Origin of the sequence: Streptomyces sp. 4F14, from assembly GCF_048159485.1 — a bacterium.
Lineage (GTDB): Bacteria > Actinomycetota > Actinomycetes > Streptomycetales > Streptomycetaceae > Streptomyces.
Window position 1 is genome coordinate 230,687 of sequence record NZ_JBLRVY010000011.1, and the last position, 55,585, is coordinate 286,271.

53 protein-coding genes, 1 tRNA gene and 1 pseudogene (2 of these 55 cut by a window edge) are annotated in these 55,585 nt (G+C 70.9%); 31 read left to right on the plus strand and 24 right to left on the minus strand.

Features of this window, described 5'->3' with window-relative positions; all coding sequences use genetic code 11:
* The 3 genes from ACLZOT_RS21385 to ACLZOT_RS21395 all read left to right on the plus strand — a co-directional run.
* Positions 1-1,416, plus strand: partial view of a LacI family DNA-binding transcriptional regulator gene (locus ACLZOT_RS21385; protein WP_416970586.1) — the 3' portion only. 111 nt of this gene lie to the left of the window's left edge; only the last 1,416 of its 1,527 coding nucleotides appear in the window; the start codon falls outside the window, past its left edge; it ends in the stop codon at positions 1,414-1,416.
* A gap of 196 nt (positions 1,417-1,612) precedes the next feature.
* Positions 1,613-2,161, plus strand: a complete 549-nt coding sequence (locus ACLZOT_RS21390; protein WP_416970587.1) for an ATP-binding protein — start codon at positions 1,613-1,615, stop codon at positions 2,159-2,161.
* A 133-nt stretch (positions 2,162-2,294) separates the two neighbouring features.
* Positions 2,295-2,897, plus strand: a complete 603-nt coding sequence (locus ACLZOT_RS21395) for a non-canonical purine NTP pyrophosphatase (protein ID WP_416970588.1) — start codon at positions 2,295-2,297, stop codon at positions 2,895-2,897.
* Positions 2,898-2,919: 22 nt separating this feature from the next.
* On the opposite strand, the gene ACLZOT_RS21400 is transcribed toward ACLZOT_RS21395, so the two are convergent.
* The 6 genes from ACLZOT_RS21400 to ACLZOT_RS21425 form a co-directional block, all read right to left on the minus strand.
* Positions 2,920-3,639, minus strand: coding sequence for a class I SAM-dependent methyltransferase (locus tag ACLZOT_RS21400; RefSeq protein WP_416970589.1), 720 nt, complete (start codon positions 3,637-3,639; stop codon positions 2,920-2,922).
* A gap of 20 nt (positions 3,640-3,659) precedes the next feature.
* Positions 3,660-5,018: a hypothetical protein gene (locus tag ACLZOT_RS21405; protein ID WP_416970590.1), complete on the minus strand. Its 1,359-nt coding sequence runs from the start codon at positions 5,016-5,018 to the stop codon at positions 3,660-3,662.
* The gene (locus ACLZOT_RS21410) at positions 5,018-5,773 is read right to left on the minus strand and encodes a hypothetical protein (protein WP_416970591.1); all 756 of its coding nucleotides are present in this window, start codon (positions 5,771-5,773) and stop codon (positions 5,018-5,020) included. Before ACLZOT_RS21410 ends, ACLZOT_RS21405 begins: the two co-directional genes overlap by 1 nt.
* On the minus strand, positions 5,773-6,330 hold the full coding sequence (locus ACLZOT_RS21415; RefSeq protein ID WP_416970592.1) for a hypothetical protein: 558 nt from the start codon (positions 6,328-6,330) through the stop codon (positions 5,773-5,775). Before ACLZOT_RS21415 ends, ACLZOT_RS21410 begins: the two co-directional genes overlap by 1 nt.
* Before the next feature lie 121 nt (positions 6,331-6,451).
* The gene (locus ACLZOT_RS21420; protein ID WP_416970593.1) at positions 6,452-6,751 is read right to left on the minus strand and encodes a hypothetical protein; all 300 of its coding nucleotides are present in this window, start codon (positions 6,749-6,751) and stop codon (positions 6,452-6,454) included.
* 63 nt (positions 6,752-6,814) lie between these two features.
* Positions 6,815-7,324: a nucleoside-diphosphate kinase gene (locus tag ACLZOT_RS21425; protein ID WP_416970594.1), complete on the minus strand. Its 510-nt coding sequence runs from the start codon at positions 7,322-7,324 to the stop codon at positions 6,815-6,817.
* 526 nt (positions 7,325-7,850) lie between these two features.
* Between ACLZOT_RS21425 and ACLZOT_RS21430 the strand changes: the two genes are divergently transcribed.
* From ACLZOT_RS21430 to ACLZOT_RS21480, 11 genes are all read left to right on the plus strand, one after another.
* Complete coding sequence (locus ACLZOT_RS21430) at positions 7,851-8,249, plus strand: hypothetical protein (RefSeq protein WP_416970595.1); 399 nt, start codon at positions 7,851-7,853, stop codon at positions 8,247-8,249.
* Positions 8,246-8,929, plus strand: a complete 684-nt coding sequence (locus ACLZOT_RS21435) for a DUF6875 domain-containing protein (protein WP_416970596.1) — start codon at positions 8,246-8,248, stop codon at positions 8,927-8,929. The genes ACLZOT_RS21430 and ACLZOT_RS21435 overlap by 4 nt, the downstream gene beginning before the upstream one ends.
* Positions 8,860-9,702 (plus strand): hypothetical protein, encoded by an 843-nt coding sequence (locus ACLZOT_RS21440; protein ID WP_416970597.1) that lies wholly within the window; start codon positions 8,860-8,862, stop codon positions 9,700-9,702. The genes ACLZOT_RS21435 and ACLZOT_RS21440 overlap by 70 nt, the downstream gene beginning before the upstream one ends.
* The gene (locus ACLZOT_RS21445; RefSeq protein WP_416970598.1) at positions 9,699-10,145 is read left to right on the plus strand and encodes a GNAT family N-acetyltransferase; all 447 of its coding nucleotides are present in this window, start codon (positions 9,699-9,701) and stop codon (positions 10,143-10,145) included. The genes ACLZOT_RS21440 and ACLZOT_RS21445 overlap by 4 nt, the downstream gene beginning before the upstream one ends.
* A 305-nt stretch (positions 10,146-10,450) precedes the next feature.
* Positions 10,451-11,689: a helix-turn-helix domain-containing protein gene (locus ACLZOT_RS21450; RefSeq protein WP_416970599.1), complete on the plus strand. Its 1,239-nt coding sequence runs from the start codon at positions 10,451-10,453 to the stop codon at positions 11,687-11,689.
* 108 nt (positions 11,690-11,797) lie between these two features.
* Positions 11,798-12,238, plus strand: coding sequence for a hypothetical protein (locus ACLZOT_RS21455; protein WP_416970600.1), 441 nt, complete (start codon positions 11,798-11,800; stop codon positions 12,236-12,238).
* Positions 12,238-12,432, plus strand: a complete 195-nt coding sequence (locus ACLZOT_RS21460) for a hypothetical protein (protein WP_416970601.1) — start codon at positions 12,238-12,240, stop codon at positions 12,430-12,432. The genes ACLZOT_RS21455 and ACLZOT_RS21460 overlap by 1 nt, the downstream gene beginning before the upstream one ends.
* Positions 12,433-12,555: 123 nt before the next feature.
* Positions 12,556-13,548, plus strand: a complete 993-nt coding sequence (locus tag ACLZOT_RS21465; RefSeq protein ID WP_416970602.1) for a hypothetical protein — start codon at positions 12,556-12,558, stop codon at positions 13,546-13,548.
* A 141-nt stretch (positions 13,549-13,689) separates the two neighbouring features.
* Positions 13,690-15,111 (plus strand): amino acid permease, encoded by a 1,422-nt coding sequence (locus ACLZOT_RS21470; protein WP_416970663.1) that lies wholly within the window; start codon positions 13,690-13,692, stop codon positions 15,109-15,111.
* Entirely contained in the window at positions 15,111-16,484 is a 1,374-nt protein-coding gene (locus ACLZOT_RS21475) for a glutamine synthetase family protein (protein WP_416970603.1), read from the plus strand. The genes ACLZOT_RS21470 and ACLZOT_RS21475 overlap by 1 nt, the downstream gene beginning before the upstream one ends.
* Before the next feature lie 129 nt (positions 16,485-16,613).
* The gene (locus tag ACLZOT_RS21480) at positions 16,614-17,456 is read left to right on the plus strand and encodes a PE-PGRS family protein (protein WP_416970604.1); all 843 of its coding nucleotides are present in this window, start codon (positions 16,614-16,616) and stop codon (positions 17,454-17,456) included.
* On the opposite strand, the gene ACLZOT_RS21485 is transcribed toward ACLZOT_RS21480, so the two are convergent.
* Entirely contained in the window at positions 17,386-18,651 is a 1,266-nt protein-coding gene (locus ACLZOT_RS21485; protein ID WP_416970605.1) for a hypothetical protein, read from the minus strand. The genes ACLZOT_RS21480 and ACLZOT_RS21485 overlap by 71 nt on opposite strands.
* 563 nt (positions 18,652-19,214) lie before the next feature.
* Between ACLZOT_RS21485 and ACLZOT_RS21490 the strand changes: the two genes are divergently transcribed.
* A complete protein-coding gene (locus tag ACLZOT_RS21490; RefSeq protein WP_416970606.1) occupies positions 19,215-20,084 on the plus strand; it encodes a hypothetical protein in 870 nt (289 codons plus the stop codon).
* Between the two features lie 133 nt (positions 20,085-20,217).
* Here the strand turns inward: ACLZOT_RS21490 and ACLZOT_RS21495 are convergent.
* From ACLZOT_RS21495 to ACLZOT_RS21505, 3 genes are all read right to left on the minus strand, one after another.
* Positions 20,218-20,291: transfer RNA gene (locus ACLZOT_RS21495), tRNA-Pro, on the minus strand.
* Between the two features lie 42 nt (positions 20,292-20,333).
* Positions 20,334-21,119 (minus strand): Pr6Pr family membrane protein, encoded by a 786-nt coding sequence (locus ACLZOT_RS21500; RefSeq protein ID WP_416970607.1) that lies wholly within the window; start codon positions 21,117-21,119, stop codon positions 20,334-20,336.
* A 226-nt stretch (positions 21,120-21,345) separates the two neighbouring features.
* Positions 21,346-22,272 carry a metallophosphoesterase gene (locus ACLZOT_RS21505; RefSeq protein ID WP_416970608.1) on the minus strand — a complete coding sequence of 309 codons (927 nt, stop codon included), beginning with the start codon at positions 22,270-22,272 and terminating at the stop codon, positions 21,346-21,348.
* A 113-nt stretch (positions 22,273-22,385) separates the two neighbouring features.
* On the opposite strand from ACLZOT_RS21505, the gene ACLZOT_RS21510 reads away from it, so the two are divergent.
* Positions 22,386-22,850: a GatB/YqeY domain-containing protein gene (locus tag ACLZOT_RS21510; protein WP_416970609.1), complete on the plus strand. Its 465-nt coding sequence runs from the start codon at positions 22,386-22,388 to the stop codon at positions 22,848-22,850.
* 129 nt (positions 22,851-22,979) lie between these two features.
* Here the strand turns inward: ACLZOT_RS21510 and ACLZOT_RS21515 are convergent, their stop codons facing one another.
* Entirely contained in the window at positions 22,980-25,325 is a 2,346-nt protein-coding gene (locus ACLZOT_RS21515; RefSeq protein WP_416970610.1) for a transglycosylase domain-containing protein, read from the minus strand.
* Between the two features lie 529 nt (positions 25,326-25,854).
* On the opposite strand from ACLZOT_RS21515, the gene ACLZOT_RS21520 reads away from it, so the two are divergent.
* Positions 25,855-26,211, plus strand: a complete 357-nt coding sequence (locus ACLZOT_RS21520; RefSeq protein ID WP_416970611.1) for a WhiB family transcriptional regulator — start codon at positions 25,855-25,857, stop codon at positions 26,209-26,211.
* A 226-nt stretch (positions 26,212-26,437) separates the two neighbouring features.
* On the opposite strand, the gene ACLZOT_RS21525 is transcribed toward ACLZOT_RS21520, so the two are convergent.
* A complete protein-coding gene (locus ACLZOT_RS21525) occupies positions 26,438-27,913 on the minus strand; it encodes an ArsA-related P-loop ATPase (protein WP_416970612.1) in 1,476 nt (491 codons plus the stop codon).
* Positions 27,910-28,887, minus strand: a complete 978-nt coding sequence (locus ACLZOT_RS21530) for an ArsA family ATPase (RefSeq protein ID WP_416970613.1) — start codon at positions 28,885-28,887, stop codon at positions 27,910-27,912. The genes ACLZOT_RS21525 and ACLZOT_RS21530 overlap by 4 nt, the downstream gene beginning before the upstream one ends.
* A 129-nt stretch (positions 28,888-29,016) precedes the next feature.
* On the opposite strand from ACLZOT_RS21530, the gene ACLZOT_RS21535 reads away from it, so the two are divergent.
* The 4 genes from ACLZOT_RS21535 to ACLZOT_RS21550 all read left to right on the plus strand — a co-directional run bounded on the left by ACLZOT_RS21535 (position 29,017) and on the right by ACLZOT_RS21550 (position 31,438).
* The gene (locus ACLZOT_RS21535) at positions 29,017-29,172 is read left to right on the plus strand and encodes a DUF4177 domain-containing protein (protein ID WP_010350935.1); all 156 of its coding nucleotides are present in this window, start codon (positions 29,017-29,019) and stop codon (positions 29,170-29,172) included.
* The gene (locus tag ACLZOT_RS21540) at positions 29,169-29,633 is read left to right on the plus strand and encodes a RidA family protein (protein WP_416970614.1); all 465 of its coding nucleotides are present in this window, start codon (positions 29,169-29,171) and stop codon (positions 29,631-29,633) included. Before ACLZOT_RS21535 ends, ACLZOT_RS21540 begins: the two co-directional genes overlap by 4 nt.
* Positions 29,634-29,741: 108 nt before the next feature.
* The gene (locus ACLZOT_RS21545; RefSeq protein WP_416970615.1) at positions 29,742-30,611 is read left to right on the plus strand and encodes an NUDIX hydrolase; all 870 of its coding nucleotides are present in this window, start codon (positions 29,742-29,744) and stop codon (positions 30,609-30,611) included.
* Positions 30,608-31,438 carry an MBL fold metallo-hydrolase gene (locus ACLZOT_RS21550; protein ID WP_416970616.1) on the plus strand — a complete coding sequence of 277 codons (831 nt, stop codon included), beginning with the start codon at positions 30,608-30,610 and terminating at the stop codon, positions 31,436-31,438. The genes ACLZOT_RS21545 and ACLZOT_RS21550 overlap by 4 nt, the downstream gene beginning before the upstream one ends.
* Here ACLZOT_RS21550 and ACLZOT_RS21555 read toward each other — a convergent pair.
* The 3 genes and pseudogenes from ACLZOT_RS21555 to ACLZOT_RS21565 form a co-directional block, all read right to left on the minus strand.
* Positions 31,435-32,250: a nucleotidyltransferase domain-containing protein gene (locus ACLZOT_RS21555; protein WP_416970617.1), complete on the minus strand. Its 816-nt coding sequence runs from the start codon at positions 32,248-32,250 to the stop codon at positions 31,435-31,437. The two genes, ACLZOT_RS21550 and ACLZOT_RS21555, sit on opposite strands and share 4 nt — an antisense overlap.
* Positions 32,251-32,359: 109 nt before the next feature.
* Positions 32,360-32,533: pseudogene (locus tag ACLZOT_RS21560) on the minus strand (MBL fold metallo-hydrolase); the annotation flags it as partial.
* Between the two features lie 403 nt (positions 32,534-32,936).
* Positions 32,937-33,611: a Crp/Fnr family transcriptional regulator gene (locus ACLZOT_RS21565; RefSeq protein WP_010350941.1), complete on the minus strand. Its 675-nt coding sequence runs from the start codon at positions 33,609-33,611 to the stop codon at positions 32,937-32,939.
* 329 nt (positions 33,612-33,940) lie between these two features.
* Here ACLZOT_RS21565 and nth point away from each other — a divergent pair, with 329 nt between their 5' ends.
* The 3 genes from nth (at position 33,941) to ACLZOT_RS21580 (ending at position 37,359) form a co-directional block, all read left to right on the plus strand.
* Positions 33,941-34,774, plus strand: coding sequence for an endonuclease III (gene nth, locus ACLZOT_RS21570; RefSeq protein WP_416970618.1), 834 nt, complete (start codon positions 33,941-33,943; stop codon positions 34,772-34,774).
* 552 nt (positions 34,775-35,326) lie between these two features.
* Positions 35,327-36,025 carry an NUDIX hydrolase gene (locus tag ACLZOT_RS21575; protein WP_416970619.1) on the plus strand — a complete coding sequence of 233 codons (699 nt, stop codon included), beginning with the start codon at positions 35,327-35,329 and terminating at the stop codon, positions 36,023-36,025.
* A 134-nt stretch (positions 36,026-36,159) separates the two neighbouring features.
* On the plus strand, positions 36,160-37,359 hold the full coding sequence (locus tag ACLZOT_RS21580) for a MarP family serine protease (RefSeq protein ID WP_416970620.1): 1,200 nt from the start codon (positions 36,160-36,162) through the stop codon (positions 37,357-37,359).
* Positions 37,360-37,375: 16 nt separating this feature from the next.
* On the opposite strand, the gene ACLZOT_RS21585 is transcribed toward ACLZOT_RS21580, so the two are convergent.
* The 6 genes from ACLZOT_RS21585 to ACLZOT_RS21610 all read right to left on the minus strand — a co-directional run bounded on the left by ACLZOT_RS21585 (position 37,376) and on the right by ACLZOT_RS21610 (position 45,699).
* Positions 37,376-37,558 (minus strand): hypothetical protein, encoded by a 183-nt coding sequence (locus tag ACLZOT_RS21585; RefSeq protein ID WP_416970621.1) that lies wholly within the window; start codon positions 37,556-37,558, stop codon positions 37,376-37,378.
* A 113-nt stretch (positions 37,559-37,671) separates the two neighbouring features.
* Positions 37,672-38,601 (minus strand): alpha/beta fold hydrolase, encoded by a 930-nt coding sequence (locus ACLZOT_RS21590; protein ID WP_416970622.1) that lies wholly within the window; start codon positions 38,599-38,601, stop codon positions 37,672-37,674.
* A complete protein-coding gene (locus ACLZOT_RS21595) occupies positions 38,598-39,086 on the minus strand; it encodes a phage holin family protein (protein WP_416970623.1) in 489 nt (162 codons plus the stop codon). The genes ACLZOT_RS21590 and ACLZOT_RS21595 overlap by 4 nt, the downstream gene beginning before the upstream one ends.
* A gap of 53 nt (positions 39,087-39,139) precedes the next feature.
* Complete coding sequence (gene nhaA, locus ACLZOT_RS21600) at positions 39,140-40,510, minus strand: Na+/H+ antiporter NhaA (RefSeq protein ID WP_416970664.1); 1,371 nt, start codon at positions 40,508-40,510, stop codon at positions 39,140-39,142.
* A 370-nt stretch (positions 40,511-40,880) separates the two neighbouring features.
* A complete protein-coding gene (gene acs / locus ACLZOT_RS21605; protein WP_416970624.1) occupies positions 40,881-42,836 on the minus strand; it encodes an acetate--CoA ligase in 1,956 nt (651 codons plus the stop codon).
* Positions 42,837-43,065: 229 nt separating this feature from the next.
* Positions 43,066-45,699 carry a bifunctional SulP family inorganic anion transporter/carbonic anhydrase gene (locus ACLZOT_RS21610; RefSeq protein ID WP_416970625.1) on the minus strand — a complete coding sequence of 878 codons (2,634 nt, stop codon included), beginning with the start codon at positions 45,697-45,699 and terminating at the stop codon, positions 43,066-43,068.
* Between the two features lie 293 nt (positions 45,700-45,992).
* Here ACLZOT_RS21610 and ACLZOT_RS21615 point away from each other — a divergent pair, with 293 nt between their 5' ends.
* Positions 45,993-47,276, plus strand: coding sequence for a hypothetical protein (locus ACLZOT_RS21615; protein WP_416970626.1), 1,284 nt, complete (start codon positions 45,993-45,995; stop codon positions 47,274-47,276).
* Here ACLZOT_RS21615 and ACLZOT_RS21620 read toward each other — a convergent pair.
* The gene (locus ACLZOT_RS21620; protein ID WP_416970627.1) at positions 47,266-48,246 is read right to left on the minus strand and encodes an ATP-binding protein; all 981 of its coding nucleotides are present in this window, start codon (positions 48,244-48,246) and stop codon (positions 47,266-47,268) included. The genes ACLZOT_RS21615 and ACLZOT_RS21620 overlap by 11 nt on opposite strands.
* Before the next feature lie 101 nt (positions 48,247-48,347).
* On the opposite strand from ACLZOT_RS21620, the gene ACLZOT_RS21625 reads away from it, so the two are divergent.
* Complete coding sequence (locus tag ACLZOT_RS21625; protein ID WP_416970628.1) at positions 48,348-49,163, plus strand: oxidoreductase; 816 nt, start codon at positions 48,348-48,350, stop codon at positions 49,161-49,163.
* A 358-nt stretch (positions 49,164-49,521) separates the two neighbouring features.
* On the opposite strand, the gene ACLZOT_RS21630 is transcribed toward ACLZOT_RS21625, so the two are convergent.
* On the minus strand, positions 49,522-50,349 hold the full coding sequence (locus tag ACLZOT_RS21630; protein ID WP_416970629.1) for an HAD family hydrolase: 828 nt from the start codon (positions 50,347-50,349) through the stop codon (positions 49,522-49,524).
* Positions 50,350-50,999: 650 nt separating this feature from the next.
* Here ACLZOT_RS21630 and ssd point away from each other — a divergent pair.
* The 5 genes from ssd to ACLZOT_RS21655 all read left to right on the plus strand — a co-directional run.
* Positions 51,000-52,130: a septum site-determining protein Ssd gene (gene ssd / locus ACLZOT_RS21635; protein WP_416970630.1), complete on the plus strand. Its 1,131-nt coding sequence runs from the start codon at positions 51,000-51,002 to the stop codon at positions 52,128-52,130.
* Between the two features lie 61 nt (positions 52,131-52,191).
* Positions 52,192-53,343 carry a TadA family conjugal transfer-associated ATPase gene (locus ACLZOT_RS21640; protein ID WP_416970631.1) on the plus strand — a complete coding sequence of 384 codons (1,152 nt, stop codon included), beginning with the start codon at positions 52,192-52,194 and terminating at the stop codon, positions 53,341-53,343.
* A complete protein-coding gene (locus ACLZOT_RS21645; RefSeq protein WP_416970632.1) occupies positions 53,340-54,200 on the plus strand; it encodes a type II secretion system F family protein in 861 nt (286 codons plus the stop codon). Before ACLZOT_RS21640 ends, ACLZOT_RS21645 begins: the two co-directional genes overlap by 4 nt.
* 302 nt (positions 54,201-54,502) lie before the next feature.
* Positions 54,503-55,291: a type II secretion system F family protein gene (locus tag ACLZOT_RS21650; protein ID WP_416970633.1), complete on the plus strand. Its 789-nt coding sequence runs from the start codon at positions 54,503-54,505 to the stop codon at positions 55,289-55,291.
* A gap of 232 nt (positions 55,292-55,523) precedes the next feature.
* Positions 55,524-55,585 carry the start of a DUF4244 domain-containing protein gene (locus ACLZOT_RS21655; protein ID WP_416970665.1) on the plus strand. 154 nt of this gene lie beyond the right edge of the window, so 62 of the gene's 216 nt are visible here — the first part of the coding sequence; its start codon is at positions 55,524-55,526; its stop codon lies off the right edge, out of view.

Genomic DNA, 55,585 nt, shown 5'->3' on the forward strand with positions numbered 1-55,585 from the left:
AAGGGCGAGGCCCAGCGCGCCGCGAGCGAGGCCGAGAACAAGTACCGGCGTGGCGACTGGCGCGACCCGGCGCTCGGCCAGGAGACCTTCGGCGAGTACGCGAACCGCTGGTACGCCGCCCAGGACCTGGCGGCCTCGACGATGCAGAACTACAGGCGTCACATCGAGGAGCACCTGCTCCCGGCCTTCGAGGACAAGGCGCTCGCCGGCATCCTGCGCACGGACATCGACCTGTGGGAGAAGAGGGAGAAGGCCCTCTACGCCCTCTCCAGTGTCAAGACCTGGCGCTCGACGCTCCACCTCATCCTTGAGGACGCGATCGACGAGGGCCTGATCACCTCCAACCCGGCGGCACGACGACGCGGCCGAGGCAAACGCGCCGGCCGCTCCCGCTCACGTGGCCCGGAGAAGGTCGTCACGGACGCCCTCGGCATCCTGCTGACCGCCGAGCGAGCCGCCCTGCTCTCCGGCCGTGACGACGAGTTCGTCGCCGTCGTCCTCAAGGGGTACACCGGCATGCGCTGGGGCGAGATCGTCGGCTTGGAGACGGAGTTCGCCCGCCTTGGCTCCGTCCGTGTCGAGTGGCAGCTGTACGAGCTCGACACGGGCGAGTGCGTGCGCTGCCCGCCCAAGGACGACAGTTACCGCACCATCGACGCGACGGACTGGCTGTCGGCCCTGGTGGTCGACCACGTTGCCCGTACGAAGCCGAAGCCCTGCCCGTGCCACGGCAAGACCTACGTCTTCCGCGGCCAGGGAGCCGCGCGGACCGGCGGCCACCAAGGCGCGAAACTCGTCGACGTCGCACGCCGTGCCGAAGTCTCCACGGGCACGGTGTCCAACGTCCTCAACCACCCCGACCGCGTCACCGAGACCAAGCGGCTGAGGGTGGAACAGGCCATTGCGGACCTGGGTTTCGTGCGAGGCGGCGTGATCCCGGAGCATGCGGCGCACTGGCGCCGCAACGGCTTCGCGACGTGGCTGTTCGCTCCTGCGGTCTCCGGCTGGTACCCGAAGAAGGCACCGCAGGAGGCACGCCCCGTCCCCCTGCTGGCCGAGCCCTGGCCCGGCGTCCCGGCCCGAGGCCGCGGGGCCGCCGACCGGGCCGACGCCTGCTGGCTCCCGATCGCCAAGGGCCTCACCCCTCACGGTCTCCGGCACACCCACCGGACCGTGATGGAGGACCTCGGCACCCCGAAGGTCCTCATGGACGACCGCATGGGCCACATCGACGGCTCCGTCTCGGCGCGTTACGCCCACGTCACCCCCGGGATGCGCAAGCGCCTCATGCTCGCGCTGACCGAGCAGTGGGAGACGGCGCTCGACGCGCGCTTGGCGATGTGCTCCACTTCGCCGGTGCGCGTGCTCAACGAGCTTCTGCGATCGCGGAGGCTTGCTGCGCACGCGGTTGCCTAGATGATGAGGGGGTACGCCTTTCTCTCGTGGGCTGCGAGTACCCCCTCCGACTTGATCACCTGCGGTGAGTACCACAAGCCCCAGCCTCGTCAAGGCACTTGCCCTCGACTGCCTACGGACAGCCTGTCCTCCCACGTCCCCTGCGGGATGGAAGGCTTCATTCCTCCGAAGCCCCTTCCAAGGTGAGGATGACGTCATGGCACGTCGCGATCCCGGTCGTCCGGTGTACGAATTCACAGTGCCGGCTGCCGTCGAAGCTGTTCCGGACGCGCGCCGCCATGTGGTCGCTCTGGTCAGGGAGTCGGCTCTTCCCGTACCGGACGACACGCTGCACACCGTCGAGTTGCTGGCCGGCGAGGTGATCGCCAACGCCGTCCTGCACTCGAAGGCGCCGTGCGACGTTGCGGTGGTTCGAGCTGGTGCGCGCATTCGTGTCGAAGTCACGGACACCGACGTCTCGTTGCCGAGCGCAGTGGAGGCGGGACTCGACGACGAGGGTGGCCGGGGACTCCTCCTCGTCGACACAATGGCGGATGCCTGGGGAACACGGCTGGTCCCCCGAGGCAAGATGACGTGGTTCGAGGTTGTGGCGAAACCCGTGGCCGACGACTTGGACAGTCAGGCTGACGGCCCGATGCCGTCAGCCGGTGACAGCACAACCGCCGCGCGGAGTACTGTCCGCCAGACCCAGACGACACTTCCCGTCAACTCGGCGGGCGTCGGCACCCCATACCGAGCTGCCTGAAAAGACCGCTGCGCAGACCGTGATTCTCAGCGGCGCACTTCACCTGCCGAAGATGCACTCGGCGCGGCTCAACTGACATCGTGTCCCCTCCGTTTCCGGTCCGCGACGACGACCCAGAGGAGACAGTTCGCCAATGCCCCGCATCAAGGTGGCCATGTGCACAGGAAACCCCGGCAAGTTCCGCACAGCCCAAGAACACCTCGCCCCCTGGAAAATCGAGGTCGAGCAAGTGCCCCTGGACCTGGACGAGATCCAGACGACGTCCGTAGCGGAGATCGCGCAGCACAAGGCCCGCCAGGCGTTCACGCTTCTCGGGCAGCCGTTGTTCGTGGAGGACTCGGGTTTCTACATCGAGGAGTTCGGCGGCTGGCCGGGCCCGATGGTGAAGCAGGCGTTGGAGGCGTTCGGTCCCGAGGGGTTCACGCACCTCGCGGAGCGTACGGCGACGCGGGCGTGCAGGTTCGCGAGTGCGGCGGTGTACATCGATGCGGAAGGCGCGCTGCACACCTTCGCCGACGACTCCCGCAAACCCGGCACCATCGCAAAGACGCCGGACCGGGGCAGCGGTGAGCGTTCCTGGTCCGACCTGTGGTCGATCTTCGTCCCGGAGGGCGCCACGGCGACGCTCGCGGCGCTCCCGGACGCCGAGCAGGAGCGGGTGTTCGCGGAGTGGCGGTCGACGTCCGTCGTGGCCGCACTCGGCGCGTGGCTGGCCGAGAACCCGTCCCGGGCCTGACCAGCCCTCCGCCCCTCGTTGGCTACTTGGTGGCGACCACGTACACGCTGGCCCATTCCCGCTTGGGGTTGGCGATGCTCGGGTCGAACGGCCAGGGCTCGACCGTCGTGAATCCGGCCTCGGTGAAGAGCTGGACGAGTTTGTCGTGGTCGTAGGCCCAGTAGTGCGGGTGGTAGACGGGGTCGTCGTCCTGGTCGCGGAACACGTAGTTGATCAGGTCGAGTTGGGTGTTGATGTGGTCGAGGCAGTCGCGCCTGCCGTACCACTTCTTGATCATCGTGCGGGTGTCCGCGTCGCCGGACGGGTAGCGGGAGAGGACGAAGCCGGCGTCGGGGACGCCGGTGACGGCACGCCCGCCGGGGGCGAGGACGCGGTGGGCCTCGCGGGCGTAGTGCTTGGCGGAGTTCGGGTAGTCGATGTGTTCCAGGAAGTGTTCGGAGAACAGATCCTCAACGGAGTTGTCGTGGAGGGGTATCCACTCGCGGACGTCCCACAGGAGGTCGGCCGGGGAAACCACGTCGATGTTGAAGTAGCCGTCGATCCGATGAGCCCCGCCGCCGATCTGGACCTTGCGGGGGGTGTCGTCGATCCGCCCCTCGGGCCACACGTTCAGCGCGGCGGTGTGGGTGCGGTGGACGTCGAGTTCCTTGAGGGCGGCGCGCAGCGCGCGGGCCAGGCCGTGGGTGGTCGTCGGCTGTGCGAGCAGCTCGGTGATCTGCTGCGACACGGTGTCAGGGGTCATGTCGAGGTTCTCCTTGCGGCTCAAGTCCGGGACAGGCTGCGGCTGTTGCGCATGAGGGTGTGTTTGATGTCGACGAGGCGCGGCGCGATCGTGAGGTCGAGCTGCTGGACGGGGTGGAGGTGTCCGGCGTCGTCCTGTTCTGCCCGCCAGACGCGGTAGGCGAGGTCCGGGTAGGCCGGGTTGATGCCGATCTCCCCTTTGGGGATCGTCCCGTTGAACGGCGTGAGGATGTCCATGTGGTTCCAGTAGTTCCACGCCTGGAGCGCCTTGTGCTGGTCGAAGTAGAAGTAGAAGTGGGGGTAGCGGCCGAAGGTGCGCAGTTCGCGGTGGATGAGGTGGCCCAGGAGGGGGCCGAGGTGAGTGGCGAGGCTGTTGAACTCCCAGCGGGTGTGCCGCCATTCCTCCGGGGTCTGGCCGGGGGTGAAGAGGCGGGCGGCGATGAGGTGGCTGACGCGTTCGGTGAGATGGCGCCGGGCGTGCTGGGGGTCGAGGCTCGGGTCGACCTGCGCGAGGAGGGTGTCGAAACGGGCGGGCGGGGGACGGAACTTGGCGAGGTCGAAGGTGCCGGCCATGGCCAACTCGGAGGAGAAGATCAGGTCCTTGTAGAGCTGGTTGTTGAACTCCCCGAGCTCCGCGAGCCGTTGGGTCTCAGCACTGGTGGAGTACAACATCAGGTACTCGGCGAGCGCCTCGAAGTACACGTACCCCAGGATCGGCAGGCGCGGGATCGCCGAGTCGAGCAGTTGCAGGAACAGCTCGGGGTCGACGGTGGTCTGCCCGTGGGCGATCGCGGAGGCGAGCGCGAGGAACCCGGCGGAGTTCTTCGTCCGGCTGGTGACCGTCTCGCGGAGCTGATGGCGTTCGGTCTTGGAGAGGAGGTATTCGAGGAGGCTGTAGATCCTCAGGTGGATCGCGCCGAGCCGCAGGTAGTCGATGCCGGCGAGTCCGCGGTACGCCTGGTGCGGTACGTCGATCTCGAAGACGAGCGGAGTCGGCGTCGCGCCGGGCCGTCCGATGCGTCTGAGGAATGCCGGGGCCTCGCGGTTGAGGACGTACGCGGCGAGGTTGTGCATCCGCAGGCCGTTGCCGGTGGGGGTGAGCGGGGCGCAGTAGATGCTGCCGACCAGACATCCGCCCGAGGGGTAGAGGACCCCGTGTTCGCTGATCTCCTCCAGCGCGTGCGTGACGTGCAGGAGATGCAGGGTGGTGTTGTTGGTGAGCGCGTCGAAGAGCGCGTTGTTGTGCAACAGGGCGCCGTTGGGGGCCTCTTCGGCCAGACGCGCCTCCCACCCGACGCTCTCGGCAGCGCCGGGGAGGACGGACGCGCCGTAGAACTCGTGGGCGTCGGCCCATAAGTGGTACGCGTCGAGGAAATCCATCAGATCAACTCCCGCCGAGCGAACGCCTTCAGGACGGCGGACGTGCTGTCCGTCCCCGCCACGTGATCGGCCTCGGACCACAGCACGAGGTCGAAGGCGACGGCCTTCAACTCCTCGAACGCGTCCACGCGCACGTGCCGGGCGTCGGGCCACCACGTGAGTTTCGGCAGGCGGTACCGGTCGAGCGCGTCGGCCGCCTTCACCACGTCGGTGACCACCCGAGCCGCCGCGTAGTCCATCTCGTCGTCCGGCGTGAAGTCCGGGTACGGCACCTCGTGCAGCCGCACCGAGACGGCCGCCTGCCGCACGGCCGCCGGAGGCATCTCCAGCCGGAAGCGCCCCCACACGTCCTCGGCGTTCACGGTCAGCCAGCGCGCGGCACGCGCACCGTGTCCCCGGTCGTCCTGGTCGTGGAGGCGCCGGCAGTCGTGGACGGCGGCGGCGACGATGACCGTGGCGACGTCCGCCTCACCGAGACCGGCGGCCTCGGCGAGGAGCGCGGCCAGCGCGGCAGTGCGCATCCCGTGCCGCACACCGTGCAGGGAATCGTGGAGCCGGGGTTCCGCGAGCCACGCCGTCGGCATCGCGGTGCGCACCAGGAGGCGCCGGGCGACGGAACTCAGCCGCGGTGCCCTGTCGTCGAGTTCATCGGGCCGGTGTTCCGCGATCCACTGCACCGTCTCGGCGTCGGTGAACTGGTGCCGGGGAAGCTCCTTGCGCGCCGCCAGTTCCACAAGGCTCGGAGTCGTACTCATCACGACTCGGAGGCGGACCGCGCCGATTCGAACGCGGCTGTGAACTGGGCGAGTTCGCTCTCACTCATCAGGATGACGCCCAGCTCGCGGGCGACCGCCGCGATGCGCTCGTGCGCCGTCACCACCTCGGCGGGGCTCGGCTCCTCGTCGAGGAGCACTTCGAACTCCGCGTGGTACCCCCACGCCTCGCTCCACTTCACGGCGATCTCGACCTCGCCGAAGCGGAAGTTTCGGCGCGCGTTGTACGCCTCGTGCATCGTGCTCTCGAAACCGAGCGTGTTGAAGATCCGGACAGCGGCGGGGACGTCGTCGTGCGCGATGGCGATCTCGGTCTCCGGGAAAGCCGAACCCTGGCCTATCTTCCCGTCCTTGAGGGTGATCTTCGCGGTGGTGGTGGTGATGTTGTCGGTGACCTTCAGCAGCCGGTCGGGCAGGACGTAGAAGTAGATGTACTTGTCGTCCTGGCCGAGGTCCTCACCGTCCCGTTCCAGACGCGCGACCAGCCGGTCGTGTACCTCCTGGCTGAAACGGGCACGCATCTCGATCTCGACAGGCACGGAAACCTCCTTGTTTCGGGCATGGGTGATCCGCCCGGAGCGCCCAGGGGTGGGGTCCGGCAGGATCGTGGTGTTCAGATGGGGCGGCGCAGGCAATGCCCACGCCGCCGATGAAGGGCCGTCAGGCGACGTCGCCGAACCGGTCCCGTACGACGCCGTCGTGCAGGTAGTTCGGGAGCAGTACTCCGCCCACCGACACGCGCCGGGTGGCGACCTGCTCCAGGGAGTCGCTCGGGAACCCCTCCAGCAGGCGCAGGCACTGCTGCACCCACGCGCGCGAGGTGTTCCACTCGGTGGCGTCGCGGTACCGGACGGCCAGCGCGTACGCGGTCTCGGCCGCCGCCCAACGGTCGGTGCCGATCTCCCGCTGGAAGCAGCTCTCCAGTTCCCCGACGGAGGCGACGCGGGTTTCGCCGGTCATGGTGCCCTCTTTCACGTGGTGGTGTTCAACGCGGCGACGGCACGCCGGTGACGTGAACGGCCGTCAGTAGGTGAAGAGTTCGGCGAGAGTGCGGTAGTCGTGCAGCTCGTCCTTCTCGAACCACAGGCCCACCTCCATCTCCGCCTCCTCCTTGTTCCCCGAGGCGTGCACGAGGTTGGCGACCGCCTTGCCGGAGGCCACGCTCGCGGCCCGGCTGTAGTGGGAGAAGTCGCCGCGGATCGTGCCGGCGGGGGCCTCGTTGGGGTACGTGCTGCCGACGATCTTCCGGACGGTGGCCACCGCGTCCGCGCCCTCCAGCACGAGCGCGATGACCGGGCTCTGCTGCATGAACGTCGCTGTGAGGTTGTAGACCTCGGCGCCGAGCCGCTCTTCGAGGTCGAAGTAGTGCTTGCGCGTGAACTCGGCGTCCATCTGCTTCATCTTGACGCCGACGATCTTCAACGCCGCGTCCTCGAACCGGGAAATGATCTTTCCTGCGAATCCGCGCACCAACGCATCCGGCTTCAGCAGTACGAGAGTGCGCTCCACCGGCTGTTCCTGATCCTGGGCCATCGTTTCCCTTTCGCCTTCCAGACAAGCGATATGACGGACTTTCAGCTTGTCATCGACCCGGGATCACCGGGGCCGGAACAAGCGCTCCGGAGCGGAACCCGAGAACCCCTGGATGAGCCCATCAACCACGCAGGGCCGCGTAGTCCCCAACCATGCCGCCCTGCGTGGCCGTGCAGAGAGACTCCCACCGGACACCGCCCGTGAACGGACAGACTGTCCGCGTGCTTCTCGTGCGATTCACCGCGAGGAGCGCCTTCTTGTGATAGTGACTCAACTCCCTTTACTAATAAGTAAGTTGAGCACTTCACTCACCTGTCAAGGCTCCCCGCGCCTGAACGCTACGGACAACTTGTCCGCGCACCCGCCCTCGCAGACTGGAAAGGTTCCTGGCCGGCGGGGTGGCGATCTTCCGGGCGGCGCCGCGAGCCATCCGGAAGACCGTCACCACGTTCACACCGCCGAGTGCCGGGAACCCCCACGAGCGGTTCCCGGCACCCCTATCCAGTCAGACGAAAAGGAGTCCGGCGTGCTTTCTGTGGAAACCCCCGCGAGGACCGAGCTGGGCAGGTTCTTCGAGGTCTCGGCCCGGCAGTTCGCCACCGATCAGCCCGTACCCGAGATGTTCTCGGCCGCCGTCGACGCGGAGTGGCACCTCCTCCTGAACGACCCCGAGTACGCGGCGTTCTGCGCCGAGCACGCGGGCCGGCTGGTCAACCACGTCGAGAACACCGGCTTCGGCAGGGTCTCGTGGGTCGACGCGTACGAGGAGATGTTCGGCCCGCTGCCGGAGGTGTGGTTCACCGACGCCGACGGCGTACTGAACGAGCAGGCGCTCACGCGCTACCGGGAGACCGGCGAGGTGTGGGCGGAGTGGGACTGCACCCCTCTCCCCAGCGACGACGTCGTACCACCCACCGCCGGATGACGACCGGCCCACGAACAGGAGCGCCCCGGACCCCCGCCGGGGCGCTCCGCCTCGTCGAGGCGCAGACGCCCGAGCCCCGAACGGTGGACATCGCGGGGTACGTGGACGCGGTGTCGGCGCACTGCCCCTACCTCGCACCGTCCGTACGCCGCGGCCTGACGACCTGGACGGTCTACGAAGTCGCAAGCGGTGACAGCGAGTTCGTCGAAGCGGGGCTGTTCCACGCGGGTGTCCAGGCGGCGGAGTGGGTCCGCCCCCTCGCAGGCCGCCCGCACGGCGCGCTGGTGTGCGAGAACGTCGTCCTCCTCGGAGACACGGGCCGTCTCCTGGACTGGCCGCACTGGGCGCTGAAGCACCTCTACGCCCCGGTCGGCCTCATGATCGGCAAGTTCCACCACGGTGAAGAACGGCTCGACCGCGAGGACCTGCCGATCCCGCCTCCGCCGTACTCGTTCCTCCCGGTCCGCCCGGCCGTCCGCGTCCGGGACCCCCGTTTCCTCGCGGACACGCCCGAACTCGCGGACGCGCTCGCGGACGCGGTGGACGATGGACGGGACGTCTTCGCCCAAGCCCAAGCCCAACTCCCTCATAACTGGCAGGCGGTAAAAGCATGGTCGCGTTCCCTCCCTGTCCCCCAGAGGCCCGCGCCGCCGCGGAAACCGCCTGCGGAGGCCCCGTAGAGCTGAAGGAGCTGACGAACCGGCGGGGCTCGGCGGTCTGGAAGGCCACCGGCCCCACCGGCACGGTCGCGGTGAAGACCGGCTACGACGACGGCGTGAGCGTCACGGTCAGGGAAGCGGCGATGCTGACGGCCCTGCCCGGCCACAAGGTGACCGCCGGCGGGTACGACGGCGGGGCGTGGCTCGTCACGTCCTGGTACGACGGCCCCTCGACCTGGAAGACCTTCACGGCGGTACGAGCGGGTGACGGCGACCGCGCACCGGCCCTCCGCGCGGCCGTCGAGTTGTGCCGGGCCGTCGCTGACCTACACGCCTCCGGCTGGGTCCACGCCGACCTCCAGCCCGCCCACGGCATCCACACCCCCGACGGCGTCCGCCTCATCGACTTCGCCTGGTCCCGCGCCGAAACCCACGGCCCGGTCGACGGCTACCGCGGAGGCATCGTCCACCTGATGGCCCCCGAACTCGCCCTCGCCGCACGCGACAAGCAACCCGTCCTGGCCACCCGGCACAATGACGTGTACGCGCTGGCGGGCGCGCTGTGGACCTGCGCGACGGGAGCCTGGCCCCTCGACTACGAGGCCGCCGGCATCGACCGCCAGGCCGTGGGCCAGGACGGCATCCGCGACGCCATCGCCACCGGAGGCATCCCCTTGTCCCCGGCCACCTGGCCCGAGTTCCACAACGCTCTACGTCCCATCCTCACCGCGCCTCCCGAACACCGGCCCACAGCAGCCGAGTTGGCGCAGATCCTGTACGCCGTCGAGCCGTGATCTCGCTCCGCGAACTGCACCCGGACGACGTACCCGCCCTCCAGCGCATCTACAGCGAACCCTCCGTACGCCACCTGCCCAGGCCCGCCATGACCGGCGCCTCGGCCATCGCGTGGCTGACCGCCTACGCAGCCGAACAGCGCGCGATCCCAAGGACGTTGTACTGCTTCGGCATCGACCACGCCGGTGATCTGATCGGCGTGGTCAAACTCCGTGTCGAGGGGACGACCGCCGCCTTGAGCTACATCCTGCGCGACGACACCTGGGGCCACGGCCACGCGACCGCAGCGGTGGCCCTCGTACTCGACTTCGCGTTCAGGACTGTCCGCCTGACCTCGGTCACCGCCAAACACCACCCCGACAACCACGCATCGGCACGGGTCTTGGCGAAAACTGGCTTCACCCGCACCGGCCACTGCACCTACATCCACCACGCTGCGTAGCTGAATGGGTCTCAGCGACAGCCATGATGGACCGGAGATGCAGACAATCTGTCCGTAGGCGCTTTCCAGCAAGCCCTTGACGACCGGCGCGCGAACTCACCTCAAAACTGACCTATTTCACATAAATAACGCCGATTTAGCCTCTTCACGAACACGCGATGCGAGCCCTCACCCCGGCATCCACAGCCTCCGCGTTCAAGGCGCCGCGCTGTCGATCCCGTTAACGCTCGGCAACCACAGGCGCGGGACAACTCCCTTTCCGTACCCTGATTCGAGTCCTCCATCGCGAAGGGAAAGAACCACCGATGAGTGAAAACCTGACGCTGGGACGCCGGCTCCGTACGGCACGCAAGACCCGCCAACTCTCCGCCGCCCAGCTGGCGCAGAAGGTCGCGGTCTCCCCGAGCTACATCCAGAAGCTGGAGTCCGGCGCCCGGAAGGCTTCACCGTCGCTGATCCTGGCGCTCGCCAAGGCGCTGCGCTTCGGCCCGGAGGTACTGACCGGCCAGCCGTACTACGGAGAGCCGGAGGCAGAGGACCGCGTCCACGCCGTCATCCCCGAACTCCGCCGCCTCCTCCTCTGCTACGACAGCCCGGACGACCTGGAGATCGCACCGCGTTCCCTCGCCGTGCTCGCGTCAGAGGTCGACCAGGTGACGACACTGCGCCGCGACGCGCGGTACGCGCCGATGGGCCCCCTGCTCCCGCCGATCATCACCGAACTCACGCACGTGGCCCTCAACAGCCGGGGCGAGGAACGCAGCAAGGCGTTCTGGCACCTGGCGCGGGTCTACCGCGCGGTGAACTCCCTCGCGCACAAGATGGGTCACCACGACCTGTCGAGTACGGCGCTGGAGCGGGTCCGCTGGGCGGCGGACCGCTCCGACGACCCGCTGATGCAGTTCACTGCCGGCTACCTGGTCACGGGGGCAATGCTCCGCCAGGGCGCCTACACCACCGCGCGCCGCAAACTCCTGCAACTGCGCGGGGAGTTGGAACGCCTTCAGCCGGAACGCTCGTACTCGGACGACGCCCTCGCGATCGACGGCGCGCTGCTGCTGAAACTGGCGGTCCTGGAGGCACGGGAGAACAACGCGGACCGCGCGGACGCGTACCTGCGGGAGGCCGAGCAGGTGGCGGCGCTCGCGGGGAACCGGGACTCGGCGGCGTACGAGATGTCCTTCGGGCCGACGAACATCCGTATCCACGAGGTCCACGCGATGATCGACATGGGCGACACCGAGCAGGCGCTCGCCCGGCTCACCGAGTGGTCCCCGGCTTCTGGCGGCGAGTGGGCGCCGCCGGTGACGACGGTCGGAGAGCGGTCGAGCCACCACTTCATCGACGTGGCGTCCGCGAAGCTGGTCGCCGGGGACAGGGCGGGCTCTTTCACCGATCTCAAGCGTGCGAGGAAGGTCGCTCCGAATCACACCCGCTTCCACCCGTCTGTCCGGGAGACGACGGCGGCGCTGCTGAGGGTCGAGTCGCATCCCTCCAACGAGCTGTCTGCGTTTGCGAGTTGGACCGGCCTAAGCTCAACGTGACTACTTGTCAAGGCCCTTGGGGCGCGGACCCTACGGACTATCTGTCCGCGCACCGAACTCGCTGAATGGAATGGTCTCTTCACACATAGTGGTGAGGAGGCCATTTCCATGTCCGACGTCAATCCCGCGGCCCGCGTCCGTCCGCCGCGCTGGATGCCCATCGGGGAAGAGTCCGAGCTGTGCTCGGTGGGCGTGTGGTGGGACGTCGTCCGTGCCGGGGAAGCCATGGGCCGCCGCGCGGTCGAGATCCTGCGCGAGAGCCGCGAGCCTCTCGGGCCGGTGATCATGGACTTCGGGGGCGCGGAGCCCCGGATGTACTTTCTGGTCCCCGTGGGAACGGCGGCGGACTGGACCGAGCCGGAGACGGTCGCCCTGGGCCCCAACTGCCACGTCGTCGTGCCATCCGCCGAGACCACGGCGCCGCCGGGGATGCACTGGTACGTCCCTGCGAGCGGCCCGCGAACGCTGACCCTTCCCGCGGCCCTGCGCCGCGCGCTGATCCAGGCCCGTGCCGAACAGCGCGGCCCCGCAGGGGAACCGGCCCCCTGATGTCCCTGAGCATCTCCTTCGCGCTGCTCTTCGGAATCCTCGTCTTCGTCCTGATCCGGGGGAAGACGGTGAAGCCCGGCCCCGCGACCGTCTGTGTGCTCTTCGGGTTCTTCCTCGCGAGCACGTCGCTAGCCCCGAGCATCAGCCAGCTCGTGACGAGCTTCGCGGACGCGATCAGCGGCCTCCGCCTCTGAAACCCCTTCCCCCCACTCCTGCCCGAGGTCCCCCATGCCACCGACGTCCGATTCCCACCACCCCGCACCGCCGCCCGTTGCACCGCGCCGCCCCCGCTGCTCTCATCATGGGAAGGCACACTGATGCGCCTCGTGTACCACCCGGCCGGCCACGACGACGAACTCCGCGTGGCCCTCGTCGAGTTGGAGGCGGGTCGTTGGAGAACGGCACGAGAGCTGTTGCTCGCCACGGGGACGCACGGCGCGCTGCGCACAGCGCGTACGCAGGTGCTGGCCGTGGCCGTCGCGAGGTCGGACGTGGTCGGCGTATGGCTGCGGGAGGAACCCCACTACTACGACGCGCACCTCATGAGCGCGCGGGTGGCCGTCGAACGGGTCCTGCGCGCACACCGCCAACACCACCCCCGTACCTGGGAGTTCGAGGCGGACGCGCGGCGCGAGGTCCTGGCGGCGGCCCGCCGGGCACCGGACGATCCCGTGCCCTGGGTGTGCCTGCTCGCGCTGGCCCAGGTCGACACCCGCCAGCAGTACTACGAACACCGCGTCCCCGCACCGGAGTTGATGCTCCCCTCCGGCCCGTGGGGCATCCTCGACCAGGTCGACCGGCGCGACCCCTACAACCGCGAGGCATACCACCGGATCGTGCAGTTCCTGCTCGCGCGCAACGCCCTGCCCACCGCCTCCCAGGCCGCCGTCTTCGACCTCGGCCGCAGCGTCGTCTCCCAACAGCCCCTTGGCTCACCGCTGTTGCTCCTCCCCGCGTACGCGCTCGTCGAGCAGCGGCGGCGCATCAAGGTGGACCCTCTGTGGCGCCGCCAGTGGCTGGAGGAGCCGCATGCCGGCTACAGCCTCAACGCGTTCCGCAACTGGTTCCACCGGGCACCCCCCACCATGCGGTCGATCGCCGACCTGAACCTCCTCGCCTACGTCCTGTGGGCCGGCGCCAAGTACCAGGAAGCCGCCGAGGTGTTCGCCGCACTCGGCCCCTACGCCTCCCGCGAACCCTGGTCGACCGTGTGCGAGCGCACCACCGGGCCCGACCCCGGTGAAGCGCTCCTCCTGCGGGCGCGCGCGGAGTCCCTCGCCTACGCACGCCGCACCACGCACCACCCCTGATCCCTATTGGCATGAACCTGACCATCCTGTTCCCCGATCCCTGGAGGTGGACTTGTGAGTCCCAACCGCCATGCCTCACACCGAAAATCCGATGACGCCTGCCTGCGGGAACTGGGATACGAACCCGTCCTCACCCGCCGCATGGGCCCCTTCGGGAACTTCGCGGTCAGCTTCTCCGTGATCAGCGTCCTGTCCGGGTGCATGACCCTGTACGGGTTCGGCATGAACACCGGCGGCCCCGCCGTCATGCTGTGGGGCTGGGTCGCCGTCGGCGCCATGGTCATGTTCGTCGGCGCCGGACTTGCCGAGGTCACCTCCGCCTACCCGACCTCGGGCGCCCTGTACTACCAGGCCGAGCAGCTCGGCGGACGGAAGTGGGGCTGGTACACCGGCTGGTTGAACCTGCTGGGGCTGCTCGGCGCGATCGCCGGGATCGACTACGGCGCCGCCCTGTTCACCGGAGCGTTCATGAACCTCCAGTGGGGGTTCGAGCCGACGCCGGGGAAGATCATGGTGATCTTCCTGTGCATCCTCGCCCTGCACCTCACACTGAACTGGTTCGGCGTACGCCTGGTGAGCATCCTCAACAGCATCAGCGTCTGGTGGCACGTGGGCGGCGTCCTCGTCATCGTCGGCGCCCTGGCCATCGTCCCGTCCCACCACCAGTCGCCAGAGTTCGTGTTCGGGGAGTTTGTCAACAACACCGGCTGGACCAGCCCCGTCTACGTCGCCCTGCTGGGCCTGCTCCTGGCCCAGTACACGTTCTGCGGATATGACGCCTCCGCCCACCTCAGCGAGGAGACCACCGACGCCCAGGTCTCCGCCTCGCGTGGCATCATCCACGCGATCGGCTGGTCCTGGCTGGCCGGGTTCGTGCTGCTGGCCGGGCTGACCTTCGCGATCCAGGACTACGCGGGAACCGTCGGCACCGCGACCGGGGTCCCTCCGGCGCAGATCTTCCTCGACGCCCTCGGCCTCACCGGGGCCAAGCTGCTGCTCCTGGTCGTGATCGTCGCCCAGCTCTGCTGCGGCAACGCCGAGACCGCCGCCGCCTCCCGGATGGTGTTCGCGTTCTCCCGCGACGGCGCCCTCCCCGGCTCGGCGCTGTGGCGGCAGGTCGACACCCGGACCGGAACCCCGCGCAAAGCCGTCGCCCTTGCCGTCGTCTGCGCCGCGCTCCTCGCCCTGCCCAGCCTCTACAGCCCGGTCGCGTACGCGGCGATCACCAGCATCAACGTCATCGGCATCACCCCCGCCTACGCGATCCCCATCTTCCTGCGGATCAAGAACCGCCGCCGCTTCCGCCCCGGACCGTGGAACCTCGGGAGCTGGGGCGTGATCGTCGGCGTGGTCGCAGTGGTCTGGGTCGTCTTCGTGACCGTCCTGTTCTGCCTCCCCCAGACCAACCCCATCTCCGTCGACACCTTCAACTACGCACCCGTCGCCCTGTTCGTCGTCCTCGTCCTGGCCTGGGCCTGGTGGCGCAAGCAGGGCAGCTCGTACGAGGTCCCGGCCAGCAGCTCCGACCGCTCGGCGTCGTCCTACGAAAGCGAGATCGTCTGATGACGGCCACCGTGAACAACACCCACCTCGCCCCCAAGCCCGAAGCGGGCCTTCCCCTCGCCGACCTTGTGGAGGCGGGGCAGATCGACACGGTCCTGCTCGCCCTCCCCGACCTCCAGGGCCGCCTGAAGGGCAAGCGCTACGACGCGCGCCACTTCCTCACCCGCATCGCACCCCACGGCGCCGAGATGTGCGCCTACCTCCTGGCCACCGACGTCGACATGAACCCCGCCGACGGCTTCGCCCTCACCTCCTGGGACACCGGCTACCAGGACCTCGCCGTACGCCCCGACCTGACGACCGCACGCCGCATCCCCTGGATGCCCCGCACAGCGATCGTCCTCGCCGACGCGATGACCCCTGAGGGAACCCCCGTAGAGATCGCGCCCCGCCACATCCTCGACCGCCAGCTCACCCGCCTCGCCCGCCACGGCCTGCACCCCAAGACCGGCATCGAGACGGAATTCGTCCTCTACAAAGGCACCCACAACCACCCCGGCCCCCACCCTCCTCTCCACCCCCTCACCACCGAGAACCTCGACTACGCCCTCGACCACGACCCCACCACCGACCGCTTCTTCCGCCGCCTCCAACGCGCCCTCGCCAAAGCCGGAATGCCCGTGGAAGCCATCAAGACCGAAGCAGGCCCCGGCCAGGTAGAAGTCACCTTCCCCTACGGCCCCGCACGCGACGCCTGCGACAACCACCTCCTCTTCAAACACGCCGTCCGCACCCTCGCCTCCCACGCCGACCTGACCCCCACCTTCATGGCCGCCCCCGAAACCGGCCGCGCCAACGGCCTCCACCTCCACCTCTCCCTCTGGTCCAACAACACCCCCCAGCTCAACGCCCCCGACGGCGACCTCTCCGACACCGCCCGCCACGCCATCGCCGGCCTCCTCACCGCCCTCCCCGAACTCGCCCCCTTCTACGCCCCCACCACCAACTCCTACAAACGCTTCACCCCCGACTCCTTCGCCCCCGCCACCTTCAACTGGGGCCACGACAACCGCACCTGCGCCATCCGCGTCATCGGCCACGACGACACCCTCCACCTCGAAATCCGCGTCCCCGGAGCCGACGCCAACCCCTACCTCGCACTCGCCGCAACCCTCGCCGCCATCACCCACGGCATCGACCACAAACTCGACCCCGGCCCACCCGAAACCGGCAACTCCTACCGCACCCACCACATCCCCGTCCTCCCCACCCTCGCCGACGCCCTCACCGTCTTCGAAGACAGCACCCTCGCCCGCAACGCCTTCGGCACGGACGTCATCGACCACTACGCCCACCTCGCCAAACTCGAACTCGACCACGAACGAACCCACGTCACCGACACCGAACGACAACGCTGGCTCACCCGCGCCTGACGCTTCCCCTACCTCACGTCACCACGCTGCGAACGGTGAACCCATAAGACGGCTGAGCCAGCTCTATGCGAAGTGTCGCTGCCAGCGAACGCCCAGCGACAGGTCCGACAGATCTGGCTCAATAGACCCATGGAGATTGGCGAGCACTGGGCATACCGCGTGAGGCCGAAGGACCTGGGCAGCGCGGTCCGTGAGGTGGAGATCGTTCGAGTGGGCGGCCCCGGCAGGTCCGGCGCCGTCCACGTCCGGTTCCTCGAAGGCGATGCCACCGGCTTGCAGGAGTGGGTCGGTTCCGGCTCGCTCGTAGCGCCATGGGCGGAGGCCGACACCTTCCGCGCGGACGACGCGGCGGAGTCGGCCCTGGCCGAGGCATCCCGCCACGTCCGGGGAGGCGCGGAGTTCGAGGCCGCCCGCATGATCCTCGGCTTCGTCCGCCCGAAGAACAGACTGCGCCTGCGCCGTACGGTGGCGGACGCGGGCGTCCTGGAACTGAGCCGCCTCGACGAGACCGCACCACTCCTCGGCATGGACGCCGCCGAACTCCGCGCCGACGCCATGATGTACGAGAACCGCCACGGCACGTGCCTGGCCGGATGGCCGGTCACCGAGCGGATCGCCCGCCACATGGCCGGGCGCCTCGCCGACGAGATCCTTCCGGAGGTGGACCGTAAACAGCAGAACCTGGACCAGGAGCGCGCCCAGCCTTCCCGGTACTACTACGGCCGTCGGGACGACCGGAAGCTGGACGCGGAGGCGGCCGTCCTAAGCACCGTCCGCGCGTGGTGCGGCGAGGACAAGGCCGAGCGCTACGACGAACTGGTCGCCCTGCGCGCCGAGGTCATCCGGCTCGGGGAACTGGTCGAGAAGGCGGCCAAGGCCCTGCGCGACCGGGGCCACGGTGTCATCGCCTCCACCATTGAGCGCGACCTGGGCGTCCATATCGCCAGCCTTGATCCCGATGTGCGTCGGTGACACCGCGCCACGGATCGGGTTCCGGCGGCGTCGGCTGGGCGGCGGGCTTTCTCTCCTTCTCCGGTCGCTGCGGATGCCAGCCGTCGAGGAACGGCCGTAGCTGATCTCCCGTCGGCTCCGCGTGGAAGTTGAGAACAGCCAGACCCCTGCCGTCCCTGATGGGATCGAGCCGATCCGCCTCCGCCTTCCCCCAGGCCGACCACTCCCGCAGCCTCTCGGCTTCGAGGGCGTTCTCGGAGGCGTCCGCGGCCTCGTCCAGAGCGGCGCAGAACTCCCGGATCTCGCCCGCGTCCCGCCACCGCTCCAGCGCCGTGCCGAACTGCTCGGCCCGTACTGCGCGAACCGCCTTGATCGAAGCAACGCCGACGGCGGCCTCCCACTTCTGCCGCGTCCGCTCCACCTGCTCCGCTTCCAGCCGACGCCGCTCCGCCTCCTGCCGCTCCCGTTCCTCCCGCAGCCGACGCTGCTCCGCCTCGCGTTCCAGCCGAGCCCGCTCCTGTTCCTCCGCCCGCGCCTTCAACGCCCGGAAGACCGAGCCGATCTGCTCCTCCAACGGCTTCTTGGCGGTATCGGCCCACTCCTTCTTCCAGCCGTGGCCGTACCCGTAGCCCGAGTTCTCGCTGACCACCATCTCCAGTTCACCGGACGGCTCGAACTTCTGGGCCGGGGTGACCCGTTGCCAGTCGTACGTACGACGCCCCGGTTCCTTGGGTACGTACCGGACCTGCTTCTGCCGCTCACGGAAGCCGATCTCGTACGTCCTGCCGTGGACGGTCAGCAGCGGCCTCGGCTGCCTGCGCTTCTTGGACACCTTGATCTCGCCGTACCGAGCGAGAGCCTGCTCGGCAAGCAACCGGAGCAGCGCGAGCACCCTCGGCAGAACCTCCTCGGAGACCTCGAAGGCGCTGTGGTCCCTGCCGACCGCGGCGAGCACATCCTCGACGTCCGTGATCACACGACTGCGCGCCAGCCGGACCCGGTTCCACTCGGTGTCGTCCTCACCGCTCACCCGGAGCAGCCCGAGGAAGAAGTCCCCCTTCGCCCGCCCGCTGTACTTCAGGTGGTAGCCCTCGGGAGCACACTGCCGCGCGGCGTCGAAGGCCCGGCGGTAGCGAGCCCGCTCTTCGTCGCTGGGGTCGGGAATCCGAAGGAACCGTCCGGCCTCCTGAACCTGTGCGATCAGCGCCGCTCCCACTGCTGCCGGTGAGAGAGGTGAGGGTTTGACGGAACGCTGCGGGGCTGGATTCGCTTCAGGTGCAGGAGCGGCGTCCTGCTCACCAGGAGCAGCTGATGTCGCGGGTCCCGCTGTCGCAGGACGAGAGGTGCGTGGAAGTGGTTCCGGGCGGTCTGGATGGTGCCCATGCTCCAGATAGAAACGTCCCGCGTCGGTGATGTCCGCCTTCCACTTGCCGCCTTTCCTCGGCATGGTGACCAACTTGCGGTCCCTCAGAGCACGGGCGGTGGCGGCGAGTTCGGGGCTATCCGAGGTGACAGGCTCTTTGTCCTGGCCGATACGGGTGAGGAGTGCGAGCTGCCGGTCGTTCAGAGGAGACCAAGGGTGCATGGCAACGGTCGTACCGCCTGCCCTCACCCCACCACAACCTGTATGGGAATACTCATCGTCGGCCGATCGCGGGCCGACGCTGGTCAGCATGGCTGAGCTGACCCACACGAAGTGGCATTTCATGACTTTACGCCTGCGGGCCCTGGAAGTGGGCCAAAGCTGAGTCATCAAGCGAAACGGCGAAAGGGAGAATCATGAAGAAGCCGGTGGTGGATCTCGCACGCGAGAACAGTCGGGACGAGGACGCGACGCGAGGGGTCATGCGGGCGTACGACGCCTGGGCATTGAAGCTGTCCGTGTTGATGGACACGCTGAATGCGCGGGCAGTGAAGATGGATCTGGAGCGCCAGGACCTGCAGGCGGTTCTGGCCGTCATCTCGGGACGGATCTGCGTGCTGGTGAGTCCAGGTCTGAGCGAGCGGGACATGGAGGTCAGTATTCGGTCACTGCTCGCTCGCTACCTTCACCGACCCGCGTCCTTCCTGGAACTCCGGCGGCAGCCGGGGAGCGAACGAGCGGTGGCGGAAGAACCGGGTTACGCCTCGGACTTGAAGCTGGGGGAGCCGCCTGACGTGCCCGCCGACGTTCTGGCCCTCTACGAGGACGGGAACTGGGCACCGAAGGACGGATGGCGGAGCGACGACGAGGTCCTGGAGGAGCTGAAGCGGATCACCGCCGATCAGATGAAGGGCGTCGTGGAGGACATCCCCGAGGAGATGCACCCCTTGCCTGACGGGCTGGGCGCTGTTGTCGGCGTCGGCTACGACAGCGAGGGAATGTGGCACCCGCTGGTGTTCCTCCGCGGCGACCTGCCCGTGGGGCTACGCGCCGACCTTCTGAGCTTTTCTCTCGCGCTGACTGCCGGCGCCGACCGAGGTGACCGGGAGCCGGACGAGGACGGCATCTTCTACGTCGGTACGGACGCGGGGCCGGTGTGCGGCCCTGGGGTCGCGCTGCTCGGCTCCCTGCTGGTCCAGCGTTTGGGACGACGCCCGGGAGACTGCGACTTCAGGCTCCTCGACCCGCCGGACGGAGCCCGTTCTGTGCAGGATCTGGCTGCTTGAGCGTGGCCGGGTTGCAGGCGGAGGCGTCGGTCCTCTGAGGCGCGGCTCCCAAACGGCTCCCAGAACAGACCCGCAACACAAATCAGGCCCTGTGCTGATCTCTCAGCACAGGCCCTGACCTGGTCAAACACTGTCGGGGTGGCGGGATTTGAACCCACGACCTCTTCGTCCCGAACGAAGCGCGCTGCCAAGCTGCGCTACACCCCGATGTCGCTGCAGATCCTGCTTGTCGCGGCGACGTCGTTAACTTTAGCCCACGGGCGCCTGGAGACGAAATCCGGTTTTGGGGTGGGGCCGGATGGGGTTGGGGCGGATGTGGTCGAGGGCGGTGAGGAGGAGCGCGAGGGTGTAGACGGCGAGCCCGAGGAGGAGCGCGTTGGCGAGGGTGTGCCGGTAGCCGTCGGAGGCCGCGTCGAGGAAGGGGTAGAGGTAGCGGGAGGGCGCGGCCGCTCCGAGAAGGTGGCCTCGGACGAGCGTGAAGCCCAGGTAGAGCAGCGGGTACAGCAGCCACGGCGCCGCCTGCCGCAGCCGCATCCGCGTCGGCGGCGTCAGCAGCAGCCAGTCGAGGACGGCCGCCGCGGGGATCGCCGTGTGCAGGAGGTGGGACGCGACCGTGTGCCACCCGCCGGTCCCCCCGGTCAGCGGCGCGGCCTGCGCGTTGTGCGCGAGCAGCAGGTGGTACGTCAGGGCGCCGGTCACGGTGTAGAGGAGCGCCGCCCCCGTCACCGCCCCCGGCAGCGGGCGCCGCGCGGTCCACGCCCGCCGCGCCGACACCGCCGTCACCAGCGCCAGCAACAGCGTGCTCTGTACGGAGAACTGGCTGAGTACGACGAGGGGTTCACCCAGCGCCACCGCCAGCCCCACGCTCCCCAGCGCCGCCCCCGCGAGCAGCAGCCGCAGCACCGCGGCGAGGGGCCGCCGCACCGGCGCGACCACGGCGGCCGCCGGCACGTGCGAGACGTACGAGGGGAACAGCGCGTGCGTACGGGGAATCGCCGGCAGATCGGGAATGTCCCGGGGTATCGGAGCGGTCATGCCCCCAAGCTAGGGAAACCGGGCATACGGGGCGATCCGGGTGAGCTGAGTGGGGGACACGGCAGCCCGAAGCGCGGTACGAAAATATGCCCGCCCTCGCCAAGCTGCCGGCCGTCCCTCAGCGCCGCCCCGCCCGAGCCGCCGGACCCTCTCAGCGCCGTGCCCGCCAAGCCACCGACCTCGACCCCGAGCCCAGTGCCTCCCAGCCCCAGCCCCTGTCCCGCCCCTACCCCCGCCCCACCAACGTCAACAACGTAACCTCCGGCGGACAAGCAAACCTCACCGGCGTATACCGATTGGCCCCACACCCGGCCGACACATGCATGAACGCAGTCCGCCCCCCAGCACTGTGCGTCGACAACCCCTTCACCCGCCCCGCATCCAGATCACAGTTGGTCACCAGCGCCCCGTAGAACGGCACACACAACTGCCCCCCATGCGTATGCCCCGCGAGGATCAACGGATAGTCGTCCGCGGTGAACGAGTCCAGCACCCGCAGATACGGCGCGTGCACCACGCCCATCGAGAAGTCCGCGGAAGCCGACGGCCCCCCGGCGACCTGCTCGTACCGGTCCCGCCGGATGTGCGGATCGTCCAGCCCCGTCAGCTCGATGGACACCCCGTCGATCTTCAGGACACCCCGCGTGTTCGTGAGGTTCAGCCACCCCGCCCCGTCGAACCCGTCCCGCAGGTCCTCCCAGTCGATGTGGACGACGTCGACGGCGGGCGCGTTGCCGTTGAGCCCGTGCCGCCCGCTCGCCTTCTCGAAGAGGTACTTGGCGGGGTTGCGCAGCCGGGGCCCGTAGTAGTCGTTGGACCCGAAGACGTAGGCGCCGGGGAACTCCATCAGCGGCCCGAGCGCGTCCAGCGTCTCGGGAATGGCGTCCGGGTCGGAGAGATTGTCCCCGGTGTTGATCACGAAGTCGGGCCGCAGCCCCGCGAGGGCCCGCAGCCAGCGCTGCTTCTTGCGCTGCCCGCCGACCATGTGGATGTCGGAGACCTGAAGCACCCGCAGCGGCCGCATCCCCGGCGGCAGCACGGGCACGGTCACCCGCCGCAGCCGGAACGAACGGGCCTCGAACCCGGCGGAGTAGGCCAGTCCGGCGGCGCAGGCCGCCGCGATTCCCAAGGGGACTCCATAACGCGCGCGCATACCCCCATCGTGTCAGACCCCGGCCCACCCCTTGACCGCGAGCCCCCCTTGCCTTAGAGGAGCCCCGGTAATAGAGGAGCCCCCTTCCGCCCGCGCCTGTCACAATCGACCCCATGACCACGCTCAAGTCCAGGCTCAAGGAAGACCTCAACACCGCGATCAAGGCGCGCGACGAGCTGCGCTCCTCGACGCTGCGCCTCACCCTCACCGCGATCACGAAGGAGGAGGTCGCGGGCACGGCGAAGCGCGAACTCTCCGACGACGAGGTCCTGACGGTCCTCGCCCGCGAGGCGAAGAAGCGCCGGGAGGCGGCGGAGGCGTTCGCGCAGGGCGGCCGGACGGAGCAGGCGGCGCGGGAGAAGGAGGAGGGCGAGGTCCTCGCCGAGTACCTCCCCAAGCAGCTGAGCGACGAGGAGCTGACGGAGATCGTCACGGCGGCGGTCGCCGAGGCCAAGGCGTCCGGCGCCGAGGGCCCCCGGGCGATGGGCGCGGTCATGAAGATCGTCAACCCGAAGGTCGCGGGCCTCGCGGAGGGCGGCCGAGTGGCGGCGACGGTCAGGAAACTCCTGGCCGGCTGAACCACCCCGGCCGGATGCCCCGAGCAACACCAGCCGAAACCCCGGCGACCACACGACAAAGGGCGCCTTCGTCCCCGTACCCATATGTACGAGGACGAAGGCGCCCTTTCGCAGGTCAGTGGGCCGGCGTCAGTTCCGGCCGCCGTTGCCGTTGCCGTTGTTGCCGCGGAAGAGGCCCTCGGGGAGGCCCGTGATCGTCGGGGTCGGGAAGTCGCCCGAGCCGCCGTTGTTCGAGCCGCCGGACGCGCCGCCGGTCGAGGTGTTCGCGCCGGTCGTGCCGCCGCCGATGAGGCCGCCGAGGAAGCCGTCGTCGTCGCCGTTGTTGTTGTCGTTGCCCCGGCCGTTCCCGTTCCCGTTCCCGTTGCCCCGGCCCTTGCCGCCGTTGTTGCCGCGGTCGAGGCCGCTGCCGGGGATGGTGACCGTCTTGAAGTCGGGGGAGTCCTTGCCGTCGAGGGCGCCGGTCATGGCCTGCTTCCAGATGGGGCCGGGGGTGTCGCCGCCGTAGACGAGGGAGTGGTACTCGCCGCCGATGTAGATGCGCTCCATCTCGACCTTCTGGGTGGCGCTGCCGACCCAGACCGCGCCGGAGAGGTTCGGGGTGTAGCCGACGAACCAGGCGTTCTTGCGCGAGTCGGTGGTACCGGTCTTGCCCGCGTTGTCGCGGTCCTTGAGGCCGGCCGTCTTACCGGTACCGGAGTCGACCACCCCGCTGAGCAGCGTGTTGATGGTGTCCGCGGTCTTCTCGCTCATCGCCCGCGAGCAGGTCGACTTCGGCACGTCGAGGGACTTCTTCGTGTTCCCGACGGTCTGCGTGATCGACTCGATGGCGACCGGCGTGCAGTACATCCCGCGCGAGGCGAACGCGGCGTAGGCGCTGGCCATGGTGAGCGGGGAGAGACCGGTCGCGCCGAGGGTCATCGACGCGGGCCGCTCGGGGACCTTGTCGCCGTTGCCCTGGACCACGCCGAGGCCGTCGATCATCTTGGACACCGGGCACATGCCGATGTCCTCCAGCATCTGCACGAAGTACGTGTTGACGGAGAGCTCCATCGCCTTGCGCAGGTCGTAGGGCCCGACCTCGGACTCGCTCTCGTTCTCCACCGTGTCGTTCCCGGTGTTGCGCCAGTCCTTGCCGCTGCACGTGGAGACCCGCTCCGGGTACGGCATGTCGTACGGCGCCGGGTACACCTGGTTCGCCGGCTTCCCGTCCTCCAGCGCCGCCGCCGCGAGGAACGGCTTGAACGTCGACCCGGTCGGCCAGCCGAAGTTGGAGCCGCCGTACGCCGAGTCGACCGAGTAGTTGTACTCCGTCTCGTTCTTGCCGTAGCCGTACGGCTTCGACTGGCCCATGCCGAGGATCTTGCCGGTGCCGGGCTCGACGAGGGTGACGGCCGTCGCGACCTTGTCGGACTGGTAGACGTGGTCCTTGATCGAGTCCTGCACGGACTCCTGGGCCTGCGGCTCCAGCGTCGTACGGATCGTCAGGCCGCCCTGGTTCCAGACCTTCGCGCGGTCCTCCTTGGTCCTGCCGAAGACCGGGTCGGTGAGGAAGACCTTCTCGACGTACTTGCAGAAGAACCCGGCGCCCTTGACGGCGGTGATGCAGCCGTTCTTCGGCTGGGTGACCTTGAGGCCGAGCGGCGCCGCCTTCGCCTTGTCGGCGTCGGCCTGCGAGACGTCGCCGAGCTGGGCCATGCGCTGGATCACGACGTTGCGGCGCAGGGTCGCCTGCTTCTCGTCGTTGATCGGGTCGTACAGGCTCGGCGACTGGACGATGCCCGCGAGCAGCGCCGACTCCTGGAGGTTCAGGTCCTTGGCGTGCTTGGAGAAGTAGCGCTGCGAGGCGGCCTCGACGCCGTACGCCTGCTGGCCGAAGAACGTGATGTTGAGGTAGTTCTCCAGGATCTTCTTCTTGCCGAGCTCCTCCTCGACCTGGATCGCGTACTTCAGCTCGCGGATCTTGCGGCCGATCGTCTGCTGGGTGGCCTCGGCGACCTTCGTCGGGTCGTCGCCGGCCTCCTCCACGAAGACGTTCTTCACGTACTGCTGGGTCAGCGTCGAGGCGCCCTCGGAGACGCCGCCGCTCTGCGCGTTCTTGTTCAGCGCGCGCAGGATGCCCTTCAGGTCCACCGCGCCGTGCTGGTAGAAGCGCGAGTCCTCGATCGCGACGATCGCCTTCTGCATGTACGGCGAGATGTCCTTGAGGTCGACCACCGTGCGGTCGCGCGAGTACACGGACGCGATCTGGTTGCCCTCGGCGTCCAGGATCGAGGTGCGCTGGCTGAGCGGGGGCGTCTTCAGGTTGGCCGGGAGCTCGTCGAACGACTCCACCGACCCCTTCGCGGCGAGGCCCAGCGCGCCGACGGCAGGCAGGGCGATCCCGGCCAGGACCGCGCCCGACAGGACACTGACACCGAGGAACTTGGCGGCCTGCTGCGTCGTGGACAGACCACCGCCCGAGCGCTTCTTTGGCATGCGGGCCAGCCTAATCCGTCGTCTCGCGGGTTCCGGTGGCCCGGGCGCCCGTGCGGCTGATCGGGGACAGGATTGTGACGTGGGGGCGCGCGGGAGGTGAAAGGGAGCGCGCGGACGAGCCGGGCGCGCGTACCTTCTCATTCTCCGGACACGCGGATAGGCCTTGGCCTAAGCTGCTCTCAAGAGTCACAGCGACAGGGCCACGTATCAATACGTCCGACGACCCCGAATCGTTCTGGAGACGTCCGGCTTTTTTTGTCGGGGGCGTGCCCGAATCCGCCTCGTGTGTCACGCGGCGTCCGTTGTGGCACCAGTGAACTGCCCTGATTTCGCCGGGTAAGTCACGTTTGTCGCAGGCTCACTCGCTCGGGTGATCTGCCGGATGCGCATAGTCCGTTCGGGCCATTCAAGATTGGGCCCGAAGGGGGTGTTGCGCTGTGCCCACCTTCCGTAACGTCCTCAACTGGCGGCGGTGAATATGCCGCTGCCGCCGTGGGGGAGCCTCGATTCGGGAGAGGACGGCGCCGGTATGGGCTGGGTAACCGACTGGAGTGCGCAGGCTGCCTGCCGCACTACTGATCCGGATGAACTGTTCGTTCAGGGAGCAGCGCAGAACAGGGCCAAGGCGGTGTGCACCGGATGCCCGGTACGCACGGAATGTCTGGCCGACGCGCTCGACAACCGCGTCGAGTTCGGCGTGTGGGGAGGGATGACGGAGCGTGAACGGCGGGCCCTGCTGCGCCGCCGGCCGACCGTCACCTCCTGGCGCAGGCTGCTGGAGACCGCGCGCTCGGAGTACGAGCGGGGCACGGGCGTCGTGAGCGTCGCCGGTGTGGTCGCGCTCGACGACGAGCGGGTGTACGAGAGCTACGCGGCGGTGGGATAACGCCGGAGCGCGTCCGTCGGGGGTTCTCGTGGGCCCTTCGGTGAGCGTCTTCCGGTTCGAAGCCGTCTGTTTTCCTGGTTCCCGGTGCCGTGTCCCGTGCACCGGACCTGATGGTGACGTGCGCTGAATTCCTTCCGAGCCGGGTCGGGGGCTTGATTCTCGGCTCGGGGTTTTCGGCCCGTGCGCGGAGCGGGCTTCCGCCTGCGCGGTTTTTCCGTACGTGTCGTCAGTCGACCGCGTTCTCCGGCAGCTCCGGCCGGCCGGCCGCCAGGCGTACGCCGATGTCGCGCAGGCCCGTCAGGTCGTGGACGTCACCGGGGAGCGCCGCCACCTCGGCGACCGCGACCTCGGGGTGGAGCGCGGTGAAGCGGTCGCGCGTGCGCTGCTCGCGGGAGAGCAGGTGCATACGGTCCGCGTGCAGGCGCAGCAGGCCCGCGGTGAGCCGGTCGACGTCGGTGGGGGAACCGTCGTCGGGGGCCGGGATGTCTGAGGCCGGGGTCTCTGGAGCCGGGGCGGGAACCGGGGCGTCGGACCCGGGGGAATCCGAACTGCCGCGTGGGTCGGGAGAGTTACGTGGATCAGCCTTCCCGGGGTCCTGATCCACAATGCCGGCCGGGTCAAGATTTTGCGTGTCCGGGACGAAGCCCGCCTCCAGGACCTCCGCCGCACTCAGGGCCCGCTCCGCGGAGAGGTGGGCGGCGCCGCTGCCGTGCACCCGGTTCAGGACCAGGCCGGCCAGCGGCATGTCCTCGGCGGCGAGCCGCTCGACGAAGTACGCCGCCTCCCGCAGGGCGTCCCGCTCGGGGGCGGCGACCACCAGGAACGCCGTACCGGGGGCCTGGAGGAGTTTGTACGTCGCGTCCGCGCGCGTGCGGAAGCCGCCGAACATCGAGTCCATCGCCGCGACGAAGGTCTGGACGTCCTTGAGGAGCTGGCCGCCGAGCAGCTTGCCCAGCGCGCCGGTCATCATCGACATCCCGACGTTCAGGAACTTCATCCCCGCGCGCCCGCCGACCTTCGCGGGCGCCAGCAGGACGCGGATCAGCTTGCCGTCCAGGAACGAGCCCAGCCGCTTCGGGGCGTCCAGGAAGTCGAGCGCCGAGCGCGAGGGGGGTGTGTCGACGACGATCAGGTCCCACTCGTCCCGCGACCTCAGCTGGCCGAGCTTCTCCATCGCCATGTACTCCTGCGTACCGGCGAAGCCCGCGGACAGCGACTGGTAGAAGGGGTTGCCCAGGATCGCGGCGGCCCGCTCGGGGTCCGCGTGCGCCTCGACGATCTCGTCGAACGTGCGCTTCATGTCGAGCATCATCGCGTGCAGTTCGCCGCCGCCCTCGACGCCCTTGACCCGGCGCGGGGTGTTGTCCAGCGAGTCGATCCCCATCGACTGCGCGAGCCGGCGCGCGGGGTCGATCGTCAGCACGACGACCTTCCGGCCCCGCTCGGCGGCCCGCAGGCCCAGCGCGGCCGCGGTCGTGGTCTTGCCGACGCCGCCGGAGCCGCAGCACACCACGATGCGGGTCTTCGGGTCGTCGAGGAGGGGGTCGACGGCGAGGGTGCGGGCGGGGGCCAGAGGGCGGGGAGCGGACGCGGCTCGCTTGCCCGGCGTCTCGCGGGAGGGCTTCTCGGCGGACGCCGGACCTCCCTTGCGGGCGCTGTCCGTCGTACCGTCCTCGGCGCGGTCGGCCGGGTGCGTGGTCATGCGATCCCCTGCTTGCGCAGCTCGGTGGCGAGTTCGAAGAGGCCCGCCAGGTCCATGCCCTCGGAGAGGAGCGGGAGTTCGTGGGCCGGGAGGTCCAGGTCGGCGAGGACCGCGCGCTGGTCCCGCTCCAGGCGGTGGCGTTCCGCGTACTCCGTGGCCTGGGCCAGGAGGGGGGCGACCAGTTTCTCCGCGTTGCCCCCGCGGCGCGCTCCGCCCAGGCCCGCCGAGGACAGCGACCGGGCGACTGAGGAACGCGCGACGCCGTCGACGAGTTCCAGCTCGCCCGCGTCCAGCACCTCGGGCCGGACCATGTTGACGACGACCCGCCCCACCGGCAGCCGCGCGGCGCGCAGTTCGGCGATGCCGTCGGCGGTCTCCTGGACGGGCATCTCCTCCAGCAGCGTCACGAGGTGGACGGCGGTCTCCGGGGACTTCAGCACCCGCATGACGGCCTGCGCCTGATTGTGTATCGGCCCGATCCGGGCGAGCCCGGCGACCTCGTCGTTCACGTTCAGGAAGCGCGTCACCCGGCCCGTCGGCGGCGCGTCCATGACGACGTAGTCGTAGGCGAACCGCCCGAACCTGTCCTTGCGCCGCACCGCCTCGCACGCCTTGCCGGTCAGCAGGACGTCCCGCAGCCCCGGCGCGATCGTCGTCGCGAAGTCGATCGCGCCGAGCTTCTTCAGCGCCCGCCCCGCACCGCCGAGCTTGTAGAACATCTGGAGGTAGTCCAGCAGGGCCAGTTCGGGGTCGATGGCCAGCGCGTACACCTCCCCGCCCCCGGGCGCGACGGCGATCTTCCGCTCCTCGTACGGAAGTGCCTCCGCCTCGAAGAGCTGCGCGATGCCCTGCCGGCCCTCGACCTCGACGAGAAGCGTCCGCTTCCCCTCCGTCGCGAGGGCCAGCGCTAGGGCCGCGGCGACCGTCGTCTTTCCGGTCCCGCCCTTGCCGCTGACGACCTGGAGCCTGCTCACATCTTCGAGCGTAACCACTCGGCGCCCGGACCAATCAGCAGGCTGTGGATAACCGGTACGACAGTCGGACGAACTCCCCGTCCCCAGGCTGTGGACAACCCCCTCGCCGCATGCGGATACAGTCGCCCCATGACCAAGTGGGAATACGCGACCGTGCCCCTTCTCGTGCACGCGACCAAGCAGATTCTGGACACCTGGGGCGAGGACGGCTGGGAGCTGGTCCAGGTCGTGCCCGGCCCCAACCCCGAGCAGCTCGTGGCCTACCTGAAGCGGGCCAAGGCGTGAGCGCCGTAGAGGACCGGATCGCCGAACTGGGCCTGGCCCTGCCGGACGTCGTCCCGCCGCTCGCCGCCTACCAGCCCGCCGTGCGCACGGGCGCGTACGTCTTCACCTCCGGCCAGCTCCCCCTGGTCGACGGCAAGCTGCCCGTCACCGGCAAGGTCGGCGCCGAGGTCACCGCCGAGGAGGCCAAGGAGCTCGCCGCGCGCTGCGCGCTGAACGGCCTGGCCGCCGTCAAGTCCGTGATCGGAGACCTGGACCGCGTCGTGCGCGTCGTGAAGGTCGTCGGGTTCGTCGCCTCCGCGCCGGACTTCACCGGCCAGCCCGGTGTGATCAACGGCACCAGCGAGCTGCTCGGCGAGATCCTCGGCGACAAGGGCGTCCACGCGCGCAGCGCGGTCGGCGTCGCGGTGCTGCCCCTGGACGCGCCGGTCGAGGTCGAGTTCCTGGTCGAGGTCGGCGACTGACACCCCACGGCTGACGGACCCCCCGCGCGCGAGAGACCCTCCGGCCGGGGGGTTTCCGCATGTCCGGCCCCTCTCGAACATTCGCTCCCCAGCGGATAGCCTCCGCCCATGGCGAATGGGCAGTGGTTCCCACCGGACTGGCCGGACCGCATCCGCGCGCTGGCGGACGGCACCCTCACCCCGGTCGCCCCCCGGCGCGCGGCCACCGTGATGCTCCTCAAGGACACCGCCACCGGCCCCGTCGTCCACCTCCTGCGCCGCCGTACGTCGATGGCGTTCGCGGCGGGCGCGTACGCGTACCCCGGCGGCGGCGTCGACCCCAGGGACGACGACCGCACGGTCCGCTGGGCGGGGCCCCCGCGCGCGTGGTGGGCCGACCGGCTCGGCACGGACGACGCGTCGGCCCAGGCGATCGTCTGCGCGGCCGTCCGGGAGACGTACGAGGAGGCCGGCGTCCTGCTCGCGGGCCCGACCGGCGACACGGTGACCGAGGACACCACCGGCGACGACTGGGAGGCCGACAGAACGGCCCTGGTGGCCCGTGAGCTGTCGTTCGCGGAGTTCCTGGACCGACGGGGCCTCGTGCTGCGTTCGGACCTCCTGGGGGCCTGGACGCGGTGGATCACCCCCGAGTTCGAACCCCGGCGCTACGACACCTGGTTCTTCGTCGCCGCGCTCCCCAAGGGCCAGCGCACCCGCGACGTCTCCACCGAGGCCGACCGCACGGTCTGGATCCGCCCCGCCGAGGCCGCCCGCGGGTACGACCGGGGCGAGCTGGTGATGATGCCGCCGACCATCGCCACCCTGCGCCAACTCGCGCCCTACGCGCACGCGTCGGACGCCCTCGACGCCGCGCGCGTGCGCGACCTCACGCCGGTCCTCGCCGGCGCCCGCCTCACGGACGGCGAGATCGTCCTGTCCTGGCCGGGACACGACGAGTTCACCCGGCACATCCCGATCCCTGGAGCCCCCGCATGACCCACGCCGGTGCCCTTCCCGGCCAGCCGCGCGGAGCGGTCCTCTCCGGACCGGCCACCCCGCGCGCGGTCAACGTCCTCGCGCCGAACGCCTCCGCGATGACCCTGGACGGCACCAACACGTGGATCGTCGCCGAGCCGGACTCCGACCTCGCCGTCGTCATCGACCCCGGCCCGCTGGACGACCGCCACCTGCGCGCGGTGATCGACACCGCCGAGCGCGCGGGCCGCCGCATCGCCCTCACCCTCCTCACCCACGGCCACCCCGACCACGCCGAGGGCGCCGCCCGGTTCGCCGGCCTCACCCGCACGCGCGTACGCGCGCTGGACCCCGCGCTGCGCCTCGGCGACGAGGGCCTCGCCGCCGGCGACGTCATCACCACCGGCGGACTGGAACTGAGAGTCGTCCCGACGCCCGGTCACACCGCCGACTCCCTCTGCTTCCACCTCCCCGCCGACCGCGCGGTCCTCACCGGCGACACGGTCCTCGGCCGGGGCACCACCGTCGTCGCCCACCCCGACGGCCGCCTCGGCGACTACCTGGACTCCCTGCGCCGCCTCAGGTCCCTCACGGTCGACGACGGCGTCCACACCGTCCTCCCGGGCCACGGGCCCGTCCTGGACGACGCCCAGGGCGCCGTCGAGTTCTACCTCGCCCACCGCGCCCACCGCCTCGCCCAGGTCGAGACAGCCGTCGAGAACGGCCACCGCACGGCCCCGGAGATCGTCGCCCACGTCTACGCGGACGTCGACCGCTCCCTGTGGCCGGCGGCGGAACTCTCGGTGCGCGCGCAGGTGGAGTACCTGCGGGAGCACGGGCTCATCTAGGGGCGCGGGGTCTTCACCCCGTGCACGCGCGCGTACTCCTCCGCCAGCCACGGCCCCAGATCCTGCGCGTACTCCGCGAGCGCCTGCGGCGAGTCGGCCGGCTCGTACCCACGTACGGCCGCCGCCCGGAGCTGGTCCCCGCGCGCGGGGTAGTACCCGGCGAACGCCTCCGCCATCTCGCGCAGGTCGCTCGTCCAGCCGTTCCAGCGGGGCATGACCAGCGTGAAGGCCGTACGGACGAGGTGGCGGGACTGGAGGCGTACGAGGCGCAGGCGCGCTTCCGGGGTGGTGGCCTCGGCGGTCCGTGAGCGCCAGACGGGGAGCAGGGCCGCCAGGTCCCCGTTCGTCTCGCGGGCCAGGCGGGAGTCGGGGCGGTAGCCCGGGAGGTACTCGGCGAGGTCGTCGCCCAGGAGCGGGGTGCACAGGCAGGCGACGAAGAATCCCAGGTCGTACGTCTCGGCGTCGCTCAGGAGGCGGCCTCGGCCGTACAGCAGCGCCCCGACCCCGTCGATCTGCGGGAACTCCTTGTCGAGCTGCTCCCCGAGGGCCCCTACGGCGTCCCGGTCGGCCTCGGAGGGCTCCGCGCGCGGGACGATCAGCAGGTCCAGGTCGCTGCGCCCCACGCGCGCGGTGCCGCGCGGGACCGAGCCGTACAGGTACGCGCTGTGCAGGCGGGGCCCGAAGAGGTCCAGGATCCCGTCCCGGGCCGCCGCGACGACCGGCCGGAAATCGTGCCGTACGCGCGCGAGGGAGCCCTCGCGGGCGATGCGGCCCTGTGCGTCGAGACCTCTGTGGGGGACCGTTTCAGCCATGCGCCCACTGTGGCGGGCGGGAGACCGGGCGGGCAGCTCATTTTCGCCGCGGCCCGGTGGATTCAGCCGGGGGGAGCTGAGGGAGTGGCGCGGGGGCGGGGTGGTTGTGGCCGGGAGCAGCCGCGCGGTCGGCGGGGAGGCGGAAGCAGAGGGAGTCGGCGGTGTGACCGGGCGTCGGGACGACTCTCAGTTCCAGTCCGCCGGTGGTGATGACGTCACCGGCGGCGCAGGGCGGGGCGGGGTCCAGTGCGGGTACGCGCGTGCGCGTGAGGTCGGCGAACCGGGGTGGGTTGTGCCGTGTCAGGCCGGGCGGGGCCCCGGTGCTGGTCGTGCTGTGTCAGCCGTGCCGGGGGTGGTCGCGTGCTGCGGCAGGCCGCCCGGGCCCCTCGGAGGCTGTCCGGGCGAGGATCTCGCGCGCTGCTCGGGGTGGGCGGCGCGTCAAGGCCGCCTGGGCCCCTTCGGAGGCTGTCCGGGCGAGCATCTCGCGTGCTGCTCGGGGTGGGTGGCGCGGCAGGCCGCCCGGACCCGCTCGGGGGCTCTCCGGGCTGCGTTCGGGGCCCGCCTCCCGCTCTCCGGGGCCGCCTGCCTCTCGGAGGCCCGTCTGACCCCGCTCGAAGGTCCACCAGGGCTTCCCCGGGGGCCGGGCCGGTCGTGCTGTGCCGTGCCCGCCCCCCTCGAAGCAAGCCTCAGCGTGAGCGCTTCGCCAGGCGTTCGACGTCCAGCAGGATCACCGCGCGAGCCTCCAGGCGCAGCCAGCCGCGCTGCGCGAAGTCGGCGAGGGCCTTGTTGACGGTCTCGCGGGACGCGCCGACGAGCTGGGCCAGCTCCTCCTGCGTGAGGTCGTGGACGACGTGGATGCCCTCCTCCGACTGCACGCCGAAGCGGCGCGAGAGGTCGAGCAGCGCGCGCGCCACCCGGCCGGGGACGTCGGAGAAGACCAGGTCGGACATCTGGTCGTTGGTCTTGCGCAGGCGCCGGGCGACCGCGCGCAGGAGCGCGCCGGCGACCTCGGGGCGGGCATTCAGCCAGGGCTGGAGGTCGCCGTGGCCGAGGCCCAGCAGCTTGACCTCCGTCAGGGCCGTCGCCGTCGCCGTGCGCGGGCCCGGGTCGAACAGCGACAGTTCGCCGATCAGTTCGCCGGGGCCGACCACCGCGAGCATGTTCTCCCGGCCGTCGGGGGAGGTGCGGTGAAGCTTGACCTTGCCCTCGGTGACGACGTAGAGCCGGTCGCCCGGGTCGCCCTCGTGGAACAGGGAGTCACCACGCGCGAGGGTCACCTCACTCATGGAGGCGCGCAGCTCCGCGGCCTGCTCGTCGTCGAGAGCCGCGAAGAGCGGGTTGCGCCGCAGGACGTCGTCCACGAGTTCTCTCCTTGTCGACCTGCTCAGGGGTTCTTGCGCCCCCACGTACCAAGGGGCCCTGGTGCCCATTTTGCCGGACGGTCCAAACAGTGTGATCTGTCACAAGGATGCCGCACACCTGTCCCGAGGTAAGCGGCAGGGGTCCAATCGGGGGCCGTCGCCCCGGGGCCGGGGCGGATGTCAGTGCCGGGCTCTAGGGTGGTCGGGAGTCCAAAACGCCGGTGGGAGCGGCGGGACGGGGGAACGGGCGGGCGATTCCCCGGCCGGATTCCGCTGTGGGCGAACAGGACGGTGGGGGGATCTCCGGTGGCGGCACGAAAAGGGCAGAAATGACAGAGAAGGCTTCTGTGAGGAAACCGTCCGCAGGCGGGAAAAGCGGCGGCGCGAAGAGCGAGTCCCGTACGGCCCTCGTGCGCCGGGCCCGCCGTATCAACCGGGAACTCGCGGAGGTCTATCCGTACGCCCACCCCGAGCTCGACTTCGAGAACCCCTTCCAGCTCGTCGTCGCGACGGTCCTGTCCGCCCAGACCACCGACCTGCGCGTCAACCAGACCACCCCGGCGCTCTTCGCCAAGTACCCCACGCCCGAGGACCTCGCCGCGGCCAACCCCGAAGAGGTCGAGGAGATCCTCCGTCCCACCGGCTTCTTCCGCGCCAAGACGAAGTCCGTGATCGGCCTCTCCAAGGCGCTCGTCGAGGACTTCGGCGGCGAAGTCCCGGGCCGGCTGGAGGACTTGGTCAAGCTCCCCGGGGTCGGCCGCAAGACGGCGTTCGTGGTCCTCGGCAACGCGTACGGGCGCCCCGGCATCACCGTCGACACACACTTCCAGCGCCTGGTCCGCCGCTTCCGGTGGACGACGGAAACGGACCCCGAGAAGATCGAGGCCGCGATCAGCGACCTCTTCCCCAAGTCCGACTGGACCGACCTCTCCCACCACGTCATCTGGCACGGCCGCCGCATCTGCCACGCCCGTAAACCCGCCTGCGGCGCCTGCCCCATCGCCCCCCTCTGCCCCTCCTACGGCGAGGGCGAGACAGACCCCGAAAAAGCCCGCAAACTCCTCAAGTACGAAAAAGGCGGCTTCCCCGGCCAACGCCTCAACCCGCCCCAGTCCTACCTGGACGCGGGCGGCAAGGCGGCTCCGCCGCTGGGGAGCGCGTAAGGGGGGACCGGGCTTCCCCTGGCCGCCGGGGGAGCCCGCGTGAGCCTGGCGGGCAGCAGGGCAGCAGGGCAGCAGGGCAGCAGGGCAGCAGGCTCGTGGGGCTCGGCGGAGCAGGCGGCGGGTTCGCGGGGAGCGAGCCGGGCCGGAGGCCGGGGTGGGGGACGCGGGCGGCGTGGTGTCCTCGCGCGCGGGTGCTGGTTGCCGGGCAGTCGCGGAAAGAACCGACAGCGCCCTCGGGTGTGCGGGCGACCGGCAGGGGCAAACGGCACCGTCCGCGCGCCGGGCACCCGCACCGGCGTTCTCGGCGCCCCGCCACTCCCGCCCGTTGCCTCTTGAACCCGCCCCGCCCGCACGCCGCCCCGCATACCGGAAGCCTCCCCGCCCCGCCCGCACACCGGCCCCCGTGGCCCCCCCCCGTAAGCAAACCCTCCATGTCCGGAATGTGGACGCCCACATGATCGTGGCTGAATTCGGGGAGGAGCATCCGCGTGGGGTGGAACGATCTCGGGGGAGCCGGGCGTTGTCAGGGAGAGAGCGGGGGGTGGTGTGGTCGTGCGGCATGTGGAGGACGGCGGGGTGTCGGTGGAGGTCAGTGTCAGTGAGGAGGGTCTGCCGGAGTGGCTGGACCCGGTGGTGCGGGCGGTCAGGACGGTGCGGCCGGCGCAGCTGAGCAGGTTCCTGCCGCCCGAGGACGGGGGCGGGCGGCAGTCCGCCGTACTCATCCTCTTCGGGGAGGGGGAGCGGGGGCCCGAGCTGTTGCTGATGGAGCGGGCGAGTTCGTTGAGGTCGCACGCGGGGCAGCCCTCGTTCCCGGGTGGCGCGCTTGACCCGGAGGACGGGGATCCGCAGGGGGAGGGGCCCTTGCGCGCCGCGCTGCGGGAGGCCGAGGAGGAGACGGGGCTCGACCCGGCGGGCGTACAGATCTTCGGTGTGCTGCCGAAGCTGTACATCCCGGTGAGCGGCTTCGTCGTGACGCCCGTGCTGGGCTGGTGGCGCAAGCCGAGCCCGGTCGGGGTCGTCGATCCCGGGGAGACGGCCCGTGTCTTCACCGTCCCCGTGGCGGATCTCACGGACCCCGCGCACCGCGCGACGACCGTGCACCCCAGCGGCCACCGAGGCCCGGCATTCCTGGTCGAATCGGCCCTCGTGTGGGGATTCACGGCGGGCGTCATCGACCGGATCGTGCACTACGCGGGCTGGGAGCGCCCCTGGGACAAGGCCAACGAGGTCCCGCTGGACTGGCGGTCATGACAGGGTGTCCCCCGGATGCGGGAACCTCCCGGCCGCCCCGTGGGAGCGCCGCACCCCTCCGGCCGCCCCGGCCGGATGCGGGACCCCCGGCCGACCTGGAGCGAGGGCGAGTTGAATAGGCGAGGCGCCGAGCGGTGAACGTGCTGGACATCCTGTTGCTGGTCGCGGCCGTCTGGTTCGCGGTCGTCGGCTACCGCCAGGGCTTCGTCGTCGGCATCCTGTCGGTCGTCGGTTTCCTGGGCGGCGGCCTGGTCGCGGTCTATGTCCTGCCGGTCGTCTGGGACGCCCTGACGGACAGTTCGGAGGTCAGTACGACGGCCGCGGTCGTCGCCGTCGTCGTCGTGATCGTCTGCGCCTCGGTCGGTCAGGCCCTGACCACGCATCTGGGCAGCAAGCTGCGCCGCTACATCACCTGGTCGCCCGCGCGCGTGCTGGACGCGACGGGCGGCGCGCTGGTGAACGTCGCGGCGATGCTGCTGGTGGCCTGGCTGCTGGGCTCGATGCTCGCGCAGACGACGCTGCCGACGCTCGGCAAGGAGGTCCGCGGCTCGAAGGTCCTGCTGGGCGTGTCGGAGACGCTGCCGGTGCAGGCGGACTCCTGGTTCAAGGACTTCACCTCGGTCCTCGCGCAGAACGGCTTCCCGCAGGTCTTCTCCCCGTTCTCCAGCGAGCCGATCCGCGAGGTCGACCCCCCGGACCCGGCGCTCGCGGGCAGCGAGGTCGCGGTCGCGGCGAAGCGTTCCATCGTCAAGGTGATGGGCACGGCGGAGAGTTGCGGCAAGGTCCTGGAGGGCACCGGCTTCGTCTTCGACGAGCGCCGCGTGATGACGAACGCGCACGTGGTGGGCGGCGTCGACGAGCCCACCGTCCAGATAGGCGGCGAGGGCCGCAAGTACGACGCGAAGGTCGTCCTGTACGACTGGAAGCGCGACATCGCCGTCCTGGACGTCCCCGACCTCGACGCGCCCGCCCTGCGCTTCACGACGGACGACGCGGGCAGCGGCGACGGAGCGATCGTCGCCGGCTTCCCGGAGAACGGCGCGTACGACGTCCGCGCGGCGCGCGTGCGCGGGCGCATCACGGCGTCCGGCGCGGACATCTACAAGCGCGGCACGGTCCGCAGGGACGTGTACTCCCTGTACGCGACGGTCCGCCAGGGCAACTCCGGCGGCCCCCTGCTGACCCCCGACGGCGAGGTCTACGGCGTCGTCTTCGCGAAGTCCCTCGACGACCCGCAGACCGGGTACGCGCTGACCGCCGACGAGATCCGGCAGGACATCACGCAGGGCCGTACGGCGGCGCAGCAGGTCGACAGCGACAACTGCGCGCTGTAGGCGGGGGAGCGGGGCGTCAGCCTCGTGGGTGGCGCAGGCGCACCGAGACCCAGCGGGCCCTGCGGCGCAGGATGCGCGGAATGCCCACCCGAAGCTCGCTGCCCGGCAACCCCGGGTCGCTGCCTCGCTGGTGGGGGCTCAGGCCGTCGGCCGAGCGGCGATTGCGTGCTGCGTCACTGTAGTCGTGCGTCCAGCCCATACCCCGACGTCTGCCCCCGCCCCAAGGTCGATAACCTCACCGAGGGCGCCCAATCGGCCTATGCGCCGGGCACATGGCTGTTCGCAGGACAAGCGTTCCCGTACGGCGTGTGCTCACCGGTCGGGCTCGGGGTCCTTCAGCCAGTTCACCAGCTCCGCCGAGAACGCCACCGGGTCCTCCTCATGCGGAAAGTGCCCCAACCCGTCGAACAGCCGCCACCGGTACGGCGCTTCGACGTACTCCGCGCTGCCCGCCGCGCTCCGCGCCCGCGACACCGGGTCCAGGGAGCCGTGCAGATGCAGCGTCGGGACGCGCACCGGGCGCTTCATGCGCCGGTAGAACTGCACCCCGTCGGGCCGTGCGAGGGAGCGGACCAGCCAGCGGTAGGGCTCGATGGAGCAGTGCGCGGTGGACGGGATGCACATCGCGCGCCGGTACACCTCCAGCGCCTCCTCGTCGGGCGGCACCGGCCCCGACCACTCCTGGATCAGCTCGGCGACCAGCGCCCCGTCGTCCGCGACGAGCCGCCGCTCCGGCAGCCACGGCCGCTGGAACCCCCAGATGTGTGAACTCGCCGTCGTCTGCTTGACGTCGGCGAGCATCGCGGAGCGCCAGCGCCGGGGGTGCGGCATCGAGGCGACCGCGAGGCGCCGTACGAGTTTGGGGCGCATGACCGCGGCCGTCCAGGCGAGGTAGCCGCCGAGGTCGTGGCCGACGAGGGCGGCGTCCGGCTCGCCGAGGGAGCGGATGACGCCGGTGATGTCGAGGGCGAGGTTGGCCGGGTCGTAGCCGCGCGGGGTGCGGTCGCTGCCGCCGACGCCCCGCAGGTCGAGGGCGACGGCGCGGAAGCCCGCGTCCGCCAGCGCCGTCAGCTGGTGGCGCCACGTCCACCAGAACTGGGGGAAGCCGTGCACCAGCAGGACCAGCGGGCCCTCGCCTGCCTCCGCGATGTGGAAGCGGGCGCCGTTCGCGGCGACGTCGCGATGCGTCCAGGGACCGTCGGGTCGTACCACCGAGGAGGGCGCTGTGGAAGGGTCCGTCATGATGTCGAGCGTGCCACAGCCTCGACGGCCTTCGGGGCTTTGCCCTCGACGAGTTCGGGACGCGGGTGCGGCTTCGCGTTCTGCAGGACGCCGGCGGTCTCCTTCATGGACGCGGCGACCTTCTGGGGGCCCTTGCTCTTCGCGGCCTTCTTGGCCATGGCCACGCCGATCAGCCCCAGCACCGCCGCGACCAGCACGTTCGCCGCGAACGACAGCAGGAAGCACACCGCCATATTCCAGTGGCTCCAGGTGCGGATGCCGTACGCCAGCGCGAAGTTGAGCATCGGCAGGGAGAACAGCAGGACGACGCCGGCGACGGTGAACGCGCCCCCGCTGATCGCCCCCCGCTTCACGTCCCGCTTGAGCTGCGCCTTCGCGAGCGCGATCTCGTCGTGCACCAGCGCGGACATCTCGGCCGTCGCGGAGGCGAACAGCTGTCCGACGCTGCGTTCGGCGCCGACCGGGGTGTCGTCGGGTGCGCTCATCGGGTTCTCCCTCGTCCTCTTCACAAGCTCTCGGTTCGTACCGTTCCGTCAGATCATGCCGGACGCCCGTCCGCGGCGCCCGTCCCGCCCGGCACTTGTGCGGCCATGTCCCGGGCGATACGGCGGTGCTCGGCCGCCTTGCGCTCGTGGATCTCCGCCATCCGCAGGTGGTAGGCGGGGTCGTCCTGCTCGTACACGTCCGGGATGCCGCTGGCGTCCTCGTCGCGCTCCTCGTCCGCCGCGAGCCGGCGGTACTTCGCGTTGCGCAGCTTCAGCAGGACGGTCGCGCAGCACGCCGAGATCAGCGAGCCGATCAGGACGGCCGCCTTCACCTCGTCCGTGAGCGCCGCGTCCCCGTCGAACGCCAGCTCGCCGATCAGCAGCGACACGGTGAAGCCGATGCCCGCGAGGGAGGCCAGCGCGAAGACGTCCGCCCAGGCGAGGTCCTCGCTCAGCGAGGCCCGCGTGAACCGCGCCGTCAGCCACGTCCCTCCGAAGATCCCCAGCGTCTTCCCCACGACCAGCCCGAGCACGACCCCCAGCGTCTCCGGCTTCCCGAACACGTCCCCGAGCGCCCCGCCCGACACGGTCACCCCCGCACTGAACAGCGCGAACAGGGGTACGGCGAGACCGGCCGACAGCGGCCGTACGAGGTGCTCGATCCGCTCGCCCGGCGAACGCCGCTCGCCCTCGCGCGTCGTACAGCGCAGCATCAGGCCCATCGCGACGCCGGCGACCGTCGCGTGGACGCCGCTGTTGTACATCAGCGCCCAGATGACGACGGCGAGCGGGACGTAGACGTACCAGCCTGTGACGTTTTTGCGCAGCAGCAGCCAGAACACGACCAGGCCCGCCACCGCGCCGGCCAGTGCCGCGAAGTTCAGGGAGCCGGTGAAGAACACGGCGATGATCAGGATCGCGAAGAGGTCGTCCACGACGGCGAGCGTCAGCAGGAAGGCGCGCAGGGCGCTCGGCAGGGAGGTGCCGATGACCGCGAGGACGGCGAGCGCGAACGCGATGTCCGTCGCGGTCGGGACTGCCCACCCGGCCAGGGAGCCGCTGCTGGCGTTGACGATGGTGTAGACCAATGCCGGTGCCGCCATCCCGCACAGCGCGGCGACGACCGGCAGCGCGGCGGCCCGGGGGTCCTTGAGGTCCCCGGCGACCAGTTCACGCTTCAGCTCGATGCCGGCGACGAAGAAGAAGACGGCGAGGAGCCCGTCGGCGGCCCAGTGGGCGAGGGAGAGGTCGAGCCCGAGAGCGGACGGGCCGAGGTGGAAGTGGCTGACGTCGGCGTAACTGCCCTTGATCGCGGGCACGTTGGCCCACACCAGCGCCCCGACCGCCGCGACGAGCAGCAGCACCCCGCCCACGGTCTCCGTCCGCAGCGCGTCCACCACGAACGTCCGCTCGGGCAGCGACATCCGGCCGAGAAACTTGCGACTGCTGCGGGCCGTGGCCACGGAAACCTCCGGTCTGAGGACATGTCGATCACATGCCGACCAGACTTCCCGGCGCACCTTGACGATCCCCTCCGGGGATCTTGTCGCACCTTTGACGCGACTTTTACCAGGGTACCGAAGGCGGGGCGGGCGCGCTTGGGCCGGTGTTTCCGGGGGCGCGACCATGTCGTATCGGCGCGACCAGTTGCTCTTTCAGGGGCGCGGGGAACCGCGCGATCAGCCACCGACGACCCGCACTCGGCGGCGATCAGAAGTCCCCGCCTCGGCAGCCGTACGCGCGAACGCTCCCGGCGTCTTCTCGATGCCGGGAGCGTTCCTGTCGGTCGGGGTCTCAGTCCTCGCTGGGTGCGGCCGGGAGCTTGGCCTGGATGAGGTCCATGACCGTGGAGTCGGTCAGGGTCGTGACGTCACCCATCTCGCGGTTCTCCGCGACGTCCCGCAGGAGGCGGCGCATGATCTTGCCGGAGCGGGTTTTGGGGAGTTCCGCGACGGGCAGGACGCGCTTCGGCTTGGCGATGGGGCCGAGGGTCGCGCCCACGTGGTTGCGCAGGTCCGCGATCAGGTCGTCGCTCTCCGAGGCGGTGCCGCGCAGGATCACGAAGGCGACGATCGCCTGGCCGGTCGTCTCGTCGGTGGCGCCCACCACCGCCGCTTCCGCTACCGAGGGGTGCGAGACGAGCGCCGACTCGACCTCCGTCGTGGAGATGTTGTGCCCGGAGACGAGCATGACGTCGTCCACGCGCCCGAGGAGCCAGATGTCGCCGTCGTCGTCCTTCTTGGCCCCGTCGCCCGCGAAGTACTTGCCCTCGAAACGCGACCAGTACGTGTCGATGAACCGCTGGTCGTCGCCCCAGATGGTGCGCAGCATCGAGGGCCACGGCTCGGTGAGGACGAGATAGCCGCCGCCCCCGTTCGGCACCTCGTTGCCCTCGTCGTCGACGACGGTCGCGGAGATCCCGGGCAGCGGCGTCTGCGCGGACCCGGGCTTCGCCTCGGTGACCCCGGGCAGCGGCGAGATCATCATCGCGCCGGTCTCGGTCTGCCACCAGGTGTCGACGACCGGCGTCTTCTCGGCCCCGATGTTCTTGCGGTACCAGATCCACGCCTCGGGGTTGATCGGCTCACCGACCGAGCCGAGCACCCGCAGCGACGACAGGTCGAACTTCGCGGGGATGTCGTCGCCCCACTTCATGAACGTACGGATCGCGGTGGGCGCGGTGTAGAGGATCGACACCTTGTACTTCTGGACGATCTCCCAGAACCTCCCCTGGTGCGGGGTGTCGGGGGTGCCCTCGTACATGACCTGGGTCGCGCCGTTGGCGAGCGGTCCGTAGACGACGTACGAGTGCCCGGTCACCCAGCCGATGTCGGCGGTGCACCAGTACACGTCGGTCTCGGGCTTGAGGTCGAAGACCGCGTGGTGGGTGTACGCCGCCTGGGTGAGGTAGCCGCCGGACGTGTGCAGGATGCCCTTGGGCTTGCCCGTCGTACCCGAGGTGTACAGGATGAACAGCGGGTGCTCGGCGTCGAACGCCTGCGGGGTGTGCTCGGTGGACTGCCGTCCGACGACGTCGTGCCACCACAGGTCGCGGCTGTCGTCCCAGGCGACCTCCTGACCCGTACGCCGCACGACGAGGACGTTGCGTACGCCGCCCGCCTTGCCGACGGCGTCGTCGACGGCGGGCTTGAGCGCCGCCGGCTTCCCGCGCCGGTGGCCGCCGTCGGCGGTGATGACGACCTTCGCGTCGGCGTCCTGGATGCGCGTGGCCAGCGCGTCCGCCGAGAAGCCGCCGAAGACCAGCGAGTGCGGGGCGCCGATGCGGGCGCAGGCCAGCATCGCGATGGCCGCCTCGGGGATCATCGGCAGGTAGATCGCGACCCGGTCGCCGGCCTGGACGCCCAGTTCCAGCAGCGCGTTGGCCGCGCGGGAGACCTCGTCCTTCAGCTCGGCGTAGGTGATGCTCCGGCTGTCGCCGGGCTCGCCCTCGAAGTGGATGGCGACCCGGTCGCCCAGGCCGCTCTCGACGTGCCGGTCGACGCAGTTGTACGCGACGTTCAGCGCGCCGTCCGCGAACCACTTCGCGAACGGCGGGTTCGACCAGTCCAGCGTCTCGGTCGGCTCCTCGGCCCAGCTCAGCCGGCGGGCCTGCGCCGCCCAGAAGCCGAGCCGGTCAGCCTTGGCCTGTTCGTACGCCTCGGCCGTGACATTGGCGGCCGCCGCCAGGTCAGCCGGCGGAGCGAAGCGCCGCTCCTCTTTGAGGAGGTTGGCCAGGCTTTCGTTGCTCACGACATCTCCCTTTCCCAGGGTGTCCGTTGTGTCCCAGGCCACAGCTCATCAGACCCGGGGGGCGATGACAAGGGTCGGCCGATCAATGGTTTAGACCTGTAGGGGTCCGGAACCAGCCGGGTCATCCGTACCCACGGATGTCGGGGGAGGGGAGTTCAGCGGGTGTAACACCTTTCACACTTCGGGGGGTCGGGGTTCGAATACGCCGCGCAGGGGGAGGGAGGGCGGATCAGACCGGCCGGTCCGTCGTCCCCACGTGGTCGAAGACGCCCTCCGTCAGCAGGTACGCCTGCGCCTCCCCCACGTGGAAGTACATGCCGTGCAGCTCCAGCGCGCCCGTGCGCAGGGCGCGGGCCACCGAGTCGTGCGCACGCAGGTGGTCCAACTGCTGGACGACGTTGGTGAGACAGAGCTGCTCCACCGCGTCCGCGGGCGCCCGCCCGGCGAGCCGCGCCCACGCGTGGCCCGCGTCGGCCATCCGCTCCAGACTCGGCCGCCCATGGCGCAGCCACCGCTTCAACGGCGTCTGCACGCCACCCGGTTCGGTGTTCAGCAGCGCCTGCATCGCCCCGCACCCGGAGTGCCCGCACACGGTGATCGACCGCACGTTCAGCACGTCCACCGCGTACTCGATCGCCGCCGCCACCGAGTCGTCCCCGCTCTCCGCACCGGGCAGCGGCACGAGATTGCCGACGTTCCGTACGACGAACAGGTCGCCCGGCCCGCTGGAGGTGATCATCGACGTCACGAGGCGTGAGTCCGCGCAGGTCAGGAACAACTGCGCCGGCCGCTGGCCCTCCCGGGCGAGCCGCGCCAGCTCGCCCCGCACACGGGGGGCGGTGTTGCGCTGGAACGCGCTGATGCCGCGGGCGAGTTGATGCGCGCTGGGCGGAGGGGCGGGGGTGTCGGGGGGTGTTGTGCCGGGGGCGCCGGGGCCGGTGCCGGCGGGGGCGCTCGCGTGGCCGGTCCCGGTGCGGTCGTCGGTGTGGCCGGTTCCGGTGGGGATACCGGCGTTGCCGGCCCCGGTGGGGGTACTGGCGTTGCCGGCCCCGGTGGGGGTACCGGCGTGGTCGGCCGCGCTGTCCCTCGGCTCCGAGGCCCCGCTCCCCGGGCCGCTCTCCCGGTGCTCGCCCTGCGGCGCCTCGGCGGCGCCGTCGCCCAGCCCTGAAGCCCCGGCCGCCTCGTGAGGGGGCGGCATCAGGCTTGCGCACTGGTGGTTGCGCCATGGCGTCCAGGGGCGGCAGTGGCACTCCGCCGGGGGTGCGGGGGCGCGGCGGCCGGAGAGGTCGGCGGTGCCGCCCTGCGCGGTGTGCGTCTTGTGCCAGTCCTGGAGGGACTCGAACGCCGCGTGGTCCATGAAGGAGCCGTCCAGTTCCACGACCGCGTGCGCGCCCTGGGGGACGAGGTGGAGGGTGCGGCTGAGGCGGGGCACGGCGAGGAACGTCAACTGGCCCCGGACGTGGATGCGGTGGACGCCGTCCACCTCGGCGTGGGTGATGCGCGTGCGCGCGAGGCGGTGCAGGGCGACCGCCACGGCGACGGCGATCCCGAGGAGGACGCCCTCCAGGACGCCCAGGAACACCACGCCGAGGGTGGTGACCGCGTACACCAGCACCTCGCGGTGGCGGGTCACCGTACGGATGTGGTGCAGCGACACCATCTGGATGCCGACGGCCATGACCAGGGCGGCGAGGGAGGCGAGCGGGATCAGCTCCAGGACCGGGACCAGGAGCAGCGCGGCGATCACCACGAGGACGCCGTGCAGCATCGTGGAGTTCCGGCTCACCGCGCCCGCGTGCACGTTCGCCGAGCTGCGCACCGCGACCCCGGCGACGGGCAGCCCGCCGAGGGCGCCGGAGACGACGTTCGCGGCGCCCTGGCCGAGCAGTTCGCGGTCGAGGTCGGAGCGGCCCACGCGTGGGGCGGGCGCCGACGGCAGCGGGCCGGGGCCGTTCTTGGCCACGGGCGTGGACGCCTGCCGGGAGGCGATCATCTTGTCCACGGCGACCGCGCCCAGCAGGGACTGCACGCTGCACACCAGCGTGGTCGTCAGGACGGCGGCGACGATGCCGAGCACCGGGCCCTCAGGCAGCCCGGCCAGCGCGTGGCTGGACCAGGACGGCAGGTCGACCTTGGGGAGCGTGAGCCCGGCGAGCGCGGCGACGGCGGTGGCGCCGGTGACGGCGACGAGCGCGGCGGGGACCTTCCGCAGCAGCCGCCCGAGGCGCCCGGGGACGCGCGGCCACAGCAGCAGGAGCGCGAGCGTGAGGGCGCTCACCGCGACGGCGGCCGGGTGCAGTCCGGCGAGCTGGGCGGGCAGGGCGCGCAGGTTGTCCAGGACGGAGCTCTGCGGGCTGCCGCCGAGCACGATGTGCAGCTGTGCGACGGCGATCGTGACGCCGATGCCGGCGAGCATGCCGTGGACGACGGCGGGGCTGACGGCGAGCGCGGTGCGCGCGACGCGCAGGCAGCCGAGGGCGAGCTGCGCGCATCCGGCGAGGACGGTGATCGCGCAGGTCGTACGCCAGCCGTAGCGCTGGATGAGGTCGGCGGTGACCACCGTGAGCCCGGCGGCCGGGCCGCTGACCTGCAACGGGGACCCGCCGAGGCGGCCGGCGACCAGTCCGCCGACGGCGGCGGCGACCAGGCCGGCCTGGAGGGGGGCTCCGGTGGCGAGCGCGATGCCGAGGGAGAGGGGCAGCGCGATCAGGAAGACCGCGATCGAGGCGGACACGTCGGCACCAGCGAGACGCGGGCGGCGCGGCGGGCTGTGCGGCCGGTGGGCCCGCGCGGTGGGCGCGGAGCGGGGGGCCTTGTCCGGGTCGTGGGGATCGGACGGTCGGGCGGGGGCGCAGGCGAACATGTTTCCCGTCTCCTCCGGGGCAGCGCGGTCGCGGACAGTCGCGGCCGTGGGTCACGGCAATACAGCGGCGGGATGAGGTAACACTCGGTAAACGAATCGTAATGCAGAGTAAAGTCCAGGAATAGAACTCACGAGCAAATGGGTCAACAATTCACTCTCCGGGATGAAGCGGATATTTGATCGGCTTGTCGTACTAATTCTTTTCCGGCCCCGTGCGACCTTGGCGGCGCCGTCGGCTCGCCCCGGCGGCCCACCACCGTCGCCGCAGGGAAAACCGGGAAAGAAGGATGCTGATGGCCGCCACCCAGAGGATCGCCGCGTGCGCCGTGCTCGCCGCGGCCGTCGCCACGTCGCTCGCCGGCTGCGCGGGCCCGGACACGCCCGCCGCCAAGGAGGGCGCCCGGGGCCCCCAGAAGGTGAGGCCGGCCGCCCCGGCGCCGCAGAGCGCCGTACGCCTCATCGGGGACGGGTCCACCGCCTACACCGGGGCCCAGCCGCACCTGCCGCGCCCCGAACGTCTCGCGCCGGGGGCGAAGCCGCCGCAGTTCGTGGTCTTCTCCTGGGACGGCGCCGGGGAGGACAGCCAGAAGCTGTTCTCGCACTTCCGGGGGGTCGCCAGGGCCAACCACGCGACGATGACGTACTTCCTCAGCGGCGTGTACCTGCTGCCCGAGGAGAAACGTGACCTCTACCGGCCGCCGCAGCACTCGCCGGGCCGCTCCGACATCGGCTTCAACGACGAGCAGGGCATCGCCGACACCGTCAAGCAACTGCGCCTCGCCTGGCTGGAGGGCAACGAGGTCGGCACCCACTTCAACGGCCACTTCTGCGGCAAGGGCGGTGGCGTCGGCGAGTGGTCCGTGGCCGACTGGAAGGACGAGATCGGCCAGGCAAAACGATTCGTCAAGACCTGGAAGACCAACACCGGGATGACGAAGGCGGCGCCCCTGCCCTTCGACTACGACAAGGAACTCGTCGGCGCCCGCACCCCCTGCCTCGAAGGCCAGAAGAACTTCCGCAAGGCCGCCCGCGAACTCGGCTTCCGCTACGACACCAGCGGCGTCAACAACCAGCTGTGGCCCGGCAAGAAGGAAGGGCTGTGGGACCTGTCCATGCAGCTCGTGCCGTTCCCCGGCCACTCCTACGAGCAGCTCACCATGGACTACAACTTCATGGTCAACCAGTCCGGCACCACCACCCAGGGCGACCCCGGCAAGCACGAGTACTGGGGCGACCAGATGCGCGACGGCCTCCTCAAGGGCTTCCACCGCGCCTACGACGGCAACCGCGCGCCCCTGATCATCGGCAACCACTTCGAGTCCTGGAACGGCGGCACCTACATGCGCGCCGTCGAGGAGACCATCGAGCGCGTCTGCAACAAGCCCGACGTCCGCTGCGTCTCCTTCCGCCAGCTCTCCGACTGGCTCGACGCCCAGGATCCGAAGGCGCTGGCGAAACTGCGCACCCTCGGCGTCGGCGAGGCCCCGAAGCAGGGCTGGGCGGCCTTCCTGAGCGCCCGCCCGGCCCCCGCCCCGAAGGGCGTCCCCGGGGCCCCGGCCGCGACCGTCACGCGCTGACCGCGAGCCCCTCGCCGAGCACGAAACCGGGGTCGACCTGCGCCGCCAGGTCGGCCCCGGTGCGCGCGTTCCCCCACGACTCGGCGTTCTTCAGGTGGAAGTGCACCATCTGGCGGGTGTACCGCTCCCAGTCGCGGCGGCCGTACGACGCGTCGGCGGCCGACCTGAGCCGCTCCAGCGCCGTACGGTTCGCCTCCTCCAGGGACGCGAACCGGGGCGGGCGGCCCTTCTCCATGGCGCGCACCCAGTCCGAGTGGCCGACGGTCACCAGGAGGTCGTCGCCGACCTCCGCGCGCAGGAACTCCACGTCGTCCGGGCCCTGCACCTTGTTGCCGACGACCTTCAGCTCGACGCCGAAGTCCCGGGCGTACTCCTTGTACTGGCGGTAGACGGAGACCCCCTTGCGGGTCGGCTCGGCGACCAGGAACGTGATGTCGAAGCGGGTGAACATGCCGGACGCGAAGGAGTCCGAACCCGCCGTCATGTCCACCACGACGTATTCGCCCGGGCCGTCCACCAGATGGTTGAGACACAGCTCCACTGCACCCGTCTTGGAGTGGTAGCAGGCGACCCCGAGGTCGGCGTCCGTGAACTGGCCCGTGACCATCAAACGGACGGCGCCGCCGTCGAGTTCCACGCTCCGGGCACATTTCTCGTAGACCGGGTTGTCCTCGCACACCCGCAGCAGCCGCGAGCCCTCGCCGGGCGGGGTGGTCTTGATCATCGTGTCGGCCGAGGCGATGCGCGGGTTGTCGCCGCGCAGGTACTCCTTGATCAGCGGCAGGTGCTCGCCCAGCGCGGGCAGGGCGGCGGCCTGGTCCTCGCCGAGGCCGAGCGCGGGCCCCAGGTGCTGGTTGATGTCCGCGTCGACCGCGATCACGGGTGCGCCGAGGGCGGCGAGATGCCGGACGAACAGGGAGGAGAGCGTCGTCTTGCCGCTGCCGCCCTTCCCGACGAAAGCAATTTTCATGTTCACCAAGGGTAGTGGCCCGCTGGCGCTGCGTGGCAGGGGTGCGTGAAGAAGACCACTCCTTCGAGGGGTGCGGGCCCGGGGTGGCTACTGTCGTACCCATGAGTACGACCGCCGATCCTCTTGTGGCCCTGGGCGAGCTGCCCTCCGTGGCCGAGTCCGTGGAGTCCGTGCGCAAGGCCGTGGACCGGGTCTACGGCCACCGCGTCATGCGCCGCCGCTCCACCGCCGTCACCTCCGAGGCCGCCCTGCGCGGCGCGCGCGGGTCGGCCGCGCTGGCCGGGGCGGACTGGGCGCTCGAAGAGGTGCGCCGACGCTCCGACTTCGGCGCGGACGACGAGGCGCGCGTGGTGGGCGCGGCCCTCCGGCTGAGCGCCGAGGCGGGTCAACTGCTGTCCGTGTGGCGGCAGTCGCCGCTGCGCGTGCTCGCGCGCCTGCACCTGGTCGCGGCGGCCGAGCAGAGCGGCGCGACCGGGCGGCCCCGGCAGGACGGCGAACCCGTCGACGAACCCCTCGTCGAACTCCCCCTGCCCAGCGCCGCCGAGGTCTCCGCGCGCCTGGAGGGGCTCTCCGGCCTGATCGTCGCGGGCAGCGCCGCGCCCGCGCTGGTGAGCGCCGCCGTCGTGCACGGCGAACTCCTCGCGCTCAGGCCGTTCACCTCCCACAACGGGCTCGTCGCGCGGGCCGCCGCGCGCATCGTCCTGATCGGCAGCGGCCTCGACCCGAAGTCGATCTGCCCCGCCGAGGTGGGCCACGCCGAACAGGGGCGGGCGGCCTATCTGGCGGCCCTGGAGGGGTACGTCTCCGGGACGCCCGAGGGGGTCGGGGCGTGGATCACACACTGCGGGCGGGCGGTGGAGCTGGGGGCGCGGGAGTCGACGGCTGTGTGCGAGGCGCTTCAGCGCGGGGCGGCGTGAGGCACGCGCGCGCGTGTCGCGTGCGTGTCGCGTGCGGGCAGAAAAGTGCGGCGGTACGAGATCCGTACCGCCGCTGGCATGTTCGCCGGGTTACCAAGCGTCCTCGAAAAGTTGCCCATCAGGTCGGGAACTTCGCCCGTCACCTGGTGCGGCTGGCCCGTAATCGACGGGTCGACGTCGCGTGGGTGCCCTGTTCACATGCTCGGTCCGTGGGGCCATATGCGTCAGTCAGGTGATCCTCTCGGATGTCCTTCGGTCTCGCGGGCCGTGTCTTCCTTTGTACTCCCGGACCCGGGAGAGCGAAAGTCCTGACCGGAGTTCTTTACTTTTCATGCCGAACGGGTGTCATTCGGGCAGGTCAGGTCAGTGAGGGTCGCTTCCGGCTGACGTACCAGACGAGCCCGGCGGTCGCCGCCGCCGCGCCCACGGCCGCCGCCGCGACCAGCGCGGGACGGGGAGCGAACGACGGGATGCGCTGCTTGAGCCGTACCGGGCGGTGGAAGTCGAGAATCGGCCACCCGCGCGCGAGCGCCTCGCGGCGCAGGGCGCGGTCCGGGTTCACCGCGTGGGGGTGGCCGACCGCCTCCAGCATCGGCAGGTCCGTCGCCGAGTCGCTGTACGCGTAGCAGCGCTCCAGGTCGTAGCCCTCGGACTCGGCCAGCTCCCTGATCGCCTCCGCCTTCGTCGGGCCGTAGGCGTAGTACTCGACCTCGCCGGTGTAGCAGCCGTCGTCGCCGACCACCATCCGGGTCGCCACCACCCGGTCCGCGCCGAGGAGTTCGCCGATCGGCTCGACGACCTCGGAGCCCGAGGTGGAGACGATGACGACGTCCCGGCCGGCCGTGTGGTGCTCCTCGATGAGGGAGGCGGCCTCGTCGTAGATGATCGGGTCGATCAGGTCGTGCAGGGTCTCGGCGACGATCTCCTTCACCTGCTCGACGTTCCACCCGCGCACCAGCGCGGAGAGGTACTCGCGGGTGCGTTCCATCTGCTCGTGGTCCATACCGCCCACGAGGAAGACGAACTGGGCATATGCGGTGCGCAAGGCTGCCCTGCGGTTGATCAGACCGCCTTGGTAGAAGGACTTGCCGAAGGTGAGAGTGCTCGACTTGGCAATGACCGTCTTGTCCAGGTCGAAGAAGGCCGCCGTCCGGGGCGAGGAGTGGTTTTCCACATCGTCGAGCATAGGTGCAGCCCATTCGGCGTAAGGTGGGGCGTGTGGGTTTGCCTGAGAGGGCTCTCGGGTACACCATGGAAGTCACGGATCGTTCGCGACCGTGCTAACCCGGCCCGACTCCTCCCCCCCCGAGTAGGGCCGTGGAGACGACCCCCACTCTCCCCCCCGGTGGGGGTCGTCGCATGTCCGGGCGGGTTTTTCCCCTCTTCCCGCGGCGATCACGCCGTACGAGGCGGCTGCGGCCGCCTCTTTCGCATGCCCGGTGAGCGTCACTCAACGTAGTCGTGATGATGCTCTGCGGAGATCGCCGAGGTGGGGCGGGGGAGTTCGAGGGGGTGGGGGTGGGGTGTTTGTCGACACGTCGTCGGGATTTTCGGCGGGGGAAGTCGGCCGGAAGTCGGAGTGGAAGTGGGGCGGAAGTGGGGCCGGAAGTCAGCGGAAGTCGGGGGGCTCACCGGTTCGGGTGACGGAGATATCCACAGGCGGCCGTCCATCCACAGTTTTCGACCAAGATCCACACGATTTCCGGGGCCGCCGCATCGTGATTCCACCGCGTCAGGTCGGGCCGAGTTCCGGACCCGTTCCGCTTTTCGGACGCGGGGTGGCCGGTTTCCGTCCGGCCGCCGATGCCGGTCGATTGCGAGAAGGGGGAGGAAACCGTGTCCGGATCCACCACACACGAACCGCCGTCCACAGCTCCAGGACGGCCCGGCAGGCCGCTCATCGTCACCGAGGACGTGTGCCTGCTCGACGACCTGCTGCGGCTGTGCGCCGCCGCCGGCGCGACACCCGAGGTGCACCCCGCGCTGCCGCAGCGCCGCGGGGTCTGGGAGTCGGCGCCGCTGATCCTCGTCGGCGACGACGCCGCCCGCCGCGTACGGCGCTCCGCGCGCCGCAGGGGCGTCGTGCTCGTCGGGCGCGACCAGGACGACCCCGACGTGTGGCGGCTCGCCGTCGAGATCGGGGCCGACCACGTGCTCGTGCTGCCCGACGGCGAGCAGTGGCTCGTCGACCGGATCGCGGACGTCGCCGAGGGGGTCGGGCGGCCCGCCCTGACCGTCGGCGTCATCGGCGGGCGAGGCGGCGCCGGGGCCTCCACGCTCGCCTGCGCCCTCGCCGTGACGTCCGCACGGGAGGGGCTGCGCACGCTGCTCGTGGACGCCGATCCGCTCGGGGGCGGGCTCGACGTCCTGCTCGGCGGGGAGACCGCCGAAGGGCTGCGCTGGCCCGCCTTCGCCGCCTCCCGGGGGCGGGTCGGCGGGGGCGCGCTGGAGGAGTCGCTGCCCGAGCTGCACGCGCTGCGGGTGCTCAGCTGGGACCGCGGCGACTGCGTCGCGGTCCCGCCGCAGGCCGTCCGCGCGGTGCTCGCCGCCGCACGCCGGCGCGGCGGGACCGTCGTCGTCGACCTGCCCCGCCGCTTCGACGACGGCGTCGCGGAGGTGCTCGCCCAACTCGACCTCGGGCTCCTGGTCGTTCCCGCCGAACTGCGCGCCGTCGCCGCCGCCGGGCGGGTCGCCTCGGCCGTGGGGATGGTCCTGCGGGACCTGCGCGTCGCCGTTCGCGCGCCGTACGTGCCCGGTCTCGACGACCACGAGGTCTCGCGGCTGCTGAGGCTTCCGCTGGCCGGTGAAGTGCCGCTGGATCCGGCGCTGTTGAAGACGGACACCGGGCGCAGACCGCCGGGGGCGGCCGCCAGGGGGCCGCTGGGGCGGTTCTGCAAGGAGTTCTGGGAGCGGGCGTTGGTGGAGGGCGGCGGGGGCGAGCGGGGGGTTCAGGGAGCGGTGAGGTGAGGGCGGGGGTGTCGGGGCGGGTGTGTTCGGAGTCGTCAGGGTTCTTGGGAAGGGGACGTGCATGAGTGTCGAGTTGCTGGACGGGGTGCGGCAGTGGCTGGCCGCCAGCGGGGGTGAGCCGACGCCGGCCCGGGTGGCCCAGGCGTTGCGGGAGCAGGGGCGGGTGCTGGGGGACGCCGAGGTGCTCGGGGCGGCGCAGCGGCTGCGGTCCGAGCTGGTGGGGAGCGGGCCACTGGAGCCGCTGCTCGGGGACGGCTCGGTGACCGACGTGCTGGTGTCCGCCCACGACCGGGTCTGGGTGGACCGGGGCGGCGGGCTGGAACTGACCGGCGTCGCCTTCCCGGACGCCGCCGCCGTCCGCAGGCTCGCGCAGCGGCTCGCCGCGGTCGCCGGGCGACGGCTCGACGACGCCCGGCCCTGGGTGGACGCGCGGCTGCCGGACGGGACGAGGCTGCACGCGGTGCTGCCGCCCGTGGCCGTCGGGTGCACGTGCCTGTCGCTGCGGGTCGTACGGCCCCGCGCGTTCACGCTGGACGAGCTGGTGGCCGCCGGGACCGTGCCGCCGGGCGGGGACCGGGTGCTGCGGGCCCTGGTGCGGGCGCGGCTGTCGTTCCTGGTCAGCGGGGGGACGGGGACCGGGAAGACGACGCTGCTGAGCGCGTTGCTGGGGCTGGTCGGACCGGGCGAGCGGATCGTGCTCGCGGAGGACTCCGCCGAGCTGAGGCCCGATCACCCGCACGTCGTCCGGCTGGAGAGCAGGCCCGCCAACCAGGAGGGCGCCGGGCTGGTCACGCTGGAGAACCTCGTACGGCAGGCGCTGCGGATGCGGCCCGACCGGCTGGTCGTGGGGGAGGTGCGCGGGCCCGAGGTCCTGGATCTGCTGGCGGCTCTGAACACCGGCCACGAGGGCGGCTGCGGGACGGTCCACGCCAACGCCGCGTCCGGCGTGCCCGCCCGGCTCGAAGCGCTCGGCACCGCCGCCGGGCTCGACCGGGCCGCGCTGCACAGCCAGTTGGCGGCGGCCCTCTCCGTCGTCCTGCACCTCGTGCGCGACGGGAGCGGGCGGCGCAGGATCGCCGAGGTGCACGTCCTGGAGCGGGACCCCGCGGGGCTTGTACGGACCGTGCCGGCGCTGCGGTGGGGCGCCGAGGCGTTCGTCCGGGAGACCGGGTGGGGGCGGCTGCGGGAGCTGCTGGGAGGTGAGGGCGCGTGACGTCGGCGTACGAACTCTCTCTCGGGGCGGCCGTCGCGTGTGCCGGGGTCGTGTTCTGGACGGTCGGGGAGCGGCGGCAGGGGGTCCGGCGAGCGCGGCTGCTGCTCGCCGGGGGCGGGGTCGTCGTGGACGGGGGGTGGGACGCGGGCCGGGAGTGGCGGCGGCTGCGGGAGCGGTGGCGGGCCGAGTGGTGGGCGCCGGTCGCCGGGGTCGTCATCGGGGTGCTCGGGGCGTCCCTGCTGCCGGTGCTCGCCGGGGCCGCCGCGGTGCCGCTCGTCCGCAGGGTGCGCAGGGCCGCCGAGGCCCGCCGGGAGCGGGAGGTCCGGGTCGACGCCGTGATCGGGCTGTGCGCGGCCCTCGCCGGGGAGGTGCGGGCGGGGCGGCAGCCCGGGGAGGCGCTGTCGCTGGCCGCGCGGGAGTCCGCCGGGCTCGACGAGGCGCGGGCGGGGGTGCTGGCGGCGGCCCGGTTCGGCGGGGACGTTCCGGCGGCCCTCTCGGTGGCCGCGCGGCAGCCCGGCGCGGAAGGGCTGCTGGGACTCGCCGCGTGCTGGCGGGTCGCCGTCGACCAGGGGGCCGGGCTCGCCGCCGGGCTCGACCGGGTGGAGGAGGCGTTGCGCGCGGAGCGGGACCAACGGGCGGATCTGCGGGCGCAGTTGGCCGGGCCTCGGGCGACCGCGGTGATGCTGGCGGGGTTGCCGGTGGTCGGGTTGGGGCTGGGGGCGGCGGTCGGGGCGGATCCGTTGGGGGTGTTGCTGCACTCCGGGGTGGGGGTGGGGTGCCTGGTGGTGGGCGGGGTGCTGGAGGGGGTGGGGGTCTGGTGGGTGGCTCGGATCGTTCGGGGGGCGGAGGTGGTGTGAGGGGCCGGGCGGGGGCTTCGGGGGTGGGGCGGGTGGTCGGGGTTCGGGAGGCCGAGGTCAGGAGGCGGAGGTCAGGAGGCGGAGTGGTTCGGGAGGCCGGGGTCAGGAGGTGGGTCGGTTCGGGGGTCAGGGTTCGCGGTTCGGGAGGTGGATCTGTGCGGGTGTCGGTTCGGAGTTCGGGAGGTGAGGGCTGTGCGGTCTGCGGGTGAAGTCGGTGTTCCAGGGCTTCGGCGAGGTTCGGGGCGTTCGGGGAGCGAGGCGGTCGTGGCGGGTTTCGGGCTGGTCGGAGAGGTGGTGGCGGAGTGAGTCAGGAAGTTGTCCACAGGCTGGGGGTGGCCGTGGGGGTGCTCGTGGCGCTGGCGTGGGGGCTGCGGGGTGTGGAGAAGGCCCGGCGGGAGCGCAGGGTGCGCAGGCGGCTGGCGGAGCTGATGGCGCTGCGGATGGTGGCCGAGGCGAGTGTGCCGAGGGTGCGGGTGGGGGAGTCGGTGCGGCGGTGGGGGCTTGAGGTGGGGGTCGTCGGGGCCTCCTGGGTGCTGGTCGGCGGGGGGATCGGTGTGGTGCTCGGGGTCGTGGGGGCCGTCTGCGTGTGGCGGTGGCGGCGCGGCCGGGAGCGCGGTGCCGAGGACGGCGGGGAGGCGGTCGACGCGGTCGCCGCCGCCCGGCAGGTGCCGTTGGCCGCGGATCTGCTGGCCGCGTGCGTCGCCGCCGGGGCCGGGCCCGTCGTCGCGGCGCAGGCCGTGGGTGAGGCGCTCGGCGGGCCCGTGGGGGAAGGGCTCGCGCGAGGGGCCGCCGAGGTGCGGCTCGGGGGTGAACCCGGGGACGCCTGGGGGAGGCTGGCGCGGGTGCCGGGGGCGGGCGGGCTGGCCCGGCTGCTGGAGCGGGCCGACGTGTCCGGGCTGCCCACGGCGGTGCCCGTGGCACGGCTCGCGGCGGACGCCCGGGCGGAACGGCTGCGCACGGCCACGGCTCGGGCCCGGCGGGCCGGGGTGCTGGTCACGGCCCCGGTCGGGCTGTGCTTTCTGCCCGCGTTCGTGGTGATGGGGGTGGTGCCGGTGATGGTCGGGCTCGCGGGAGGGGTGGTGGGCGGGTGAGGGGCGGGATCGGGGGAAGGGCGGCGGTGCGTGATGGCCGGGCTTGCGGCACGGATGACAGCCGGACTCCGGGAGGGCGGCGGCTGACGGTCGGGCCTCCGGCAGAGGCAGTGGCTGATGGTCCGGCTCGTGAGATCGGTGACGGGCGGGTGATGGCGGTGGCGTGAGCGCGGTGCGGTCGATCGGTCGAGAGGTGTGTGAAGCGATGAGAGACGGACATGTGGAGGTCGGTATGTACCAGGTGGTGCGGGCGCGGATGCGGATGTGGGTCTGTCGGGTGCGGGCGAGGAGGGT

Bases quoted from the DNA above. Each gene is read 5' to 3' on its own strand.
- ACLZOT_RS21390 (WP_416970587.1), top strand. From the start codon at position 1,613: ATGGCACGTCGCGATCCCGGTCGTCCGGTGTACGAATTCACAGTGCCG.
- ACLZOT_RS21395 (WP_416970588.1), top strand. From the start codon at position 2,295: ATGCCCCGCATCAAGGTGGCCATGTGCACAGGAAACCCCGGCAAGTTC.
- ACLZOT_RS21400 (WP_416970589.1), bottom strand. From the start codon at position 3,639: ATGACCCCTGACACCGTGTCGCAGCAGATCACCGAGCTGCTCGCACAG.
- ACLZOT_RS21405 (WP_416970590.1), bottom strand. From the start codon at position 5,018: ATGGATTTCCTCGACGCGTACCACTTATGGGCCGACGCCCACGAGTTC.
- ACLZOT_RS21410 (WP_416970591.1), bottom strand. From the start codon at position 5,773: ATGAGTACGACTCCGAGCCTTGTGGAACTGGCGGCGCGCAAGGAGCTT.
- ACLZOT_RS21420 (WP_416970593.1), bottom strand. From the start codon at position 6,751: ATGACCGGCGAAACCCGCGTCGCCTCCGTCGGGGAACTGGAGAGCTGC.
- ACLZOT_RS21425 (WP_416970594.1), bottom strand. From the start codon at position 7,324: ATGGCCCAGGATCAGGAACAGCCGGTGGAGCGCACTCTCGTACTGCTG.
- ACLZOT_RS21435 (WP_416970596.1), top strand. From the start codon at position 8,246: ATGACGACCGGCCCACGAACAGGAGCGCCCCGGACCCCCGCCGGGGCG.
- ACLZOT_RS21440 (WP_416970597.1), top strand. From the start codon at position 8,860: ATGGTCGCGTTCCCTCCCTGTCCCCCAGAGGCCCGCGCCGCCGCGGAA.
- ACLZOT_RS21450 (WP_416970599.1), top strand. From the start codon at position 10,451: ATGAGTGAAAACCTGACGCTGGGACGCCGGCTCCGTACGGCACGCAAG.
- ACLZOT_RS21455 (WP_416970600.1), top strand. From the start codon at position 11,798: ATGTCCGACGTCAATCCCGCGGCCCGCGTCCGTCCGCCGCGCTGGATG.
- ACLZOT_RS21460 (WP_416970601.1), top strand. From the start codon at position 12,238: ATGTCCCTGAGCATCTCCTTCGCGCTGCTCTTCGGAATCCTCGTCTTC.
- ACLZOT_RS21465 (WP_416970602.1), top strand. From the start codon at position 12,556: ATGCGCCTCGTGTACCACCCGGCCGGCCACGACGACGAACTCCGCGTG.
- ACLZOT_RS21470 (WP_416970663.1), top strand. From the start codon at position 13,690: ATGGGCCCCTTCGGGAACTTCGCGGTCAGCTTCTCCGTGATCAGCGTC.
- ACLZOT_RS21475 (WP_416970603.1), top strand. From the start codon at position 15,111: ATGACGGCCACCGTGAACAACACCCACCTCGCCCCCAAGCCCGAAGCG.
- ACLZOT_RS21480 (WP_416970604.1), top strand. From the start codon at position 16,614: ATGGAGATTGGCGAGCACTGGGCATACCGCGTGAGGCCGAAGGACCTG.
- ACLZOT_RS21490 (WP_416970606.1), top strand. From the start codon at position 19,215: ATGAAGAAGCCGGTGGTGGATCTCGCACGCGAGAACAGTCGGGACGAG.
- ACLZOT_RS21500 (WP_416970607.1), bottom strand. From the start codon at position 21,119: ATGACCGCTCCGATACCCCGGGACATTCCCGATCTGCCGGCGATTCCC.
- ACLZOT_RS21505 (WP_416970608.1), bottom strand. From the start codon at position 22,272: ATGCGCGCGCGTTATGGAGTCCCCTTGGGAATCGCGGCGGCCTGCGCC.
- ACLZOT_RS21510 (WP_416970609.1), top strand. From the start codon at position 22,386: ATGACCACGCTCAAGTCCAGGCTCAAGGAAGACCTCAACACCGCGATC.
- ACLZOT_RS21515 (WP_416970610.1), bottom strand. From the start codon at position 25,325: ATGCCAAAGAAGCGCTCGGGCGGTGGTCTGTCCACGACGCAGCAGGCC.
- ACLZOT_RS21520 (WP_416970611.1), top strand. From the start codon at position 25,855: ATGGGCTGGGTAACCGACTGGAGTGCGCAGGCTGCCTGCCGCACTACT.
- ACLZOT_RS21525 (WP_416970612.1), bottom strand. From the start codon at position 27,913: ATGACCACGCACCCGGCCGACCGCGCCGAGGACGGTACGACGGACAGC.
- ACLZOT_RS21535 (WP_010350935.1), top strand. From the start codon at position 29,017: ATGACCAAGTGGGAATACGCGACCGTGCCCCTTCTCGTGCACGCGACC.
- ACLZOT_RS21545 (WP_416970615.1), top strand. From the start codon at position 29,742: ATGGCGAATGGGCAGTGGTTCCCACCGGACTGGCCGGACCGCATCCGC.
- ACLZOT_RS21550 (WP_416970616.1), top strand. From the start codon at position 30,608: ATGACCCACGCCGGTGCCCTTCCCGGCCAGCCGCGCGGAGCGGTCCTC.
- ACLZOT_RS21555 (WP_416970617.1), bottom strand. From the start codon at position 32,250: ATGGCTGAAACGGTCCCCCACAGAGGTCTCGACGCACAGGGCCGCATC.
- nth (WP_416970618.1), top strand. From the start codon at position 33,941: ATGACAGAGAAGGCTTCTGTGAGGAAACCGTCCGCAGGCGGGAAAAGC.
- ACLZOT_RS21585 (WP_416970621.1), bottom strand. From the start codon at position 37,558: ATGGGCTGGACGCACGACTACAGTGACGCAGCACGCAATCGCCGCTCG.
- ACLZOT_RS21590 (WP_416970622.1), bottom strand. From the start codon at position 38,601: ATGACGGACCCTTCCACAGCGCCCTCCTCGGTGGTACGACCCGACGGT.
- ACLZOT_RS21595 (WP_416970623.1), bottom strand. From the start codon at position 39,086: ATGAGCGCACCCGACGACACCCCGGTCGGCGCCGAACGCAGCGTCGGA.
- nhaA (WP_416970664.1), bottom strand. From the start codon at position 40,510: ATGTCGCTGCCCGAGCGGACGTTCGTGGTGGACGCGCTGCGGACGGAG.
- ACLZOT_RS21610 (WP_416970625.1), bottom strand. From the start codon at position 45,699: ATGTTCGCCTGCGCCCCCGCCCGACCGTCCGATCCCCACGACCCGGAC.
- ACLZOT_RS21615 (WP_416970626.1), top strand. From the start codon at position 45,993: ATGGCCGCCACCCAGAGGATCGCCGCGTGCGCCGTGCTCGCCGCGGCC.
- ACLZOT_RS21620 (WP_416970627.1), bottom strand. From the start codon at position 48,246: ATGAAAATTGCTTTCGTCGGGAAGGGCGGCAGCGGCAAGACGACGCTC.
- ACLZOT_RS21625 (WP_416970628.1), top strand. From the start codon at position 48,348: ATGAGTACGACCGCCGATCCTCTTGTGGCCCTGGGCGAGCTGCCCTCC.
- ACLZOT_RS21630 (WP_416970629.1), bottom strand. From the start codon at position 50,349: ATGCTCGACGATGTGGAAAACCACTCCTCGCCCCGGACGGCGGCCTTC.
- ACLZOT_RS21640 (WP_416970631.1), top strand. From the start codon at position 52,192: ATGAGTGTCGAGTTGCTGGACGGGGTGCGGCAGTGGCTGGCCGCCAGC.